General features: G+C 34.0%; 62 protein-coding genes and 1 other RNA gene (2 of these 63 only partly in view). 31 read left to right on the forward strand and 32 right to left on the reverse strand.

Annotated elements, in window-relative coordinates; all coding sequences use genetic code 11:
- Positions 1-811: the 5' portion of a D-alanine--D-alanine ligase gene (locus ACFQ1K_RS02415; protein ID WP_320556247.1), read on the reverse strand. 167 nt of this gene lie to the left of the window's left edge; only the first 811 of its 978 coding nucleotides appear in the window; the start codon lies at positions 809-811; its stop codon lies beyond the left edge, outside the window.
- A gap of 127 nt (positions 812-938) precedes the next feature.
- On the opposite strand from ACFQ1K_RS02415, the gene ACFQ1K_RS02420 reads away from it, so the two are divergent.
- The 3 genes from ACFQ1K_RS02420 to yaaA all read left to right on the forward strand — a co-directional run bounded on the left by ACFQ1K_RS02420 (position 939) and on the right by yaaA (position 3,372).
- Complete coding sequence (locus ACFQ1K_RS02420; RefSeq protein WP_320556246.1) at positions 939-1,490, forward strand: PASTA domain-containing protein; 552 nt, start codon at positions 939-941, stop codon at positions 1,488-1,490.
- Positions 1,491-1,496: 6 nt separating this feature from the next.
- Positions 1,497-2,531 (forward strand): RluA family pseudouridine synthase, encoded by a 1,035-nt coding sequence (locus ACFQ1K_RS02425; protein ID WP_320556245.1) that lies wholly within the window; start codon positions 1,497-1,499, stop codon positions 2,529-2,531.
- Between the two features lie 82 nt (positions 2,532-2,613).
- Complete coding sequence (gene yaaA / locus ACFQ1K_RS02430; protein WP_320556244.1) at positions 2,614-3,372, forward strand: peroxide stress protein YaaA; 759 nt, start codon at positions 2,614-2,616, stop codon at positions 3,370-3,372.
- Positions 3,373-3,432: 60 nt separating this feature from the next.
- Here yaaA and ACFQ1K_RS02435 read toward each other — a convergent pair whose 3' ends face one another.
- The 15 genes from ACFQ1K_RS02435 to ACFQ1K_RS02505 all read right to left on the reverse strand — a co-directional run bounded on the left by ACFQ1K_RS02435 (position 3,433) and on the right by ACFQ1K_RS02505 (position 14,567).
- On the reverse strand, positions 3,433-4,323 hold the full coding sequence (locus ACFQ1K_RS02435; RefSeq protein ID WP_320556243.1) for a YitT family protein: 891 nt from the start codon (positions 4,321-4,323) through the stop codon (positions 3,433-3,435).
- Positions 4,324-4,427: 104 nt separating this feature from the next.
- Positions 4,428-4,844 (reverse strand): EF-hand domain-containing protein, encoded by a 417-nt coding sequence (locus tag ACFQ1K_RS02440; RefSeq protein WP_320556242.1) that lies wholly within the window; start codon positions 4,842-4,844, stop codon positions 4,428-4,430.
- A gap of 84 nt (positions 4,845-4,928) precedes the next feature.
- The gene (locus ACFQ1K_RS02445) at positions 4,929-5,381 is read right to left on the reverse strand and encodes a tRNA (cytidine(34)-2'-O)-methyltransferase (RefSeq protein WP_320556241.1); all 453 of its coding nucleotides are present in this window, start codon (positions 5,379-5,381) and stop codon (positions 4,929-4,931) included.
- Entirely contained in the window at positions 5,371-5,595 is a 225-nt protein-coding gene (locus ACFQ1K_RS02450) for a hypothetical protein (RefSeq protein WP_320556240.1), read from the reverse strand. The genes ACFQ1K_RS02445 and ACFQ1K_RS02450 overlap by 11 nt, the downstream gene beginning before the upstream one ends.
- Positions 5,596-5,642: 47 nt before the next feature.
- Positions 5,643-6,053, reverse strand: a complete 411-nt coding sequence (locus tag ACFQ1K_RS02455) for a DUF805 domain-containing protein (RefSeq protein WP_320556239.1) — start codon at positions 6,051-6,053, stop codon at positions 5,643-5,645.
- A 36-nt stretch (positions 6,054-6,089) separates the two neighbouring features.
- Positions 6,090-6,854 carry a tryptophan synthase subunit alpha gene (gene trpA, locus ACFQ1K_RS02460; RefSeq protein WP_320556238.1) on the reverse strand — a complete coding sequence of 255 codons (765 nt, stop codon included), beginning with the start codon at positions 6,852-6,854 and terminating at the stop codon, positions 6,090-6,092.
- 98 nt (positions 6,855-6,952) lie between these two features.
- A complete protein-coding gene (gene trpB / locus ACFQ1K_RS02465; RefSeq protein WP_320556237.1) occupies positions 6,953-8,134 on the reverse strand; it encodes a tryptophan synthase subunit beta in 1,182 nt (393 codons plus the stop codon).
- The gene (locus ACFQ1K_RS02470; protein ID WP_320556236.1) at positions 8,118-8,753 is read right to left on the reverse strand and encodes a phosphoribosylanthranilate isomerase; all 636 of its coding nucleotides are present in this window, start codon (positions 8,751-8,753) and stop codon (positions 8,118-8,120) included. The genes trpB and ACFQ1K_RS02470 overlap by 17 nt, the downstream gene beginning before the upstream one ends.
- A 17-nt stretch (positions 8,754-8,770) precedes the next feature.
- Positions 8,771-9,556 (reverse strand): indole-3-glycerol phosphate synthase TrpC, encoded by a 786-nt coding sequence (gene trpC / locus ACFQ1K_RS02475; protein WP_320556235.1) that lies wholly within the window; start codon positions 9,554-9,556, stop codon positions 8,771-8,773.
- On the reverse strand, positions 9,553-10,545 hold the full coding sequence (gene trpD / locus ACFQ1K_RS02480) for an anthranilate phosphoribosyltransferase (RefSeq protein WP_320556234.1): 993 nt from the start codon (positions 10,543-10,545) through the stop codon (positions 9,553-9,555). The genes trpC and trpD overlap by 4 nt, the downstream gene beginning before the upstream one ends.
- 55 nt (positions 10,546-10,600) lie before the next feature.
- Positions 10,601-11,167, reverse strand: a complete 567-nt coding sequence (locus ACFQ1K_RS02485) for an anthranilate synthase component II (protein WP_320556233.1) — start codon at positions 11,165-11,167, stop codon at positions 10,601-10,603.
- A 1-nt stretch (position 11,168) separates the two neighbouring features.
- Positions 11,169-12,569: an anthranilate synthase component I family protein gene (locus ACFQ1K_RS02490; RefSeq protein ID WP_320556232.1), complete on the reverse strand. Its 1,401-nt coding sequence runs from the start codon at positions 12,567-12,569 to the stop codon at positions 11,169-11,171.
- Between the two features lie 257 nt (positions 12,570-12,826).
- Entirely contained in the window at positions 12,827-13,396 is a 570-nt protein-coding gene (locus tag ACFQ1K_RS02495; protein ID WP_320556231.1) for a YceI family protein, read from the reverse strand.
- A gap of 22 nt (positions 13,397-13,418) precedes the next feature.
- On the reverse strand, positions 13,419-14,048 hold the full coding sequence (locus tag ACFQ1K_RS02500; RefSeq protein WP_320556230.1) for an NAD(P)H-dependent oxidoreductase: 630 nt from the start codon (positions 14,046-14,048) through the stop codon (positions 13,419-13,421).
- Between the two features lie 63 nt (positions 14,049-14,111).
- Positions 14,112-14,567 carry a MarR family winged helix-turn-helix transcriptional regulator gene (locus tag ACFQ1K_RS02505; RefSeq protein ID WP_320556229.1) on the reverse strand — a complete coding sequence of 152 codons (456 nt, stop codon included), beginning with the start codon at positions 14,565-14,567 and terminating at the stop codon, positions 14,112-14,114.
- A gap of 102 nt (positions 14,568-14,669) precedes the next feature.
- Between ACFQ1K_RS02505 and ACFQ1K_RS02510 the strand changes: the two genes are divergently transcribed.
- The 5 genes from ACFQ1K_RS02510 to ACFQ1K_RS02530 all read left to right on the forward strand — a co-directional run bounded on the left by ACFQ1K_RS02510 (position 14,670) and on the right by ACFQ1K_RS02530 (position 18,825).
- The gene (locus ACFQ1K_RS02510) at positions 14,670-15,206 is read left to right on the forward strand and encodes a TlpA family protein disulfide reductase (RefSeq protein WP_320556228.1); all 537 of its coding nucleotides are present in this window, start codon (positions 14,670-14,672) and stop codon (positions 15,204-15,206) included.
- A gap of 7 nt (positions 15,207-15,213) precedes the next feature.
- Positions 15,214-15,825 carry a thioredoxin family protein gene (locus ACFQ1K_RS02515; RefSeq protein ID WP_320556227.1) on the forward strand — a complete coding sequence of 204 codons (612 nt, stop codon included), beginning with the start codon at positions 15,214-15,216 and terminating at the stop codon, positions 15,823-15,825.
- Positions 15,826-15,952: 127 nt separating this feature from the next.
- Complete coding sequence (locus tag ACFQ1K_RS02520) at positions 15,953-16,270, forward strand: rhodanese-like domain-containing protein (protein WP_320556226.1); 318 nt, start codon at positions 15,953-15,955, stop codon at positions 16,268-16,270.
- 30 nt (positions 16,271-16,300) lie between these two features.
- Complete coding sequence (locus tag ACFQ1K_RS02525) at positions 16,301-16,711, forward strand: rhodanese-like domain-containing protein (protein WP_320556225.1); 411 nt, start codon at positions 16,301-16,303, stop codon at positions 16,709-16,711.
- A gap of 137 nt (positions 16,712-16,848) precedes the next feature.
- The gene (locus ACFQ1K_RS02530) at positions 16,849-18,825 is read left to right on the forward strand and encodes a protein-disulfide reductase DsbD family protein (protein WP_320556224.1); all 1,977 of its coding nucleotides are present in this window, start codon (positions 16,849-16,851) and stop codon (positions 18,823-18,825) included.
- Between the two features lie 5 nt (positions 18,826-18,830).
- Here the strand turns inward: ACFQ1K_RS02530 and ACFQ1K_RS02535 are convergent, their stop codons facing one another.
- Positions 18,831-19,559, reverse strand: a complete 729-nt coding sequence (locus tag ACFQ1K_RS02535; protein WP_320556223.1) for a nitroreductase family protein — start codon at positions 19,557-19,559, stop codon at positions 18,831-18,833.
- Between the two features lie 100 nt (positions 19,560-19,659).
- Between ACFQ1K_RS02535 and ACFQ1K_RS02540 the strand changes: the two genes are divergently transcribed.
- The gene (locus ACFQ1K_RS02540; RefSeq protein WP_320556222.1) at positions 19,660-21,015 is read left to right on the forward strand and encodes an NAD-dependent succinate-semialdehyde dehydrogenase; all 1,356 of its coding nucleotides are present in this window, start codon (positions 19,660-19,662) and stop codon (positions 21,013-21,015) included.
- On the opposite strand, the gene ACFQ1K_RS02545 is transcribed toward ACFQ1K_RS02540, so the two are convergent.
- From ACFQ1K_RS02545 to msrB, 3 genes are read right to left on the reverse strand one after another with little or no spacing between them, the layout of a single operon-like run.
- Positions 21,005-21,244, reverse strand: a complete 240-nt coding sequence (locus ACFQ1K_RS02545) for a DUF7672 family protein (RefSeq protein ID WP_320556221.1) — start codon at positions 21,242-21,244, stop codon at positions 21,005-21,007. The genes ACFQ1K_RS02540 and ACFQ1K_RS02545 overlap by 11 nt on opposite strands.
- Positions 21,237-21,779 carry a peptide-methionine (S)-S-oxide reductase MsrA gene (msrA, locus tag ACFQ1K_RS02550; protein WP_320556220.1) on the reverse strand — a complete coding sequence of 181 codons (543 nt, stop codon included), beginning with the start codon at positions 21,777-21,779 and terminating at the stop codon, positions 21,237-21,239. The genes ACFQ1K_RS02545 and msrA overlap by 8 nt, the downstream gene beginning before the upstream one ends.
- Positions 21,772-22,230 carry a peptide-methionine (R)-S-oxide reductase MsrB gene (gene msrB, locus ACFQ1K_RS02555; protein WP_320556219.1) on the reverse strand — a complete coding sequence of 153 codons (459 nt, stop codon included), beginning with the start codon at positions 22,228-22,230 and terminating at the stop codon, positions 21,772-21,774. Before msrB ends, msrA begins: the two co-directional genes overlap by 8 nt.
- A gap of 196 nt (positions 22,231-22,426) precedes the next feature.
- On the opposite strand from msrB, the gene ACFQ1K_RS02560 reads away from it, so the two are divergent.
- Both ACFQ1K_RS02560 and ACFQ1K_RS02565 read left to right on the forward strand, forming a co-directional pair.
- Positions 22,427-22,681 (forward strand): hypothetical protein, encoded by a 255-nt coding sequence (locus ACFQ1K_RS02560; RefSeq protein ID WP_320556218.1) that lies wholly within the window; start codon positions 22,427-22,429, stop codon positions 22,679-22,681.
- Between the two features lie 148 nt (positions 22,682-22,829).
- A complete protein-coding gene (locus ACFQ1K_RS02565; protein ID WP_320556217.1) occupies positions 22,830-23,090 on the forward strand; it encodes a heavy-metal-associated domain-containing protein in 261 nt (86 codons plus the stop codon).
- A gap of 81 nt (positions 23,091-23,171) precedes the next feature.
- Here ACFQ1K_RS02565 and ACFQ1K_RS02570 read toward each other — a convergent pair whose 3' ends face one another.
- Complete coding sequence (locus tag ACFQ1K_RS02570) at positions 23,172-24,224, reverse strand: flavin monoamine oxidase family protein (protein ID WP_320556216.1); 1,053 nt, start codon at positions 24,222-24,224, stop codon at positions 23,172-23,174.
- Positions 24,225-24,366: 142 nt separating this feature from the next.
- Positions 24,367-24,762: a transfer-messenger RNA gene (gene ssrA / locus ACFQ1K_RS02575) on the reverse strand.
- 131 nt (positions 24,763-24,893) lie between these two features.
- Between ssrA and ACFQ1K_RS02580 the strand changes: the two genes are divergently transcribed.
- The 3 genes from ACFQ1K_RS02580 (at position 24,894) to ACFQ1K_RS02590 (ending at position 26,934) form a co-directional block, all read left to right on the forward strand.
- Positions 24,894-26,102 carry an NAD(P)-dependent oxidoreductase gene (locus ACFQ1K_RS02580; protein WP_320556215.1) on the forward strand — a complete coding sequence of 403 codons (1,209 nt, stop codon included), beginning with the start codon at positions 24,894-24,896 and terminating at the stop codon, positions 26,100-26,102.
- Positions 26,103-26,200: 98 nt separating this feature from the next.
- A complete protein-coding gene (locus ACFQ1K_RS02585) occupies positions 26,201-26,545 on the forward strand; it encodes a hypothetical protein (protein ID WP_320556214.1) in 345 nt (114 codons plus the stop codon).
- Between the two features lie 2 nt (positions 26,546-26,547).
- Positions 26,548-26,934 (forward strand): DUF1801 domain-containing protein, encoded by a 387-nt coding sequence (locus ACFQ1K_RS02590; protein ID WP_320556213.1) that lies wholly within the window; start codon positions 26,548-26,550, stop codon positions 26,932-26,934.
- Here the strand turns inward: ACFQ1K_RS02590 and kdsA are convergent.
- Positions 26,924-27,736, reverse strand: a complete 813-nt coding sequence (gene kdsA, locus ACFQ1K_RS02595) for a 3-deoxy-8-phosphooctulonate synthase (RefSeq protein WP_386133725.1) — start codon at positions 27,734-27,736, stop codon at positions 26,924-26,926. The genes ACFQ1K_RS02590 and kdsA overlap by 11 nt on opposite strands.
- A gap of 38 nt (positions 27,737-27,774) precedes the next feature.
- Positions 27,775-28,134 (reverse strand): hypothetical protein, encoded by a 360-nt coding sequence (locus ACFQ1K_RS02600; protein ID WP_320556212.1) that lies wholly within the window; start codon positions 28,132-28,134, stop codon positions 27,775-27,777.
- A gap of 189 nt (positions 28,135-28,323) precedes the next feature.
- Here ACFQ1K_RS02600 and typA point away from each other — a divergent pair, with 189 nt between their 5' ends.
- Entirely contained in the window at positions 28,324-30,123 is a 1,800-nt protein-coding gene (gene typA / locus ACFQ1K_RS02605) for a translational GTPase TypA (protein ID WP_320556211.1), read from the forward strand.
- 32 nt (positions 30,124-30,155) lie between these two features.
- On the opposite strand, the gene ACFQ1K_RS02610 is transcribed toward typA, so the two are convergent.
- A complete protein-coding gene (locus ACFQ1K_RS02610) occupies positions 30,156-31,118 on the reverse strand; it encodes a glycosyltransferase family 2 protein (protein WP_320556210.1) in 963 nt (320 codons plus the stop codon).
- Between the two features lie 36 nt (positions 31,119-31,154).
- Positions 31,155-32,735: a hypothetical protein gene (locus tag ACFQ1K_RS02615; protein WP_320556209.1), complete on the reverse strand. Its 1,581-nt coding sequence runs from the start codon at positions 32,733-32,735 to the stop codon at positions 31,155-31,157.
- A 114-nt stretch (positions 32,736-32,849) separates the two neighbouring features.
- Between ACFQ1K_RS02615 and ACFQ1K_RS02620 the strand changes: the two genes are divergently transcribed.
- Genes ACFQ1K_RS02620 through ACFQ1K_RS02635 form a run of 4 tightly spaced genes read left to right on the forward strand, consistent with a single transcriptional unit; the run spans position 32,850 to position 37,513 of the window.
- Complete coding sequence (locus tag ACFQ1K_RS02620; RefSeq protein WP_320556208.1) at positions 32,850-33,803, forward strand: FemAB family protein; 954 nt, start codon at positions 32,850-32,852, stop codon at positions 33,801-33,803.
- Positions 33,800-34,903 (forward strand): DegT/DnrJ/EryC1/StrS family aminotransferase, encoded by a 1,104-nt coding sequence (locus ACFQ1K_RS02625; protein WP_320556207.1) that lies wholly within the window; start codon positions 33,800-33,802, stop codon positions 34,901-34,903. Before ACFQ1K_RS02620 ends, ACFQ1K_RS02625 begins: the two co-directional genes overlap by 4 nt.
- Positions 34,904-36,211 (forward strand): O-antigen translocase, encoded by a 1,308-nt coding sequence (locus ACFQ1K_RS02630; RefSeq protein ID WP_320556206.1) that lies wholly within the window; start codon positions 34,904-34,906, stop codon positions 36,209-36,211.
- 12 nt (positions 36,212-36,223) lie between these two features.
- Complete coding sequence (locus tag ACFQ1K_RS02635) at positions 36,224-37,513, forward strand: O-antigen translocase (RefSeq protein ID WP_320556205.1); 1,290 nt, start codon at positions 36,224-36,226, stop codon at positions 37,511-37,513.
- Here ACFQ1K_RS02635 and ACFQ1K_RS02640 read toward each other — a convergent pair.
- Entirely contained in the window at positions 37,510-38,652 is a 1,143-nt protein-coding gene (locus ACFQ1K_RS02640) for a glycosyltransferase (protein ID WP_320556204.1), read from the reverse strand. The genes ACFQ1K_RS02635 and ACFQ1K_RS02640 overlap by 4 nt on opposite strands.
- Before the next feature lie 37 nt (positions 38,653-38,689).
- On the opposite strand from ACFQ1K_RS02640, the gene ACFQ1K_RS02645 reads away from it, so the two are divergent.
- Positions 38,690-39,778, forward strand: coding sequence for a glycosyltransferase (locus ACFQ1K_RS02645; RefSeq protein ID WP_320556203.1), 1,089 nt, complete (start codon positions 38,690-38,692; stop codon positions 39,776-39,778).
- A gap of 7 nt (positions 39,779-39,785) precedes the next feature.
- Positions 39,786-40,199 carry a sugar 3,4-ketoisomerase gene (locus ACFQ1K_RS02650; RefSeq protein WP_320556202.1) on the forward strand — a complete coding sequence of 138 codons (414 nt, stop codon included), beginning with the start codon at positions 39,786-39,788 and terminating at the stop codon, positions 40,197-40,199.
- On the opposite strand, the gene ACFQ1K_RS02655 is transcribed toward ACFQ1K_RS02650, so the two are convergent.
- From ACFQ1K_RS02655 to ACFQ1K_RS02665, 3 genes are read right to left on the reverse strand one after another with little or no spacing between them, the layout of a single operon-like run.
- Positions 40,179-41,117 carry a glycosyltransferase family 2 protein gene (locus ACFQ1K_RS02655; protein WP_320556201.1) on the reverse strand — a complete coding sequence of 313 codons (939 nt, stop codon included), beginning with the start codon at positions 41,115-41,117 and terminating at the stop codon, positions 40,179-40,181. The two genes, ACFQ1K_RS02650 and ACFQ1K_RS02655, sit on opposite strands and share 21 nt — an antisense overlap.
- Positions 41,114-42,007 (reverse strand): glycosyltransferase family 2 protein, encoded by an 894-nt coding sequence (locus tag ACFQ1K_RS02660; RefSeq protein ID WP_320556200.1) that lies wholly within the window; start codon positions 42,005-42,007, stop codon positions 41,114-41,116. The genes ACFQ1K_RS02655 and ACFQ1K_RS02660 overlap by 4 nt, the downstream gene beginning before the upstream one ends.
- Positions 42,008-42,010: 3 nt before the next feature.
- Complete coding sequence (locus ACFQ1K_RS02665; protein WP_320556199.1) at positions 42,011-42,694, reverse strand: cell division ATP-binding protein FtsE; 684 nt, start codon at positions 42,692-42,694, stop codon at positions 42,011-42,013.
- Between the two features lie 232 nt (positions 42,695-42,926).
- On the opposite strand from ACFQ1K_RS02665, the gene ACFQ1K_RS02670 reads away from it, so the two are divergent.
- Both ACFQ1K_RS02670 and ACFQ1K_RS02675 read left to right on the forward strand, forming a co-directional pair.
- Positions 42,927-45,950: a tetratricopeptide repeat protein gene (locus ACFQ1K_RS02670; RefSeq protein ID WP_320556198.1), complete on the forward strand. Its 3,024-nt coding sequence runs from the start codon at positions 42,927-42,929 to the stop codon at positions 45,948-45,950.
- A gap of 55 nt (positions 45,951-46,005) precedes the next feature.
- On the forward strand, positions 46,006-47,733 hold the full coding sequence (locus ACFQ1K_RS02675) for a TonB-dependent receptor (RefSeq protein WP_320556197.1): 1,728 nt from the start codon (positions 46,006-46,008) through the stop codon (positions 47,731-47,733).
- A 58-nt stretch (positions 47,734-47,791) separates the two neighbouring features.
- Here ACFQ1K_RS02675 and ACFQ1K_RS02680 read toward each other — a convergent pair whose 3' ends face one another.
- Positions 47,792-48,496, reverse strand: a complete 705-nt coding sequence (locus ACFQ1K_RS02680; RefSeq protein ID WP_320556196.1) for a class I SAM-dependent methyltransferase — start codon at positions 48,494-48,496, stop codon at positions 47,792-47,794.
- A 55-nt stretch (positions 48,497-48,551) separates the two neighbouring features.
- Here ACFQ1K_RS02680 and ACFQ1K_RS02685 point away from each other — a divergent pair, with 55 nt between their 5' ends.
- From ACFQ1K_RS02685 to ACFQ1K_RS02705, 5 genes are all read left to right on the forward strand, one after another.
- Complete coding sequence (locus ACFQ1K_RS02685; protein WP_320556195.1) at positions 48,552-49,046, forward strand: YkgJ family cysteine cluster protein; 495 nt, start codon at positions 48,552-48,554, stop codon at positions 49,044-49,046.
- A 48-nt stretch (positions 49,047-49,094) separates the two neighbouring features.
- Positions 49,095-49,994 carry a hypothetical protein gene (locus ACFQ1K_RS02690; RefSeq protein WP_320556194.1) on the forward strand — a complete coding sequence of 300 codons (900 nt, stop codon included), beginning with the start codon at positions 49,095-49,097 and terminating at the stop codon, positions 49,992-49,994.
- Between the two features lie 4 nt (positions 49,995-49,998).
- A complete protein-coding gene (locus tag ACFQ1K_RS02695) occupies positions 49,999-50,847 on the forward strand; it encodes a sterol desaturase family protein (RefSeq protein WP_320556193.1) in 849 nt (282 codons plus the stop codon).
- Positions 50,848-50,875: 28 nt separating this feature from the next.
- Positions 50,876-51,712, forward strand: a complete 837-nt coding sequence (locus tag ACFQ1K_RS02700) for a glycerophosphodiester phosphodiesterase family protein (RefSeq protein WP_320556192.1) — start codon at positions 50,876-50,878, stop codon at positions 51,710-51,712.
- A 154-nt stretch (positions 51,713-51,866) separates the two neighbouring features.
- Positions 51,867-52,298: a hypothetical protein gene (locus ACFQ1K_RS02705; RefSeq protein WP_320556191.1), complete on the forward strand. Its 432-nt coding sequence runs from the start codon at positions 51,867-51,869 to the stop codon at positions 52,296-52,298.
- Here the strand turns inward: ACFQ1K_RS02705 and ACFQ1K_RS02710 are convergent.
- Entirely contained in the window at positions 52,295-53,557 is a 1,263-nt protein-coding gene (locus ACFQ1K_RS02710) for an exo-beta-N-acetylmuramidase NamZ family protein (protein ID WP_320556190.1), read from the reverse strand. The two genes, ACFQ1K_RS02705 and ACFQ1K_RS02710, sit on opposite strands and share 4 nt — an antisense overlap.
- 11 nt (positions 53,558-53,568) lie before the next feature.
- Between ACFQ1K_RS02710 and ACFQ1K_RS02715 the strand changes: the two genes are divergently transcribed.
- The 3 genes from ACFQ1K_RS02715 to ACFQ1K_RS02725 form a co-directional block, all read left to right on the forward strand.
- Complete coding sequence (locus ACFQ1K_RS02715; RefSeq protein ID WP_320556189.1) at positions 53,569-54,801, forward strand: ABC transporter permease; 1,233 nt, start codon at positions 53,569-53,571, stop codon at positions 54,799-54,801.
- A 68-nt stretch (positions 54,802-54,869) separates the two neighbouring features.
- Positions 54,870-55,850: a PLP-dependent cysteine synthase family protein gene (locus ACFQ1K_RS02720; RefSeq protein ID WP_320556188.1), complete on the forward strand. Its 981-nt coding sequence runs from the start codon at positions 54,870-54,872 to the stop codon at positions 55,848-55,850.
- A gap of 82 nt (positions 55,851-55,932) precedes the next feature.
- Positions 55,933-56,761: the 5' portion of a DUF2851 family protein gene (locus ACFQ1K_RS02725; RefSeq protein WP_320556187.1), read on the forward strand. 443 nt of this gene lie beyond the right edge of the window; the window shows 829 of its 1,272 coding nt (coding positions 1-829); its start codon is at positions 55,933-55,935; its stop codon lies beyond the right edge, outside the window.

Genomic DNA, 56,761 nt, shown 5'->3' on the forward strand with positions numbered 1-56,761 from the left:
AGCCTGTCATGCCCAAGACTTCATATATTTTTTTTGCTTGTGCCCTTACTTTGTTGGCATAATCTTCAGAAATCCTGGCCGGAGTTATTTCTTGGGATTTACCTTGATATTTAGCTTCATAATCAAAAAAATCATTTTCGGATACAATTTCTGTTATGGGCAATACTGTGGTTTGCCCTTTGTAGGATATGACTCCAACAGAAACTTCAACACCATCCAAGAACTGCTCTATTATAATTTCATCATCTTCTTTAAAAGATTTTTCTATCGCAGCTTTGAGCTCCTCCTTTTTATAAACTTTGGATATGCCAAAACTACTTCCGGCTTTATTGGCTTTAACAAAACAAGGCAGACCCACTTTAGAGACTATGTCGTTTTCATTAATAACATCACCAAGATTAAGGTAGTAGCTTTCAGCAGTCTTTATACCATAAGGCTTAAGGGTTGCCAGTAAATCGCGCTTATTAAAAGTAAGTGCGGCTTGGTACATGTTGCAACTTGTTTGTGGAATGTTCCATAATTTAAAATAGGCTTGCATGTATCCATCTTCTCCAGGTGATCCGTGAATGGCATTAAAAACACAATCAAAGCTTATGGTTTCTCCATTTACCATTACTGAAAAGTTGTTCTTATCTACATGGAACTCTTCATTAGCTTCATTGACATATACCCATTTTTCTTTAAAAATATGGATTCTGTAAGTGTTGTATTTATCCTTGTTTAGAGTATTGTAAACAACATTACCGCTTTTAAGTGAAATTTCGTATTCGCTAGAATAGCCACCCATAATAATGGCAATATTTTTTTTCATGCCTTAAAAAAATGTATTAGCGTAAATGTATCATTTATTTTCTACAATCTAAATCTAATAAAGCATACGTATATTAATTTTATAACGTTAGATTATTTATTTAGATTTGTCAACAAGTAAGCAGCTTATGAGTTTAGTTAAGTTTTTAACCAGCAAAGTATTTTTAAAACAATTATTAATCGCTATAGTAGCTGTTATAGTACTTAGCTTTTTAGTTTTAAAATGGTTAAATATAACCACTAACCATGGAGATTTTGTTACGGTGCCAGACTTAAAGGGAAAATCCTTAGAGACTGTAAAGATAGAACTTGATGATAACGATCTTAGAATGGAAATTCAGGATTCTGCGAATTACAATCCTAACTATCCTAAATATTCAGTAATCGAGCAGAAACCTGCTGCAGGCGCTCAGGTAAAGGAAAATAGAAAGATTTATTTAATTCTTAATCCGTCAGGATATCGTAAAGTTGAGGTGCCTAATATTCTTAAGCGTACCTACAGACAAGCTAAACCGCAATTAGAAGCTTTAGAATTTAAGATCGGTGAGATTTCTTATGTCGATAATATCGGTAAAGACGTAGTGCTGGGTATGAAACACAAGGGTAAAACCTTGACGCCTGGAACCATGCTACCGCTAACTTCCACCATCGATATCGTATTAGGTAACGGAAATCGTTAAAATATTATGGCAGATATAGTAGATATTTCTGAAGAGGAAGATGAACTCTATGAACACTATGCTTTTAAGGTTGACAAAGGACAGCAACCACTTCGTATAGATAAATATTTAATGAATTTTGTTGAAAATGCAACGCGCAATAAAATTCAACAAGCTGCCAAAGACGGTTCTATTTTTGTAAATGGAACACCTGTAAAATCTAATTACAAGGTTAAGCCTAATGACCAAATTACCGTAAAATTTGAGCACCCACCCCATGAATACTTATTGGTTGCAGAAGATATACCAATTGATATTGTATATGAGGATGACGAACTTTTAGTGGTAAACAAACCGGCAGGTATGGTGGTACATCCTGGTCATGGGAACTACTCAGGGACATTGATTAACGGACTTATATATCACTTTGAGAACTTGCCAAATAATTCAAGCAACCGCCCCGGTTTGGTCCATAGAATCGATAAGGATACCAGTGGTTTATTGGTGGTAGCTAAAACCGAGCAAGCCATGGCTCACTTGTCTAATCAATTTGCTGAAAAAACCAGTGAGCGTGAGTATGTGGCTTTGGTTTGGGGAAATATAGAAGAAGATGAAGGTACTGTGGAAGGGCATATTGGTCGTCATCCCAAAAACAGATTGCAAAACACGGTTTATGAAGGTGATGAGACCTATAAAGGTAAACCAGCAGTAACGCATTACAAAGTTTTAGAGCGTTTGGGATATGTAACTTTAGTAAGCTGCAAACTCGAAACTGGGCGTACCCATCAAATCCGCGTGCACATGAAGCATATCGGGCATACGCTTTTTAATGATGAAAGGTATGGTGGCGAAAAAATCCTAAAAGGCACTACCTTCACTAAATACAAGCAATTTGTAGACAACTGTTTTAAGGTATTACCAAGGCAGGCACTACATGCTAAAACCTTAGGTTTTGAGCATCCAACTTCTGGAAAATGGTTAAGTTTTACTTCTGAAATCCCTGAAGACATGCAACTCTGTATCGAAAAGTGGAGGGGCTATGCCAAGCATCAAGATAATTAATAGTACTATTACTATTATTTGTAGTCTAACTTTTTAGAAATAGTTTCTAGTTTGTAACTTTGGATTGCATAAAAAATGAACTATGAAACTTGTATTATCACCGGCTAAATCATTAGATTTTGAAAGCAAATTACCAACCGCTAAAACAACAGAAGGTTGCTTTTTAGCTGAAGCTGAACGTTTAAATAAACTACTGAAGAAAAAGTCTCCAAAAAGTTTGTCCAAGCTAATGGGTATATCTGATAATTTAGGGCAACTTAACTACGAGCGTAACCAAGAGTGGAGTTTACCTTTTACCAAAGACAATGCAAGACAGGCTATTTATGCTTTTAATGGTGATGTTTACAGAGGTATCGATGCATACACTATTGATACCAAGAAGTTAGATAAAGTTCAAGATACAATTAGAATCATATCAGGGTTGTATGGTATATTAAAACCATTGGATTTAATTCAGCCTTACCGGTTGGAAATGGGTACTAAAATGACAGTAGGTAAAAACAAAAATCTTTATGAATTCTGGAAGAAAAAAGTAACCCAAGCTTTAAATGATGAGCTAGAGGATAACGAATTGTTTTTAAACTTGGCCAGTAACGAATATTTTAAGGCAATTGACACTAAAGCTTTAAAAGTGCCTGTAATTAATATTAATTTTAAAGAGTTTAAAGACGGTAAGTATAAAACCATAGCGATATTCGCAAAACTAGCGAGAGGTTTAATGGCAAGGTACATCATTGATACAGATGCTAAAACACTGGATGATGTAAAAGGTTTTAATTACGAGAACTATGGTTTTAGCGAAGAATTATCTTCTGAAAAAGAATTAGTTTTTGTACGATAAAATGATATTATTTAATATTCTATTTCAAAAGGTTAGGACATTTAAACAGCGTTATTTCACCTAATGTTTAGGTAAAATTTTATCTTTCTTTTTATTAAGATAATGGCGCAATACTCCACCCTTAACGGTATTCACATCAAACTCTACAATAAACGCTTTTGGGTCAATTTTGTCAACGACGCGATACATTTTTTTAATATCAATACGGTTCACTATCGTATGGATGATATCAAAATCTTCTGTTTTTCCAGAGCTTCCTAGTCCACGGGTACCTTTGTAAAGTGTCATACCTGTGCCAAGTTCTTGCATGATGGCAATTTCTACTTCTTCGTATTTCTTAGACACTATAGTCACACCTATGAAATCTTCAAAACCTTCAATAATCAAATCGGTCACCTTAGCTGTAACAATATAGGTGAGTATTGAATAAAGGGCGATCTCTACTGATAAAATTAATGCTGTAACACTAAACAGTACAATATTGAAAACCAGTATAATTTGACCAATACTTATCCCAAATTTATTATTTAAGTAAACACCTAAAATTTCAGAACCATCCAGAACTGAACCATTACGAATGGCAATGCCAATACCAGCTCCTAAAAAGAGACCACCAAAAATTGAAATCAATAATTTGTCATCAGTAATGGTTTCAAAATTTTCAAAATGAATAAAGAGTGCTAACCCGAGAATACTGATTATGGACTTTATCACAATCCTCTTGGATACCGTAAAAAAGCCTAAAATTAAAAAGGGAATACTAAAAAGAACGAGCAAAATGGAAATATTAATATCTACTTGCGATTTCACTAACAAAGCGATACCTGTAACTCCACCATCCAAAAATCCATTAGGTAAAAGAAATGCCTTAAGGCCTATACTAGCTAATATAATACCAATTGTAATTTGAATATATTCGAATAGGATTTTTATGGGTTTTGTCGTTCTCAATACATTATTTTTGTTCTAAAGATAACATACAAAACCAAATTCAGCATTGCTTTCTGAAACAAAAAAATCCTCTAATATGCTAGAGGATTTTTTAAAGTGTTGACTCAGTCTTTGGAACGTTTGTGCTTTCTTTTATGTCTTTTAGTTTCGTTAAAAGCCTCGAACTCGTCAAAATCAATAACACCATTATCGTCTTTATCCAGTGAAGAAAAGTGTTTTTTTAATCGTTCTTTTTTAGCCATGTCCTTTCCTTTTTTAAACTCGTTTAAGGATAGGGAACCGTCGGTATTTAAATCTAATGTTTTAAAGTGTGTCTCAACCATTTCTTCTTGAATTTCTTTACGACTAGGTCTTTTTTTAAACTCGTCTAAGGTTATCGCGCCGTCTTTGTTTGTATCTAATTTTTGAAATACCGCTTCAGGGTTCGTTCTGTGTTGGCGTTGTCTTTCTTGTGCATTTACAAATGCTACTGTGTAAATGGTGATAGCCAAAATGCTCAATTTTAAAGTTTTTGAAGTCATAATTTATGTATTTTAATTAATGAATACTTCTATGACTTCAGAGCTTAAAAATTGTTTAATGCCAATAGCTGTTTTGTGATAGTTTTAACGTAGCTGTCTTAAACCTTCATACACAATAATGCTTACCGCATTAGCCAAATTAAGGCTTCTAATCTCATAGTTATACATCGGAATTTTGAAAAGATCTGTTTGGTGCTTTTCAATTAAGGTCTTTGGTAAACCAACAGATTCTTTCCCAAAAACTAAGAACAGATTATCTTCAAACTGAATATCCCAATGCGATTTGGTACCATGACTACTTAGAAACACCATTTTTTTGTCAGCATTTATTGTGAAGAATTCTTCTTTGCTTTCGTAATATATAGCTTCAAGGTGCTGCCAGTAATCAAGTCCGGCACGTTTAAGGCGTTTGTCGTCAATTTCAAAACCCAGAGGTTTTACCAAGTGCAAACGCGAACCTGTAGCCAAAGCTAAGCGTCCAATATTACCTGTGTTGTTTGGGATTTCAGGTTCTATAAGGACAATATTAAGCGGCATTTTTTGAAGTTATTTTTAATACCAATAATCTTATGAGTAATATAAAAGGAAACCCATGTAACAACACATCAAAATAATCCATCGCAGACATGCCAACAGCTCCACCTGCAAGCCATCTAATTTTACCAAGGATATGCGGCTCAGGGAAAAAAGGCGCTAAGCCTAAGGTTAGACAAAGCAATATGATTAATCTCCAGTCGTTTATAAACTTCATTTAAAGCGGTTGTATAGTAAGTTTCTAGTAGCTAAATTGATTAAAATTTAATCCAAAAGAGGTTTGCCAATTTTGTCTATTTCATCATTGTTTGGTGCTTTGGGATCTGGTCCGTATTGATTTCTACCTACATCACCATTTTGTACCGTCATAATAATTAATATAATTCCACCAACATAGGGTATTAAAGAAAGAAGATAATACCATCCACTTTTGCCAGTATCATGCAACCTCCTTACGGTAACGGCTAATCCAGGAAGTATAATAAACAAGACATAAATCATTAATATAATGGAAGGAAGAAATGCCATGCTTGTATCAGCTAGCATACCCATAAAAAAGGCTAAAGCCAAGATGATGAGCGTATTTATGAGTGTAAACATCCAATATTCCTTTCGTCTTGCTCTGCCAGAAAAATTGATGTAGTTTTCTTTTACAACCTTGAGGTACCATTCCATAATTGATTATTTTAAGTAAGTTAGGACCGTAAATATCTACTTAATAATTGAATTTACAAAACCATCTATTGTTTGTGTCCCTTGAAGCGTTAGGTGCTTAATAAAAGCACTACCAATAATAGCACCTTTAGTATATGTTGTAGCTTGAGTAAAGGTTTCGTTATTAGAAATCCCAAAACCAACTATCTGAGGATTTTTCAAGTTCATTTTAGAAATACGTTCAAAATAATGTGTTTGCTCTTCACCAAAACCAGATTGTGCTCCAGTTGTACTTGCTGAACTTACCATGTAAATAAAGCCGTTTGAAATAGAATCAATATATCTAATACGTTCTTCCGGGGTTTGAGGTGTAATTAAAAACACATTTATCAATCCGTACTTTTCAAAAATTGTTTTATACTCTGTGTCATAAACATCTGCAGGTAAATCGGGTAAGATTAAGCCGTCAATTCCAATTTCTTGACATTTTTTACAAAAGGCTTCTACACCATATTGTAAAACGGGATTAAAATAGCCCATAATGATTAAAGGAATTGCAACCGATTTTCGGATGTCTTTTATTTGTTCGAAAAGCTTTTCAGTAGTCATTCCATTTTTTAAAGCCGCAGTTGAACTCGCTTGAATGGTTGGTCCGTCAGCAAGAGGGTCACTAAAGGGTAGTCCAATTTCAATCATATCCACACCACTTTTTTCCAAATTTTGAATAATAGAAACGGTATCATTAATATTTGGGTAGCCTGCCGTAAAATATATAGACAAGAGCTTTTTGTCTTTGTTTAGTGTTCTATTTATTCTGTTCATGTTTTATAAACGAGATAAGAGAAGCGAGATGAGAGACTTTGCTTATTTTGAAAATTTTTGCTGTGTCTTTTATCTAAATTCTCTACTCTATTATCTTTTTAAAGTTTAAAATAATCAATGTAGTTCTGCAAATCCTTATCGCCGCGGCCCGATAGACTAATCACCACGATATCATCTGGTTGAAACGTTTTATGCTTAAATATAGCCAAAGCATGACTTGTCTCTATCGCTGGAATGATTCCTTCTAGTTTAGTTAATTCTAATCCGGCTTGCATGGCTTCATCATCCGTTGCGGAATAAAACTCTCCGCGACCCGATTTGTATAAGTGTGAGTGTAAAGGACCAACACCAGGATAATCCAATCCTGCGGAAATGGAATAGGGTTCGGTAATTTGACCATCATCAGTTTGCATTAATAGTGTTTTACAACCATGTATGATACCTTCTTTACCTAATACTGATGTGGCTGCACTTTCACCAGAATGGATGCCCTTGCCAGCAGCCTCAACAGCAATAATACCAACATCTTCATCATCTAAAAAATGATAATAAGTGCCAGCGGCATTACTGCCACCGCCAATACATGCGACCACATAATCAGGGTTTTCCCTACCTTCTTTTTCTTTGAGTTGCCATTTTATTTCTTCTGAAATTATAGATTGAAACCGCGTCACCATGTCAGGATAGGGATGTGGACCAATGGCAGAGCCAATAATATAATGAGTATTTACTGGATTGTTAATCCAATCTCTAATGGCTTCGTTAGTGGCATCTTTTAAGGTTCTGCTACCTGATAACGCAGGTCTTACTTCTGCCCCTAACATTTTCATCCGTGCCACATTTGGTGCTTGTCTTGCAATGTCGATTTCGCCCATGTAAACAATACATTTTAAACCCATTAGTGCACAAACCGTAGCCGTGGCTACACCATGTTGTCCTGCTCCAGTTTCAGCAATGATTCTGGTTTTGCCCAGACGTTTGGCCATTAGTATTTGACCGATGGTGTTATTGACTTTGTGTGCACCGGTGTGATTTAAATCTTCACGTTTTAGATATACTTTAGTATTGTATTTTTCTGATAGGCGTTTGGCAAAATAGAGTGGAGAAGGTCTGCCAACATAATCTTTTAATAGTTGATGGAATTCTTCTTGAAAAGAAGATTCTGCCATCACTTTAAGATAATTTTGACGTAACTCTTCTACATTTGGATAGAGCATCTCTGGAATAAATGCACCGCCAAATTCGCCGTAATATCCTTTATTGTTAATGTTGTAGCTCATATATAAATTTTTCTAATTCATTAATGCTTTTTAGTCCAGGCTCAATTTCAAATTTGCTATTAACATCAATTGCATAGCAATATTTTGAAGTTGGGTGTTTTATGAATTCCTTGATTTTTTGCAATTCTCCCAACCCTATACCACCACTTAAGAAATAAGGTTTTGTTAAAGGGTAATCTTTTAAAACATCCCAATTAAAAGTGTAACCGTTACCGCCTGGTAATTTGCCTTTGGTGTCAAATAAAAAGTAATCCACATATTCTTCATAAGGTTGAAGTTGGCTAAAATCGAATTCATCTTTTATAGAGAATACTTTAATAATTTGGAATTTATGGCTTTTGTAAAGATGGTTATCTCCAACACCGATATCCATAATTTTAAGTGCTTGACAATATTTTGGACTTTCAGAACCATGAAGTTGTACCATGTCAAGTTTGTAATTAAGAATCTTTTGTGCCATATCAAGAATATTCCCATTATCAACAAAAACACCAACCTTTTTTATCTCTTTTGATATATCGGGAATAATTCCTTTAAAATTACGAGATGAATTATCATAAAATATAAACCCAAGATAGTCTGGTTGCAGTTTTGCAACTTGGGCAGTATTATATTTCATTCCACAGATTTTAACCTTCATGAACTTAAAGTATTTATAAATTCTGTTGCACTAGCTCCAGGATTATCCGTTTTCATAAAATTCTCACCAATTAAAAAGCCTTTATAGCCAAAAGGTTGTAATTCTTTAATGGCTTCAATAGTACTGATTCCACTTTCTGAAACTTTCACAAAATCTGCTGGAATGTGTTGACTCAAGGTTTTAGATGTTTCAAGGCTAACTTCAAATGTTTTTAAATTTCTATTGTTCACACCAAGCATATCAATAGATGGCATGATGGATTTTTGTAATTCTTCCAGATTATGTACCTCCAATAACACATTGAGATCTAAGCTTTTTGCCAATTCGGAAAATTCCTTTATTTGGTCAGCAGTTAAAATTGCGGCAATTAATAGAATAACATCAGCACCATAGGCTTTGGCTTCTATGATTTGGTATTCATTTATAATAAACTCCTTTCTTAAAAGAGGTAGATTGCAGCTTGCTCTTGCCACAAGTAAGTCATCTAGAGAGCCGCCAAAATATTTGCTGTCGGTTAGCACAGACATCCCACAAACACCGGCGTTTTCATACCCTAAAGCAACATCTTGTACATTTAAGTTTTGGTTTATAACAGACTTAGATGGTGAGCGTCTTTTATGCTCTGCAATGATACCAGAACCGCTATTTTTTAGTCGACCAGCTAAAGCGTTCAGAGGTCTTCCGAACAACACAGAAGATTCTAATTGTTTTACCGGAATTAAGGCTTTGCGCAGAGCAACTTCCTTTCGTTTATCAAATACTATTTGGTCTAAGATGTTCATTTACTTAATTCAATTAATTTATCAAGACTAGATTTTGCACTACCACTCATTAAAGATTCTTCAGCCATGGCAATACCTTCTTTATGTGAAATTTGTTTAACCGTAGCTATCGCCAAACCAGCGTTCGCACAGACTACATTATTTTGGGCTTGGCTTCCTTTTCCGTTAATAATCTTTGTGAAAATTTTAGCTGCTTCTTTCACAGTAGCTCCACCATAAATATCTGAGCTATCAATTTGATCCAATCCAATATCTTGGGCATCAAATAAGATTTCAGAGGTATTGGTTATAGTTTTAGTTTTTCCTGTCAACGATATTTCATCATATCCATCCAAAGCATGAACTATAGCATAGTTTTTATCGGTTTCTTGATATAAGTACCCGTAAAGCCGTAACAGTTCTAAGTTAAAAACACCAACCATCTGATTTTTTGGAAATGCTGGATTTACCATAGGGCCAAGCATATTAAAAAAGGTTTTTACACCTAGCTCCTTTCGTATTGGAGCTACATTTTTCATGGCAGGATGAAAAAGAGGTGCATGTAAAACACAAATACCAGCTTCATCCAAACTACGTTTTAAGAAATCCATATCATTAGAAAATTTAATACCCAAGTACTCCATGACATTTGAAGAACCTGAAGCAGAAGATACCCCATAATTGCCGTGTTTTGTAACATGCACTCCTGCACCAGCCGTAACAAACGAGGATAGGGTAGATATATTAAAGGTGTTTTTGCCATCACCTCCTGTGCCACATAAATCTATGGTATTGTATCCCTCTAAGTCAACAGGTATGCAAAGTTCTAATAAGGCATCCCTAAAACCACGAAGTTCTTCTGTGGTGATGCCTCGCATCATATAAACGGTTAAAAAGGAAGCAATCTGACTTTGATTGTAAGCGCCATTTGAGATGTTAACCAAAACCCGCTTCGCTTCGTCCGCTGAAATACTTTCTTGGTTTATTAGTCTGTTTAAAATTTCTTTCATATTCACTCGCCACAGCAGTGGAAATTATTTTAGTTATGTTTAGTTGAATGAAGGGCTAGCTATTTACCCAGTTTTCTAAAATCTTTTTTCCGTCTGGTGTTAACACAGATTCAGGATGATATTGTACACCTTTAACGTCGAAAACTTTATGTCTTAGGGACATAATTTGACCATTTGAGTCAAATGATGTGGCTTCTAAAACGTCAGGTAAATTAGTACTCACTACCCAAGAGTGGTATCTGCCAACTTCAAAAGTTTTATTGAGACCTTTGAATAAAGGGTCATCATCAACAGATAAAGTGACATGTGTTGCAACACCATGATAAACGGTGTCTAGATTTTCTAAAGAACCACCAAATACTTCCCCTATGGCTTGCTGCCCTAAACAAACACCGAGTATACTTTTGGTTGGTGCGTATTTTGCAATAATGTCTTTTAAAAGTCCGGCTTCATCTGGTATACCAGGACCTGGTGAAAGCACTATTTTATCAAAAGCCTCAACGTCATCAAGTTTTAATTTATCGTTTCGTTTTACGGTAACTTCACAATCCAAGTCTTCTAAATAATGGACGAGGTTATAGGTAAAGCTGTCATAGTTGTCAATTACTAAAATCTTTTTCATATTAAATTTCTTTAGCAAGTTCAATGGCCTTAGTTAAAGCACCTAATTTATTGTATACTTCCTGTAATTCATTTTCTGGATTGGATTTCGCAACTAATCCAGCGCCTGCTTGCCAGAATAGTTTGTGATTTTTACTCAAAAACGTTCTAATCATTATAGCATGATTAAAATTACCTTCAAAATCCATAAAACCTATGGCACCTCCATAATAACTTCTGTTGGTTTTTTCATATTTCTCTATAAGCTGCATGGCCATATGTTTTGGTGCGCCACTTAAGGTTCCAGCAGGAAAGGTATCTGCTACAATTTGCATAGTGTCCGTTCCTTTGTGTTTGGTTCCCGTTACCTTACTTACCAAATGAATGACGTGCGAAAAAAATTGTACTTCTCTGTAATTTTCTACTGTGACATTAGACCCATGTCTGCTGAGGTCATTTCTTGCTAAATCTACTAACATCACATGCTCACTATTTTCTTTGTCGTCATTGATCAGTTTTTCTGCTAATTCTGCATCCTTAAGATCATTCCCTGTTCGCTTAAATGTGCCTGCGATGGGATGGATTTCGGCTTTACCCTCTTTAACGATGAGTTGCGCCTCTGGTGAACTTCCAAATATTTTAAAGCTACCATAATCAAAATAGAATAGGTAAGGAGATGGATTAATACTACGCAGCGCTCTATAAACATTAAATTCATCGCCACTGAACTCTTGAGAGAATTGCTTTGATAATACTAACTGAAATACATCTCCTCTTGCGCAATGTTTTTTAGCAAGTTCTACATGGTTTTTGTATTCCTCGTCGGTAAGATTGGATTGTATGTTTCCTTTTTCACTAAAGCTATAAGATGCATAATGCCGTGTTTGTATGATTTGATGAATTTCATCAATGTTGTTATCCGTATCAAAGCAATGTGCAAAAATATAGGCTTCATTTTTAAAGTGGTTAATAGCAATGATGTTTTGATATACCGCATAATATATATCTGGTATATCAATAGCGTTTTCCTTTTTAGAAATTTCAATGTCCTCAAAGTATTTTACGGCATCGTAGGCGGTATAGCCGAAGATACCATTATTGATAAATTTGAAATCTTCATTAGCGTCTACTTTAAAACGTTGGGTGAATTTGTGAATTTCATCCACGACACTAACATTTGCAGTAAAATTATTTTTGGAACTGCCGTCTGGATAGGTCTGGGAAATAATATCGTTACTAACCTTTATGGATGCAATAGGATTACAACAGATATATGAGAAACTATTGTCGTTGGTGTGATAATCACTACTTTCTAACAGAATACTGTTAGGGAATTTATCCCTTATTTTGAGATAAATACTAACGGGTGTAATGGTATCTGCCAGTATTTTTTTGTAATGTGTGTATAAACTGAATGTTTTCATTTTATGTTGAATTAAAAAAGGCTTGTCGTGAATGACAAGCCTTTTTTTATAGTATTACATACAAGGTTTCTTTCACGAACATGAGTTTGCAAATTTCCACCACCAAGTATGATTTATTATTGTTTTCATTTGTGAGTCAAATATAGAAATACAAATTTTTATTTCAAACTATATGACAAAAAAAGATTCTTGTTCGGATAAATATAATTATCGTACAAGAATCTTTATAAAATGGATTGTTAATAATCCTTTGGGAATTAAAACTTTAATTCTACATTAATATCAAATTCGTCATAGATTGCTTTATCTTTTAAAGTTTCTAATAACGAAGGTGATTTATATGTGATTTTGTGCTTCGTTCTGTCTATTTTTAAATTAGCGGTAGCAGAATTTTCAGTAACTGTCATTGGGAACGAAATTGTTTCTGTAATTCCTTTGATCGTAATGTCTCCTTTTACGGTATACTTTCCATTTTTCCCACTTACCGAAGTGATAGTTAAACTCGCTGTTGGGTATTCTTCAACACCAAAGAAATCATCAGATTTTAAATGGCCATCTAATTTTGCTTTGTAATCTCCAGATAAATCTGTAGTATTAATGGAAGTCATATCGATAGTAAATGAACCACCTTCTAAAGCCTCTCCGTTAAAAGTGAGAGAACCTTCTTTTAATTTAATCGTACCTTCGTGCTCACCACCAACCTTGTAACCTTTCCATGTTACTTTACTTGATGATACATCTACTTTTTTGTCTTCTAGTACTGTAAATGACATAAAGGATAATGCTAAGATAAATAGCATAGCGATTTTTGAATTTCTGTTTTTCATGATACTTGTTTGTTTTTGAATTTTAAAAATTTATGAATAATTGTTGTTCTGATTTTCTTACTTTTTTATGATGCTGCGTAGCATCCGCTTCAGATCTATAACCAAGCGTTACAACAACAGCTGCATTTAAGTTTTTTGAATTGAGATCTAAAATTTTATTGTATTCCTCATTTTGAAAGCCTTCCATTGGGCATGCATCAATTTTTAGTTGTGCAGCCGCCGCTAACAAATTACCTACTACAATGTAAGCTTGTTTGGCTGTCCAGTTAGCTTTTTGTTCTTTGCTGAATTGACCAATTGTAGATTTTACAGTATTGGCATAATCTGATACATCTTCTTTATTCAAGTTTCTTGTTTCAATCACATTTTTGAAATAATCGTCAACCAATTCATCTCCAAAATCGGTCATATGAGCAAGCACAATCATGTGAGAGGCCTCTTCAATCTGAGGTTGGTTCCAAGATGCGGCACGCAATTTTGTACGTAGTGCTTTATCTTCAATATTTAGGATTTTATAAGGCTGTAATCCATATGAAGATGCTGTTAATTGCATGGCGCTTTTTAGTGTTTCAAAGTCTTCATCGGATATGGTTTTAGTAGGGTCAAATTTTTTAGTGGCATAGCGCCATTTAAGATCTTCAATAATAGTCATATTTTTTATTGTTTATAATTGTTAGTACTTATGTTGTATATACAATAATATTTCTAAAAATTTTTAATTTCTCATTTTTGTGAGTAAAATATTTAACGTCTCTAATTCCCTTTGGCTTAAATTACCAGTTAATTCGTTTTCTTTTTGTTCAATAATAGGATCTAAAGTATTGAGCAATTTTAAACCTTCATCTGTGATATAGATATCCACTTTTCTTCGGTTTTTTTCGCAAATAAAACGTTCAACCAAATTTTTTAAAATGAGCTTGTCAACTAGGCGAGTGGTGTTACTCATCTTGCTAATCATTCTATCCTGAATATCCTTTAAATTAGATGGTTTACCACTTTTTCCTCGTAATATTCTTAAAACATTGAACTGTTCGATAGAAATATCATAGGGTTTTAAAACGGACAATATACCATCTTTAAAAGTATTACTGGTATAAGAAACATTTAAAACGGTCTTCTTTGCTAATGGCAAATTAGTTTTTGTTTTTAAAATGTCGGTTATATCTTTCATATACAACAATTGTATATACAAATATATATTATTATTTATTAATCCCAATTAATTTTTTGTTAATTATTGAATTGTGTCTATTTCTATTAATAACTTTAGGTCATGAAGCGAATTCTATTTTTATCTCTATTGGTTTTTTGTTCTTGTAAAAATAGTGAGAGCTCAAGTTTACCTAGTGACACTTTAAAAAATCAAGATCAATCCCAAAATACTACTCAATTTGATTTGGAAATTTACGATTATGATGGTCTAGAGCCTTTGATTAATAAGAAGGATGATAAGGTACACGTCGTTAATTTTTGGGCCACTTGGTGCGCGCCTTGTGTAAAAGAGTTACCCTATTTTGAAGAAATTAATCAAGAGTATAAAAGCCAAAATGTAGAAGTATTACTTGTAAGTTTAGACTTTCCAAGAAATTACGAGAGTAAATTAATACCATTTATAAAAAACAAAAATTTACAATCAGAGGTTATTGCTTTTGATGATGTAGACCAAAATAGATGGATACCAGCCATAGACAAAGATTGGTCAGGTGCTATACCTGCAACAATAATATACAACAAGGATAAACGAAAGTTTTATGAAAAATCCTTTACCAAAGAAGAGTTAGAAACTGAGTTAAAACAATTTTTAAATTAATAAGCTTATGAATACATTAAAAGTTCTTGCCGTAATGATGTTAACCGTAGTGCTTTCGGCCTTTACATCAACACCGTATAGTGATGGTTATAAAATTGGTGATATGGCTACCGATTTTAGTTTAGAAAATATTGATGGTAAAATGGTGTCATTGTCAGATTATAAAGATGCCAAAGGCTTTATAGTTATTTTCACCTGCAATACTTGTCCTTATGCCGTAGCCTATGAAGATAGAGTAGAAGCACTGAACAAAAAATATGCTGATAAGGGCTATCCTGTGATTGCAATAATGCCTAATAATACGGAGGTAAAACCTGGTGATAGTATGGAGGCTATGAAGGCTCGAGCTAAGGCAAAAGGATTTACATTTCCCTATCTAATGGATGAGGGTCAGAAAATCTATCCTCAGTATGGTGCTACAAAAACACCACATGTCTATGTTTTAGAAAAAACGAGTAAAGGCAACGTTGTGAAGTATATTGGTGCTATAGATGACAATTATAAAGATGCAAGCGCAGTGAAGACTAAATATGTTGAAAATGCAGTAGATGCCTTATTACAAGGGAAGGAGATTGAGATCAAGGAAACAAGAGCAATTGGTTGCACCATAAAAGTATAATGAATAGTAATCACTAGTCATTTAGTGTAAAAATGTTAAAATTAATCCGAAGTTGTAACACTTCGGATTTTTTTACGTCTATATCCTAAGGAAATGTTAATTTTGTTTAAGAAATTAGTATAAAAGCGTGGATTTATCTCAAAAAGATTGGACAGAAAAGTTAAGCAAAGACAATAATTCTGTTGTTTTAGATGTTAGAACTAAAGAAGAGGTGAACGAAGGCATTATTCCAAATGCAGTTCATATAGACATCTATAGAGGACAAGGTTTCATTTATGAGGTTGATGAATTGGATAAAACCAAAAACTATTATGTCTATTGCAGATCAGGTGGTCGCAGTGCCCAAGCATGTGCAGTGATGAACAAGTTGGGCTTTAAAAACACTTATAATTTGGTAGGTGGCATAACTGAATGGCAGGGAGAAATTGCATTTCTGGACCAATAAAAATAGTAACATTAGTATAATACAGTTTATATGAAAAAAATAGCAGCATTTAGTTTATGTCTACTGGCTTTAAGTCTTGTATCTAGTTGCATTGATGATAAGATTGAAAACACGAAAGTAAAGCTTGTGACGGCCGATGAAATGCAAGAAATCCTTGATATGGAAGATGCGCAGTTGGTCGATGTCCGAACTCAAGAAGAATATGAGGAGGAGCGTATTAAGGATTCTCAAAATATAGACTATAGCTCACCAACATTTGATGAAGATATAGCCAAATTGGATAAAGAAAAGCCTGTTATACTGTACTGTAAAGGTGGGGTAAGAAGTGCAAAATGTGCAAAAAAACTTATCGATGCCGGTTTTGAGAAAATATATGATTTAGAAGGCGGCATATCAAAATGGAAACACTCCGAAAAGATTAAAATTGAAGTAAAGTCATAAACTACAACCGAACGCTAGTTCGGTTTTTTTATTCCAATAAATTACATTAACATAATTCATAAGGTTTTTATAAATTAGACGACTTTATTCGAATAATCAAAAGCCAATACATTAGATTTGTGCCTTAATGCTTTATTATGACCTTTAAAAAGAACTTCCTGTTTAGTTTTATAGTTATATTTTTCTCGCTCAATTTGTTTGCACAGGTTTTAGAGCCAGTGAAGTGGGAATTTGATATTGAAAAGATTTCGGAGACGGAATTTAATCTGGTTTTTAAAGCGAATATTGAGAAAGGCTGGTATATCTATTCACAAGAACAGCAATCTGAAGAAAGTTTTGCACCTACGACCTATTTTGAGTTTCAGAACATGGAAGGTAATTACCAATTGAATGGTAAAACTACAGAGCCAGATGTTCCTGTTATTTTTGATAAGATATTTCAAGAGGACGTTAAAAAATTTAAAGATCAAGCCATCTTCAAACAGAGCATAACACTTATAAAGAAAGATTTAAAGCAGATTGATGTTACAGTAGACTACCAAACCTGTGATGATTCCAAATGTATACCAAGTGACTTTCTTTTTAATTTTTCTCTAGATGGGTCTGAAATAGTTAAGGATGAAATTGTCCTAGATGAAAGAAGTAAACAACTGTCAGAAGGATTAAACCTAAATGTTACCGGTTGGGATAAATACACAGAAGAAGTTATTGAAGAGAAAAGTAACCTGTCCATTTTCTTTCTGGGCTTTTTAGGTGGCCTAATTGCATTGCTAACTCCTTGCGTATTTCCCATGATACCATTGACGGTTTCTTTTTTTACTAAAAGTGCCAGTGACCCGAAGAAGGGCTTATTCAATTCCATACTATATGGTTTATTCATTTTTTTAATTTACGCCATATTAAGTATTCCTTTCCATTTATTAGATACTCTAGACCCTGGTATTCTTAACAATATATCTACTAACGTAACGCTTAACATTATCTTTTTTGTAATTTTTATCGCCTTTGCGTTTTCGTTTTTTGGCTATTATGAATTAACCTTACCACAATCCTGGAGTGCAGCAATGGATAGTAGGGCTAATAAGATAGGTGGTTTCATTGGTGTCTTTTTTATGGCATTAACGCTTGCAATCGTATCCTTCTCATGTACAGGACCAATTTTGGGTACACTTTTAGGGAGCTCTTTAACAGCAGATGGAGGCGCAACCCAACTGACTATGGGTATGAGTGGCTTTGGTTTAGCCTTGGCTTTACCCTTTACATTGTTTGCAATGTTTCCAAAATGGCTAAATTCACTTCCTAAGTCTGGAGGATGGCTCAATACCGTTAAGGTTGTGTTAGGTTTTGTGGAATTAGCTTTAGCGTTGAAATTTTTATCCAATGCCGATTTAGTAGAGCATTGGGGACTTTTAAAACGAGAAATATTTATTGGTCTGTGGATAATTATTAGTATAGCTCTAGCGCTCTATTTATTTGGAAAAATTAAATTTCCTCATGATGGACCATTACAGAAACTTGGTAAGGGCAGGATAACTACAGCAATTTTGGTAATCGCATTTATCATCTATTTGATTCCCGGCCTAACTAATACAAAATGGGCAAATTTAAAAATGTTAAGTGGATTTCCACCACCAATGTTTTACAGTCTTTACGAAAAGACCTCTGAGTGTCCTTTAGATCTTAATTGTAAAAAGGATTTGGAAGAGGGCTTGGCATTAGCAAAAGCAGAAAACAAACCTATTTTATTGGATTTTACGGGTTGGGCTTGTGTTAATTGTCGTAAAATGGAAGAGCAGGTTTGGAGTACCTCACAAGTATTTGATATTTTGATGGAAGATTATGTAATTATCTCACTATATGTAGATGATAAAAAACCACTGGAAGAAAACAATCAATTTCAATACCTCAGAAATAATGGTACTGTAAAAGAAATAGAAACGATTGGTGATAAATGGCAAACATTACAAACAATCAATTTTAAAAATAACTCCCAGCCTTATTATGTTTTGTTAAATCATGATTTTGAGTTACTAAATACTACAAAGGCTTATGAGCCAGATGCAGATGCCTATTACGATTGGTTAAAAACTGGGTTAGAAAACTTTAAAAAGTAGCCGAGCTAAACTTCAAAATAAACCTCCTCAAAAGGAATTCTAAAACGTGGACCATAGATGCCTTTGTCGTCTCGAATACCACAACCAATTACCATATTAATTTCGGCACCTTTTGGTAAATTCAGAATTTTTTTCACCCTCAAAGTGTCGCTACCTTCCATTGGGCAAGTATCATAGCCAATGGCAGCCATACTTGTCATAAAATTTTGTGCAGCAAGACCAGCACTTTTATGTGCCACAACTCTCATATCGCTCTGTCTAACTTGTCTGTAAATAGGTTTAAAAAGGCCAACAATCTGAAACGTTATGTATTTGAGGTAGCCCAAAATACATAAAAAATCAGCGTAAACAGTTGGAATTAATTTTTTGTAGTAATTGGTTGCCATTTTTTTACGCTTTAGCTCACGTTCAGTTAGGTTGTCTTTATCGTAAACCTTTTCTAAAAAAGCAATATTGGCTTTGGCTCTTTGCTTCCAAAGGTCTTTTCGAGTGACTACAACCACCAATTGTCTTGCGGTTTTGGCTGCACTTTGATTAAAACAGGCATTAGCTAATTCCTTTAAAGTATCTTTATTAATGACATGATAAAATTCCCAAAGTTGAAGATTACTACTCGTAGGTGCTAAGGATGCATTGACAAGGCATTGTTTTACTTTTGCGCTATCGATAGGTATATCTTTATACACTCGTGTAGATCTTCTGTATGCAATAGCTTCAGTCACTGTCTTTTCCATAAAATTTACGATTTTGGTTTAAAATACTAAAGTTATACTAAAAGTCGGTTTTCATGCATTGAGAACCTAAAAATCCATTATTTTATATAAAAACATAAATATGATAACTACTAAAAACCCATACACTCAAAAAGAATTAAATACCTATCATCTCATTTCAGATAAGGAATTAAAACAAAAGCTCGAGTTAGCCAATGAGCAATTTCGAAGTTGGAAATCGCTTCAAATTAAAGATCGTACGAAACTACTTTCTAAAGTTGCTGAACTTTTAGTAGAGCGAAAAGAAACTTATGCCAAATTAATGACTGATGAAATGGGAAAGCCCATAACCCAAGGTATAGCTGAAATAGAAAAATGTGCTTGGGTTTGTGGCTTTTATGCCAAAAATGCAGAGAATTTTCTTGCAGATCAGCTGATTGAAGCCGATACGTATGAAAGCTTTATCAGTTATGATCCGTTAGGTGTTATTTTAGCTATTATGCCATGGAATTATCCTTTTTGGCAGGTGATGCGATTTGCTGCGCCAACATTAATGGCTGGTAACACTGCGCTACTGAAGCATGCGTCAAGTACCACACAATGTGCTATAGAAATAGAAAAGCTTTTTTTGGATGCAGGATTTCCAGAAGGGTGTTTTCAAACACTATTAGTATCACATCAACAGATAGAGGATATCATTGGTAATGACATTGTAAAAGCTGTTAGTCTTACAGGAAGTGAAGCTGCAGGGAGAACTATTGCCGAAATCGCGGGCAAAAACCTAAAGAAAGCTGTCTTAGAACTTGGCGGAAATAATGCCTGTATTGTTTTAAAAGACGCTGACTTAGAAAAATATATGGATACCATGGCTTGGGCACGTATGCAAAATGCTGGTCAAAGTTGTATAGCGGCTAAACGATTTATTGTTGTTGAAGATATCTACCATGAATTTTTATCGAAATTTAAAACAAGGATAGAATCTTATGTAGTTGGAAATCCCACGGATAGTAAAACAGAAGTGGGATCTATGGCTTCAGTAAGCTTGGCTGAAGAAGTAGAAAAGCAAGTCAAAAAATCATTGGATAATGGAGCAACGGTTCTATATGGAAATCAGAGAGATCAAGCCTTTTACCAACCTACTATTATAGAAAATGTAACAAAGGATATGCCGTTGTTTAGGGAAGAAGTGTTTGGACCTGTTGCAGCAATTATAAAAGTTAAAAATGAAGAAGAAGCCTATCAATTAGCCTCAGATACTAAATTTGGGTTAGGAAGCATGGTATTTACAGCAGACGTAGATAAAGCTAAACGACGTATAGACCAAATTGCTGATGGTGCATTCTTCATCAACGAGTTGGTTAAGTCTGACCCAAGATTGCCATTTGGTGGTACAAATGCATCTGGTTACGGAAGAGAACTGTCTAAAGAAGGTATGATGGAGTTTGTAAATGTTAAAACGGTTTATATTAGAAAATGAAAGAATAAATCTTATCACCAAGCCAATAGCCCAAACCTAAAACTATTGGATAACCTATAAATAACCATAACGCATCTATAATACTTATAGAATTAAATGCTGAAAGTCCTTGTTTAGACATCAGTTCAATAAATCCGTACCACGAATTTATTCCTAATTTTATAATGATGCCATTCGCCAAAATGGCAATAATAAGTATGGCTATTCCAATAATGTAAAGTCTAAGCATCTTTTAATTTATCTGAATGTAATTGACGTAATTTAGATAATTTAGGATCTATAACAAAGGTGCAATATCCATAATTTGGATTGTTTTTATAAAAATCCTGATGCTCTTGTTCGGCTTCATAAAAGTTTTTGGCAGGACTCAATTCTGTTACGATAGGATTGTCATAATAGGCAGACAATTCTTTTAAAACGCGTTCTGCGATATTCTTTTGGTCTTCATTATGATAAAAAATCACGGAACGGTATTGTGTACCTCGATCTGCACCTTGTCGATTTAGCGTTGTAGGATCGTGTGTAGTCATAAAAATGATTAATATATCCTGATATGAAATTACATTGGCATCAAATGTAATCTGAACCACTTCGGCATGACCAGTTAATCCAGAGCAAATTTCTCTATATGTTGGTCTGCCAGGAACCTTTCCTCCTGAATAACCTGAAACCACATTTTCAACACCTTTAACTTCCTGAAAAACGGCTTCGGTACACCAAAAGCAACCTCCACCTACCGTAGCAACTTGAATATTTTTACTCATTAACAATTTCCTTTTCTAAAACCATGGATTCTGAGTTGATGCAATAGCGTAATCCACTTGGCTCAGGACCGTCGGGAAAAACATGACCTAAATGTGCATCACAGGTGTTACACATTACCTCCACACGCACCATTCCATAGGAGCTGTCTTTCTCGTATTTAATAGCATTCTCTTTTATGGGCTGTGTAAAACTAGGCCAACCCGTACCGGAGCTAAATTTTATGGTAGAGTCGAACAAGGGTGTGCCACAGCAAACACAATTATATTTACCAGCGTCATAGGCTGTGCAAAGCGCACCACTATGCGGCCGTTCGGTTCCTTTTTGTCTTGTAATTCTGTATTGTTCTGGTGTTAATTGGGCTTTCCATTCAGCATCGGATTTTTCAACACGTTGGTCTGGTATTGGGTTACCATTGACAGAAAAATTAATAATATCTTTCCAAGTAAGCATAATTTTTTTTTTGTAAAGATAATTCTATAAAGGGATAAAACTTACTAAGTAAATCTTAAAACCTGGCCGAAGAGTTTTGAAATTTATACAATGTATGATAGATAAATGTTTAATAATAACTACATTTAATTAAGTTGTACGATTGGGATGATTAATTAATCAAATTATAAGTGGTCTTTTTAGCTAAAATAAAATTATGAAGTATAGGCCAACTGTTTTAAATATAAGTGTTGTAATAGTCTTGATTTATGATGGTTACAAGTATTTTAAGGATTTAATTAATGATATACATTATCAATATGGAGCCCTTGCTATGTTTATGACAGGTATAATTGTGTTTTCTGGTCTTTTATTGGATTACTTTCTGCAAAAAAAGATTAAAAAGTATTTCATCTTAAATTTAGTGGGACTGTTAGTAGTTCTTATTTTCATTTTGTTTACAATGCGATAGTTGCTTAGCTGATTTTTCAGTATTCAGTATCAGAAACTGTCATTTGTCATTGTTTTAGTGATTAGAGTAATATAATTTTAATAAGATATTGGTTGAAATGAGACATATCGTTTTTTAGCCAATAGAATTCTAATCTAAATATTACAAAATGAGCCTAATATCAAATAAAGTAGTACCAGGTAAAGAAGGGCAAGTTTTTGGTACCGATGCCAAATTAAGTAAAGATCTTGAGAAGATTCGTCAAAAGATATTGACTGTTTCAGGTGTAAATCATGTCACAATTAATGAAAATGTTTTCCCTCGGGAGTTTAAAGTGTGTACAGATCGCCTTGTAGAATTAAAGGCTATTGAAGATGTAGTCATTCCTTTAGGATTTCATGTTGTACCTAAGGAAGCATTTGATCTATAAACATTCATGAGGGTTTGGCATTTGAAAATCCAAAAGAATTAAAGAGGGTAGTCTGCAAGTAGATTTTTATCCCAATCACCATTATTTTAATTTCTCAAAAAGGGATATTGAGGATCTTATTGCACCTTCCATGTATCCTGAAAATTCTGTAGCGGTTTCGGTATTACAGAAAAATAACCTTTCATTCATATATGTTTTTTGTAATAAAGGATGCCCATTATTTTGATGTGCACGTAGCATGCTATTACTATCATGAACAATAAACTCATCTGTCCAAATTTTATCGTCGTAGAATGTTGAGTAATTTGCTTTGTCTCCTAGCAATTTTGATAAATGTTGCAGAACATAATTCCTTCTTATTTCCTTTGAATATCGAGCTGACCCACCATTAAGGAAACCAGTAAAGCCGTATTTTGTTTCTTCTAAGTTTGTATGGTCATGCATCTCCGATACGATTCCCACATGACTAAAGAGCATTCCGGAATAGCCATTGTCTCTCCAAAAAGGTTCATCGTATTCTAATACGAATTTTACAGCACCTGCCATCCAGGTTTGTACTTTAGGAAGTATGTCATTAACCTCAAAAGGTAGCTCAGGCGTAAATTTTATTCTTGAAATTAATTCAGGAGGAATGCACAGAATTACTTTCTTACCCTTATAAACTTTGCCATTTGCACTTTCAAGTTCTAAATAGCTGTTCGAAGCCTTAATTGAAATGATTTTTGAATTAAGGTGTATTTTATTGTCAGATAATTTTCCCGCTAATTCATCGGTAAGCGTTTGGGTTCCTCCTTTTATTCTCCAGGATGGATCTTGAGACTCGGGTATGTTGAATTTTTGAGGAGGTTCAAAAGAATTGGTTTCAAATAATGAAATACCCTTTGAATATTGAGGATATTTTGACAATCCTAACTCATCAATAAGTTGTAATACATTTGAATGCATATCTGAGAACCATGTCGCTCCTAATTCTAATGGTGTATCCCTTTTACCTTTGGTAGTTAAAATACGACCACCTAATCTAGAGGATCCTTCTATAATAGTTGCATTAATATCTATCTTGGATAGTTGATATGCTAAACATAAACCACTTAACCCACCACCGACAATGATATAATTATCTATTGAATTCATTCTATTCTGCTAATTCTACCATACTGCATAAAATTAATTATTAAGTGTCGGTATAGATGATCGTTTTATTTTTTTTAATTGCTATTTAGACACCTATTTTATAAAACAAAGCCCAGTCAAGAATTATTTACTGAGCTTTTATTTGTGGAGTCGGAGAGAATCGAACTCTCGTCCAAACAAGTAACCAAAGGGCTTTCTACACGTTTAGTCTTTTCTTGTTTTTTCGATGCAAAGCTGGCTAAAGACAACCTACTTTACACTTAGCTTTTTAATCTCGAAAGGGCATCAAAGCACTACCCAATCTTGGTCAATTTTTACGATGCCTCTATAAAGAATGCCACTAACCAAGGCTTTCTGGAGACATTTAGCCTTCCTGCCTTGCAGGAATAAGCGGAAATCTTACTATGATTCAGATTACGCAGCTAAAGCGTAGTTATTCTCGCCGTTTAAAATTTGGTCTAGCCTTTTACGTGTCTCAAAACCATTACACGACGTGCTTACCATTTAATTAATCTCGCTGTCAAAACCAGTCGACCCCAAATTTTTAATGGTAAAGGATCGCGAAGTTACGAAAAAAGTTGTGCAACCTCTTAAATCCATTTATTTTCGTGCAAAAATTGTTCCATATCAAAAAATTGGCGTTTTGTCAGTTTTCAAAATAAATTATACATGAAATTCGCTATCATAAAAGAACGTAAAAACCCACCAGATAGACGTGTTGTATTTTCGCCACAAACGCTTGCTGAAGTAAGAGAACGATTTCCTGAGGCTGAATTCATAGTGGAGTCTTCGGACATTAGGATATTTCCTGATGCCGCTTATGCAAAATTGGGTTTTAAAGTCACGGATGATGTTTCTGAAGCCGATGTGATGATTGGTGTTAAAGAAGTGCCTATAGAACATTTAATTCCGAATAAAAAGTACTTCTATTTTTCACATACCATAAAAAAGCAACCATATAACCGTAAGCTGTTAAAGGCAATGCTAGAAAATAATATAGAGATGTATGACCACGAAACCATCGTAAAACAAAGTGGTGCAAGACTCATAGGCTTTGGTCGGTATGCTGGTTTGGTAGGTGCTTACAATGGCTTCAGAGCTCTAGGGTTAAGAGATGGCTTATTCAATTTGCCTAAAGTTGAAACCCTTGCCGATTTAGAAGAAGTAAAAGCTGAACTTGATAAAATTACCATTCCAAACATTAAGATATTACTTACCGGAACAGGAAAGGTAGCCTATGGTGCTAAAGAGATTCTAGATCATTTAGGTATCAAAGAGGTAAGTGATGCTTTGTATTTAACATCTGAATTTACAGAGCCAGTTTATGTTATGGCAGATGTTATGGAATACGCCAAACGCAAAGATGGAAAAGTGGGTAACAAGCAACAGTTCTATAAAGATCCATCAGGTTACGAGAGCAATTTTATGCCTTATGCCAAACAAACCGATTATTTTATTGCCGGTCATTTTTATGGTAATAACGCACCGTATTTGTTCACTCGGGAAGATGCTAAAAATCCTGAGTTTAGGATTAATTTGGTAGCAGATGTGTCTTGTGATATCGATGGGCCTGTAGCATCGACCATTCGTCCTTCGACCATAGCAGAGCCTTATTATGGTTATGATCCACAAACCGAAAAAGAAGTAGCTTTCGATGCCGAGGGGGCCATTACGGTTATGGCTGTAGATAATTTACCTTGTGAGTTGCCAAAAGATGCTAGTGAAGGTTTTGGTGAGGCTTTTGTAGAACATGTAATACCTGCTTTTTTTAATAATGATGAACGCGGTATCTTAAAAAGAGCCAAAATCACAACAGCAGATGGCAAGTTGACTGAGCGCTTTAAGTACCTTCAGGATTATGTGGATGGAAAAGCGTAATGTTGAACCATACATAAAAAGATTAGTATTTAATAGAGAAGTAAATACATATTTGAATTTTAACTAATTTTATATACTAATAACAAAACGAATTTATTATGGTCGGACTGCTTTTAACAATAGCAAATATTTCAGGTGGTATATTACTGGGACTCGCTACATTGGATAAGTGGGATGGTGAGAGTAATTTTTTTAATAAAATTGCAGGTGTGTTAGCTCCTTTTCAAACCATCATTGGTGGTGCATTAGTTGTTCTACCTATTTTTAAATTTAGTTTGCTAAGTATCATAAGTATTTTAGGAGGTATTTTATTACTTACCCACGTATTTGGTAAGGTACCAGCTTTAGAAACAAGTTTACGTCAATTGTCGGCCAAGTTAATGCCGTTTAAGGCGATTATAGGGATTGCAATATTAGTATTGGGTATTTTAGGTTTATTTTAAGAATGCATCCCGCAGAAGCCTATATCCTAAAACAGGAAGAACCTTATAAAACCATTTTACTGCAACTTCAAAGCATCATTGAAGCTGTTGCTCCCAACGCAGAACTATTGTATAAGTGGCGTATTCCTTTTTATTATAACAACGGTATTCCGTTGTGCTTTTTAAACCAGTCCAAAGATTATGTAGATCTGGCTTTTTGGCATTTTGATCAACTGGAAAAATATTCAGAGTATTTCGTCGATGCCAATAGAAAATCCATTCGGTCATTGCGTTATCGTTCTGTAGAAGATATCAATGATGAGATAGTGGTTTATGTGCTTCAAAAACAATTAAAAATTAATACCAATCCTTTTAAGCTTATTTTGGGTAAAAAAAAGATTAAAAACTAGATACCAATTGTCTTATGGCCACTAAATTGGTTAAAAGTCCTTCTAGTTTATCTAAATGCAGCATGTTGGCACCATCACTTTTAGCATTTGCAGGATCAAAATGCGTTTCAATAAATAGACCGTCAACATGATTCACCACACCAGCCCTGGCTATGGTTTCAATCATATCTGGTCGACCACCAGTTACCCCAATACTCTGATTAGGCTGTTGTAAGGAGTGAGTGACATCTAAAACCGTAGGGGCAAATTTTCGCATGGTTGGAATGCCTCTAAAATCTACAATCATATCTTGGTAGCCAAACATAGTGCCTCTATCCGTTATCCAAGCCTTTTCATTACCAGCATCTTTTACCTTTTGTACGGCGTGTTTCATGGATTCCGGACTCATAAATTGACCTTTCTTTAAGTTAACTACTTTGCCAGTTTCTGCAGCAGCCACAACTAAATCGGTTTGTCGTACTAAAAATGCTGGTATTTGTAAGACATCAACATATGCTGCAGCTTTAGCAGCATCAGAAACTTCATGGATATCCGTTATTGTTGGTATATCGAAAGTTTCAGAAACTTTGTTAAGTATTTTTAAGGCCTTTTCGTCTCCAATTCCTGTGAAACTATCAATTCTACTACGGTTGGCTTTTTTAAAACTACCTTTAAATACGTATGGGATTTGTAGCTTATCTGTTATAGAAACCACTTTTTCGGCGATACGAAGTGCCATGTCTTCTCCTTCAATAGCACATGGGCCACAAAGCAAAAAGAAGTTATTGGAATCTGTGTGTTTTAATTTAGGAATAGTTGTCAAAGCTTTAAACTTTAAAATTAAGCCACAAAGATAGCATTTTAAAACACCTTTTTAATACTATTTCTTATAATCCAGAGCGACATTATAAAGTTGCCAAAAACCAAAGCACCCCCGTAAAATAACAATTGCTTAGCAGATTCTGACCAACTCATGATATTGAGCAAGTTGAATAAATAAGCTAAAATCAAATAAGAAGATAGGCATACAAATACAATACCTAATGAAAAATTGAGATTTTTGTTCGGTCTAATCAATTGCCACAAAAAGGGAATGCCAAATAATAATATCGGATACGCAGAAATACCTTCACTTTTATTAATTACAGTAAACCAATAGGCAACTATGCTTATAAAATAAAGATAAGGTATAAACTTGGTGTACTTGCTAATTGTATTCATCTGTGTTAAAATTTTAGGATTCAGACGTAAACAGCCCAATTAGCGGTTGATGGGAAGGCTTTTACTATTAATCATATTTATAACGTCAAGATACAAACTCAAATTGTCTCATTTTCAAAATATAACATATAATTAACGAAATGAGAATAATTAGATGTACCTTTGCGCGCTTAAAATTTGGCATTCATTATGACTAAAATTAAAAACATCGCAATTATTGCGCACGTTGACCATGGGAAGACCACTTTGGTTGATAAAATTATGTATCACTGTCAATTGTTTCGTGAAAACGAAAACACGGGTGATTTAATTCTTGATAACAATGATTTGGAACGTGAACGAGGAATTACCATTACCTCAAAAAACGTTTCTGTTATATATAAGGATACAAAAATCAACATAATTGACACACCTGGTCACGCCGATTTTGGAGGTGAAGTAGAGCGCGTATTAAATATGGCTGATGGTGTGTTGCTTTTGGTAGATGCATTTGAAGGACCAATGCCGCAAACACGCTTTGTCCTACAAAAGGCTATTGACTTAGGTCTAAAGCCTTGTGTTGTGGTGAACAAAGTGGATAAAGAAAACTGTACACCAGATGAGGTTCATGAAAAGGTATTTGATTTGATGTTTGAACTTGGTGCAGAAGAGTGGCAATTAGACTTTCCTACCGTATACGGTTCTGCCAAACAAAATTGGATGAGTGAGGACTGGCAAAAGCCAACGGATTCCATTGAGCCTTTGTTGGATATGGTTATTGAGCATATTCCTGAACCAAAAATTGAAGAGGGATCAACTCAGATGTTGATTACTTCGTTAGACTTTTCGAGTTTTACAGGACGTATTGCTATTGGTCGTTTAACAAGAGGAACTTTAAAAGCAGGACAACCCATTTCTTTAGTGAAGAGAGATGGTTCTACTGTAAAAAGTAAAATAAAGGAGCTGCATACGTTTGAAGGTTTAGGTCGTTTAAAGGTTGATGAAGTACAAGCAGGTGATATTTGTGCTATTGTTGGATTGGAAGGTTTTGAAATTGGAGATACTGTTGCCGATTTTGAAAATCCTGAAGGTTTAAAAACCATAGCTATCGATGAGCCAACAATGAGTATGTTATTTACCATTAATGATTCACCTTTCTTTGGTAAGGACGGTAAGTATGTGACTTCTCGTCATATAAAGGATCGGTTGATAAAGGAGTTAGAGAAAAACTTAGCGCTAAGAGTTGAGGAAACGGATAGTGCCGATAAGTTTATGGTGTTTGGACGTGGTGTATTGCACTTATCGGTTTTAATTGAAACCATGCGTCGTGAAGGTTATGAACTTCAAATTGGTCAACCACAAGTAATCATCAAAGAAATTGATGGTGTAAAATGTGAGCCTTTTGAAGAAATGACCATCGATTTACCAGAAAGCGTATCTGGTAAGGCGATAGAAATGGTAACCATGCGTAAAGGTGAAATGTTGAGTATGGAAGCTAAAGGAGATCGTATGGTGTGCGAATTTATTGTGCCATCACGTGGTATTATAGGGTTACGTAATCAATTATTAACAGCAACGGCTGGTGAAGCTATTATGGCGCACCGTTTTAAAGAATACCAACCGATAAAAGGTGGAATTCCAGAACGCCAAAACGGTTCTTTGGTTTCTATGGAAAATGGTACTGCAATTCCGTATTCTATTGATAAACTGCAAGAAAGAGGGAAATTCTTTATCGATCCAGGAGAAGATATTTATGAGGGTCAGGTTATTGGAGAAAACTCTCGTGGTGATGATATGACGGTGAACGTTACTAAAACCAAAAAGTTAAGTAACGTACGTTCTGCAGGTGCGGATGATAAAGCTAAAATTGTACCGGCTATTAAGTTTTCATTAGAGGAGGCACTAGAGTATATTCAAAAAGACGAGTATGTCGAGGTCACTCCAAACCATTTAAGAATTCGTAAAATTCTACTAAAAGAAGTAGATCGTAAGCGAAGCAAAAGTTTATAAATACAGACTAACAATTTAAAAAGAGAAATATGTTATAGTGTTTCTCTTTTTTCTTTGAACTCAGTTATATCTCTAATTTTATAAGGTCTTGTGTTTTGAGTTTCGTAATAGGTACGCATTTGAAGATCAATGGCAATTCCGGTTGTAAAAAGTTGCACGCCAACAAGTAATAATAAGACGCCTAAAATAAGTAGTGGTCGGTCTCCAATGTCATTGCCAAGGATTTTCTCAATTAATAAATAGACGTTTATAAGTGCACCAATAGAAAAGAACAAAATACCAAGATTTCCTAAAAGATATAAGGGCTTTTGCAGATAATTACGTTGAAACAAAATCAATAGAATATCATTTATTACTTTAAAGGTTCTTCCTAAGCCGTAATTAGATTTACCATGAACTCGTTTATGATGATTAACTTCACTTTCGCCGACTCTTGCACCGTTTAAAAATGCCAATAAACCAATAAACCGATGCATTTCGCCATAAAGATTTAGTTCTTTGGCAATTTCTTTTTTAAAAACTTTTAAAGCGCAACCGTGATCCTTTATATTTAATTTTGTTGCTTTTCTGATTAAAAAATTGGCAATTTTAGAGGGTAATTTTTTTAAAAAGCTGTCTTTTCTGTGATTTCTTATACCAACAACGACATCCCAATTTTCGTCATGTAATTTTTGTAATAAAGATGGAATATCTTTAGGATCATTTTGTAAATCGCCATCTAAGGTCACAATGTATTCTCCCTGCGCCTGGTCTATTCCTGCTGCCAAAGCTGAACTCTGGCCGTAGTTTTTCCGAAGTTCAATAAGTTTTACTTTTGAATGCTGTAGCGCTTTAATGGTATTAACGGTCTTATCAGTAGAAAAATCATCGACCAAAATAATCTCAAAAAGATGTCCTTTCAAAGCCTCATCAATGTGCTTAAGTAAAAGCTGTATATTTTTTTCTTCGTTGTAAAGAGGAATGACAAGTGACAGTAATGTGTTGTGAAAGTTCATACACTAGGTTCTAATACAAAACTATCACTTTTTTGTTTATGGTTTTTGGTAGACTCTAAAATGATTTCTTTTCTCTATTAGTTTCCAATTATTTACAACATATACTGTTAGGAGTGAGCTTTCTTCATAGTTATCTTGATGATTTTCAAAATTCTCTATAAAAACGGTCAGGTTTTTACCACTGAGCATTTGTTTATAATCTTCTAATTGGTCAGCTAAATGGTGATTAAAAACCCAATCTACACCTATTGGATTTATAGTATTGGTAATGTAGTGACCTAAAGTCATGGATGGTAAGATTGTGAAATTGTCATAATCTATGGAAAGATCCTTTAATTCATTGAATTTTTCATACCTATCCTTACTTGTATATATTCCTTTCAGACGCGGGAAAACCTCACCAAGATTATAATTTAATTCACTTCTTTGACTTTCTCTATATGGGTATTGATAGCCATAAAAGAATGTCCCTAGGTATAGTATGGTTATAACGACAGTATTCCATGTTTTTATGTTTAAGGTGTCACTGGTGAAAAACAGGGCTAGGGTCATCACCATTGGTAATGAGAAATCAATCGGTGTATTGTAGCCATTGCTAATAGAAGCACACCACGCCAGGGCAAATAGAACTAATAAAATGATGTTTTTACTGTTGTTAAGGCATCTATATAAGGCATATATTAAACCAAAAAGCCATAAGAGATGCACAATACCGTACTTTGCTGAGTAATATAAAGATTGATTGTTATAATAAAGCCATAGGAAAACCAAAACAATAAAAGCATTGGCTATTGTATAACTTACGGATCCATTTAAATATTTTTTTGCTAACCATAGCGCTACAGAAACCATTACAATTTGAAGGAGATGAAATTTTACAGCTAAATAGTAAGACTTTATACCTGTATTTATTAAACTAGACCCAGTTGTAAAACTGAACATTTGATTTATAAACGGTTCAAGAGCATCATTCCACCAAAAGACAAAAAGATAAATAGCTGTAAATAAAACACCGTTTATAGAAAGTATGGTGAATGCTTTGTTTTCCTTTTGAAAAAGTAAAAACAATGCAACAATAATTGGAAAGAAATAAAAAGACTGTTTGCACAATGCTCCTAAAAATAGAAAAAGGGCACCCAATGCTATTGACCACCATTTCTGTTTGTTTTTAATCACAAAATATAGTCCTATGACGCTAAAGAAAATACCATCAACTGTATTCCAGGGCATTGGTGCATAATTGTGTACAGACACAATAGCGGCAATGGTGGCAATAAAAAACAGGTGTTTTTTTGGAAGTTTGAGATAATAAAATGAAATAAATGTAGCTAAATACGAGTATATAAACACTTGTATGAAGTATAAATATCGATTTATTAAATACGCATAGTCTTCCGTAATATAAAGTGGTAGTGAATGGAAAAAGGGTGAAAAGGCAGGTTTGATATAGACAAAGTCTCTGTGAGGAAAGTAACCATTGTACATACTCCAAGAGATACCAAAAATAGAGCCCATATCTCCTTCTTCAATTCCATAAGGCCCGTAACAGATTAAATAAAAAATCAGGACTAGGAAGAAGATATATTTAAATGGATATTTAGTTATATCAGTAAACAAGATTATTTTTTTACGAATATAAAATAATTAGCATCTCAAATTCAATAAAGCAGTTTTATTAAAGAAATTGATATGTAAATTAGTTTTTTAAGTGCGATAGCATATTTTTGAATAATGCAAAAGCTCACTGTAAAGAAATATCAATCAAAGGATTGTTCTGTCTGGAACGAATTTGTTCTTAAAAACAAAGTGGCGACGTTCTTGTTTGATAGAGATTTTATGGAGTATCATAGTGATCGTTTCCAGGATTTTTCTTTAATGATTTACAAGGAAGATGAGTTAATCGCAATAATGCCAGCAAATATTAAAGATAGTGTTTTGTATTCTCATCAAGGTTTAACCTACGGTGGTTTGATCACGGAGATGACCTCCGATACTAGTGTGCTTATTGCTATTTATGAAGTTTTGATAGCATTTTTAAATCAGCATGATATAAAAACCATAAAAATTAAGAGCTTACCAGAATTTTATGATCGTACAGTCAACAATTCAAATAAGCTTTTAACAGATAATTTTAATGCAACGGTATATCAAAGGCATAAAGTTCTTGCTATTGATTTTAGTCTACCTTTCACCATTCATAAAACCAAATTGAAAAATTATAGAAAGAATCAGAGTGCAGGATTTATGATTCAGGATGATAATCGTTTTGATGTTTTTTGGAATAAGGTTTTAATTCCCAGACTAAAGCTTAAGCACAATACTAAACCTGTGCATACCCTAGAAGAAATAGAATTGTTGCACCAAAGATTCCCAAATCAAATAAAGCAATACAATATATTTTTGAATGATGAAATCCTTGCTGGAATTACGATTTTTGATAAAGGAAATATTGTAAAATCCCAATACGGGGCAACCACAGAAAGAGGTGAAAAAACCCGTGCCTTAGAGTATTTGTTTATATATTTAACTTATAAATTTAAAGACGAAGGTAAACGGTTTTTTTCTATGGGTACAGTGAGTGATAAAAGTAATAAATTAGGCTATAATCCTGGTTTGTTAAGGCAAAAGGAAGAGCTAGGTTGCCAAATGTATGCTCAAGAATTTCTTCTTTTAGAAACAAAATGATCAAGTTTTTAGACCTACATAAAATCAATAATAGATTTAGCAACGAATTTAAGACTTCATTCGAAGAAGGTTTAAATGAGGCTCATTTTATCCTTGGCAATAATGTAAAAAAGTTTGAAAATGAATTTGCCAGCTATTGTGGTACCCAATATTGTATTGGAACAGCTAATGGCTTAGATGCCTTGAGTCTGATTTTAAAGGCATACATAGAAATAGGTAAACTTAAAAAGGGAGATAAAGTCATCGTGCCTGCAAATACCTTTATTGCAACAATTTTATCTGTTTTGCACGCTGGATTAGAGCCTGTATTTGTAGAGCCTAATGCAGATTCCTACAATCTATCTGCAGAATCGGTTAAACCAGAATTGAATAATGATATTAAGGCTGTTGTTATCGTACATCTTTATGGACAATTGGCAGACCATATTAGCTTTAAAAAAATTGCTGAGGGCAATAATCTTCTTTTAATAGAGGATGCAGCACAAGCCCATGGCGCAGTTTGTGATGTGGAAGGGACTAAAGCTGGAAATTTGGGGCATGCTGCAGCTTTTAGCTTTTACCCAAGTAAAAACCTGGGTGCTTTGGGTGATGGCGGTGCGGTAACAACTAATGATAGAGAATTATCAGAAACCATTTCTCTGTTAAGAAATTATGGTAGTAGTGTAAAATATGAAAATGAAGTTATTGGGTATAATAGTCGGTTGGATGATTTACAAGCTACTTTTTTGAGAACTAAGCTTAAAGTTCTAGATTCAGATAATTCGAAAAGACGAAAGATAGCACAATATTATTGCGACAATATAAAGAATAGCAAAATTAAATTACCATTTTACGAAAGTTCTAGCAATCACGTATTTTACGCTTTTGTTGTTGAAGTTGAAGATCGTGAAGCATTCATAAGTCATTTGAACTTAAATAACATAGAATGGCTAATTCATTATCCGATTCCACCACATAAACAAAAAGCATTGAAGAGATTTTCGCATTTAAACTTACCTATTACCGAACAAATTCATAAAAGAATTATAAGTTTGCCAATAAGTCCGGTGATGACAGACCAAGAAGTAGACACTGTTATTAAGGTCGTAAATGCTTATTAATTGAAGAAGTTTTTTCAGTATATAAATAATGAGGTTCTAATAAAGGCTGCAAATCTTAATACAGCAAATATCAGTATTAAGATTATCACAGGTATTCTTATTTCAAAATTTATAGCCCTATTTATAGGGCCTGAGGGAATGGCACTTATAGGAAACATAAGAAATTTTTTAAGTACCATTCAATCGATATCCATAGCTGGACTGTACGATGGTTTAGTTAAACTTATAGCTAAGCATAGAAATAATATTTCTGAGTTGACCAAAACCCTCTCTACAGTATATTACTTTGGTTTTTTTTCGTCCTTGTTACTCGCATTTTTGTGTTATTACAATGCAGAATACGTCAATAGCCTTATTTTTTTTAATAATAATTACACTTATGTTGTAGAGACCATGGCGATGGTACTACCATTCTATGCATTAAACATGTATGTGTTTGCCATAATGAATGGTTTCTCGAAATATAGGATTTTGTTGGTGATCAATATAACGGGTCAAATTTTAGGCTTGCTTGTTACACTTATCTTAATTAAACAAGAGAATATCGACGGAGCTTTAATAGCCGTTGTTATTACACCAGCGTTAAATCTATTGATTACTATTGTTGGTATTGCATTTCGGAAAAACCTGATGTCCCTAATCAGAATATCAAAGATTAGTCTAAATGTATTAAGAAATTTGAGTCCAAACATGATTATGGCTTTGGTTTCAACTATTGCACTACCAATTGTGTATATTATTATTAGAAACTATCTTAAATCTGAAATTGGAATTAAGGAAGCTGGATATTGGACTGCAGTGACTAGGATTTCGGATTACTATCTTATGTTTATCAATTCTTTGATGGCATTATATATCCTACCGCGTTTTACCGAAATAAAATCAAGAATTGAATTTAGAAAGGAAGTCTTTAGTTTTTATAAAACGGTACTACCAGTATTTGCTGGGATTTTGGGTGTTATCTACCTCAGTAGAAGTTTGTTGGTATCGTTACTTTTTACTGAAGAATTCCGACCTGTTGAAGATTTAATGGGCTATCAAATTTTAGGAGATTTTATGCGAGTGATGTCTATGGTTATTGCCTATAAATTCTTGGCTAAGAAAATGTTTGCGCATTTCATAATTATAGAGATTTTTCTTTTTGTAATTATGTATGTTTCAAGTGTTTATCTTATTGATGCTTTTGGACTTGTTGGGGCTGTAATGGGACACTGCTTAAGTTACTTAATGCATTTTGGTATAGTATTACTTATTTTTGGTAGTTCTTTATTTGGTGTTTTAGATGACGAAGGTCTAGACGATTTTTAAAGGTACTTAAACATGGGATTGCCTAAATTTATTAGTAATAATATTGTGTTGAAGATCACTTCTCTTAATGCTGTTGTTATTACTATTAGATTGGTAGTTTCGGTATTTATTCAACGTCTTTTTGCGGTAGTTTTGGGCGAGGCTGGTATTGCGAGTATAGGCCAGATTAGGAATGTGATGGCTATGTTAACTAGCACTTCTACATTAGGCATCTTTAGTGGTGTGGTAAAATATGTGGCAGAATATAAAGAAAACAAGCCAGAACTAATTAAGCTGTTTTCTACAGCTACTGTTTTTGTTTTGTGCGGATCCTTAATATCTGCATTAGTACTATTTTTTGGAGCAGATTATTTTTCTAATTACCTCTTTGCTAATACAGAGTTCAACTATGCATTTAAATTATTGGCAGTGATTATACCTTTTATAGCTATAAACAGAACCTTAAATGCGGTTATTAATGGGCTTTCAGATTATAAAAAATATGCGATAATTGAACTTGCTAGCTATTTATTGGCTACTGTTGCAATTCTTATTGGACTTTATAATCTAAACCTAGATGGTGTCATCATAGCTATTGCACTAGCGCCAGTTATTCAATTAGTAGTATTAGGTTTTGTATTTGGTAAAAAGTTAAAGAAAACCCTTCCTCTTGAAAAAATAAACTTTAAACTTACTTACAGGAATAAGCTTATTGCATTTACTTTGATGTCTTTTGTTTCGGCTTTTTTACTGAATTATATCGAAATTAAAATTAGAACCAGAGTAGCCACAGAAATAAATATAAATGAAGCAGGCTATTGGACCGCGGTTAGTTTTATTTCGAAAAACTATATGGTGTTTGCTTCAGGCCTTTTTACACTTTATGTCTTGCCAAGGTTTGCAAATATTCATACAAGGGGTGACTTTAAAAAGGAGGTGTTAAATATTTATAAAACTATTTTACCAATTTTTGGTCTGGGAATGTTACTGGTTTATTTATTAAGAAATGTAATAATTGATTTCGTTTACCCTGATTTTAAAGGTATGGAACCACTCTTTAAATGGCAGTTGTTAGGTGACTTTGTCCGTTTGTGCGCCCTAGTTTTAGCGCATCAATTTTTAGCTAAGCGACTGGTAAAAAGCTTTTTGGTAACTGAAATAATTTCATTGGTATTATTCTATGTGCTCACTTTGGTATTTATTAAAATATACGATACCGAAGGTATAGTCATTGCACATTTTGTGCGCTATATCATTTATTTTGCATTGGTTGCTTTTCTAATTTGGGTTTATTACAGTAATAAAACAACATCAAAAACCTAAAGTGTTTTATTCCAAAGATTCAAGTACTGCTTTGCCGAAGAAATGTAGTGGTGCTGGTTTTCTATAAATTGTCTAGCATTTCTTGATATTTCAGAAATTTTCTCAGGGTTATTTATAAGCCATATGAGCTTTTGTGCAACGGCTTTGGCATCTGGTAGGGCATTAATGGCAATAGTATCTTCTTTAATATTATAGTAGTCTAACCACTCCTGCTCTGCACCAGTAAATACGACTTTACCTTTAGCCATAGCTTCTAATGCATTGTAACCTTGGTCATATGCATACACCTGATCAAGTAAAATATGGGCTTCATCGTAGGCCTTAATGTACTCACTGTAAGGCAAGCTGGTTACGGTTATGATTTTTATACGGTCACTATAATCCTTATTGACAATAGCTAATGCATTTTCAAAGATGTTATTGCCTTTTTTGAAGTAGTTGTGCGCGTTTATACCATGAAAAATAATAACCTTGTCTTTTATTTTAGGTGATTTAAACTTTAAAAGATCAGTGTTTATAGGGTTTGGAATTAGTCCAAGATATTTCGGATGTTTTTTTAACGGTATATGGTAATCTATATCTGAGGCTATAACACCTTTAATAGTTTTGTATATGTGTGTATGAAGCGCCTTGAATTTAGGTGTTAAGTATTTTAGACCATAAGCACTGATATGATTTTTATCTATGCCATTTTTATATGGCGTAAGTATGGAGTACCTGAACTTATTTTCATCGGCATAGGAAACGCTTATGTAATCCGTACCACAAGACAATAAAAATACGTTTTTATTCCAGGAAGTAATTAGGTCAAAAATAGTCTTTTCGATTTTGGGTGTACATCCAAAGGAAGCCTCGTTAATAAACTGGACAATATCATAATTACAAAGCTTAGAACGGTGCCCTATAATTTGTTTTTTAATGTTATGGGATTCAAGGTCATAACCAAAGAACAGGTAAAGGGCATTTTTTATTTTTCGTTTTATACCATTCTGGTATTTTTTTTTGATAAGTATATCTACACTGTATTTTTTAAAACCATCGTAAGTAGCAACAATAGTAACATCATGATTTAATTGTTCTAAACCTTCTTTTAAGGAATTATGAAGTCTGCTGTATTCACCGACTAGTAAAATCTTCATTTATATCGTTACATTTGCTTTCCAAATATAATTGTAAATGATTAAAACCACGACCAAAAAGATATGTATTATAGTTTCTTCACTTGGTGGTGGTGGCGCAGAACGTTCTTCGGCATTACTTTCTGAAATACTGCATGACTTGGGTTATGATATCCATATAGTTTCTGTCTTGGATATCATCGATTATCCATTTAAAGGAAAGCTACTAAACTTAGGCAAGCTTAAGGCAAAAAATGATACTTCTTTTGGGAGAATAAAGAGGCTGATTGTTTTTAAAAAGTATCTTAAACAACATCGATTTGATTATATAATTGATTGCAGAACTAGAATAGGATTCTTAAAAGAGTTAATCATAATTAAGTATGCATACTTTGGCTTTAAATGTATTTATCTTTTCCATAGCTATAAGGTTGAAAGTTATATTCACCCTAATAAGGTTTTAGGTCGTTTCTTGTACGCAAAGGGATATAAAATTGTGGCCGTCTCAAAGGGTATAAAGGCTAAACTTGAAAATAAATATGATTTAAATAATGTTGTTGTGGTTTATAATTCTTTAGATGTTGAGTTAGAAGAGTCTCTAGAAAAACCAGCGAACAAGTATGTTTTATTTTACGGTAGATTAGATGATAAAATAAAAAACATTACATTGTTGTTAAATGCATACAAGTCGTCTGTTCTCAGCGAAAAATCTATCGATCTCATGATTTTAGGTAGTGGAAATGATTTAGAAGCATTAAAACTGCTTACACATCGATTGGAGCTGGAAAAACATGTGCATTTTTTGCCCTACAAATCAAATCCTTACAAGACCGTTCAAAATGCTATTTTTACGGTATTAACAAGCAGGTATGAAGGATTTCCAATGGTGATACCTGAGTCATTGGCACTTGGTGTACCAGTGGTTTCGGTAGATTGTAATTCAGGACCGAACGAAATAATAATTAATGAAGAAAATGGGCTTCTTGTAGAAAACCACAATGTTGAGGCCTTAGCCGAGGCAATGAACAGATTGATAGTGGACAAAGAATTGTATTTACATTGCAAATCCAATACAAAAGCTAGTGTAGCGCATCTATCAAAAAATAATATTGGTAAGCAATGGCAGAGTTTATTAAATGATGAATGAATATAACATGGATACGTTAGATAAAGTTAGGTTAATAGAAATTCCTAAAGTTCATGACGAACGAGGCTCTTTAGCTGTGATAGAAAAGGATGTACTTCCTTTCAAGATAAAACGAATTTATTATTTATACGATGTACCATCCGATAGTTACAGAGGAGGACATGCACATAAAGAACAAGAATCTATAATCATAGCACTTAGTGGGAGTTTTGAGGTTATTGTAGATGACGGCACCTCACGAAAGCGAATAATGTTAAACAAACCTACTCAGGGTCTTTTTATTTCCACTCATATTTGGCGTGAAATTGATAATTTTTCTTCAGGAGCTGTCTGCTTGGTTTTAGCTTCAACTAACTATAATGAAGCTGAATATATTAGGGATTATGATGAATTTTGTAATTTAAAAAGGGGAGCGGTATAATTTATTTTTGAGAAGGAAGAATTTTAAGCGTTTCAAAAAACGTAAGACAACTGCAGGTAAAAATAATAGAAGTTTAAGACGTCGATTTAAGTTTTTGAGATTAATATCCTTTTTAACTTTTTTGTAATTAGTATAATCATTTCTCAGTTTTGCCTCCATGGCTACCATAAATCTATTTATATCCAAAAATACTTTGAGGGAAGCGTTAGACTCTTCCTTGTCTTCATGACTTTTCAGCATTTTCATCAAATTGGGAATATTCTTGGTTAATGAAAGATGATTTTGGGTTGAATGAATCATTTTTAGAGCCGTTGGCTTGGAAGAAAAAGCAATTTTAAAATCGCAAGCAATTCTAATCCACAAATCCGTATCCTCACCCCAGCCTAAATCGTCTTTAAAGATATAACCTTGATCGATCGTTGTCTTTGGTAAAACAATAGCCGAAGTCCAAAGTATATTATCTTTTAAACTTGATTTAAAATAATCGTCAACGATACCAAAAAAAGGATGTTCTATATTGCTAAAAATAGGTTTTTTGATATAATTCTTAAAATAATGTTTTTCATAAGAGGTTGCATATATGCCACAATGAGGATAGGTTTCAATTAAAGCCTTTAATTCTGATAAATGATTGTCAAGCCAAATATCATCACCATCGCAAAGCGCAATAAAATGGCCTTTCGCTTTTTTAAGTCCAAAGTTCCTAGCAGAAGAAACGCCTTGGTTTTTATTTGGAAAAACGATGATTCTAGAGTCGTTTAACGTATTTATAACTTCCAAGCTATCGTCCGTACTCCCATCATCGACAATAATTAATTCAAAATCACTAATAGTTTGATTAAGAATGCTCTTAATCGTTCGTTCTATAAATTGCGATTTGTTATAAACGGTTACTACTACCGAAAAAAGTGGAATCATTTATACTTAAAACTTAAGGCACAAAGGTAGCCTAATTTGTAAAACTGAAGGAGTTTCATATTTGGCTTATTGCCAATTAATTGTTTCTCAATAGGAGCTTTAAACCAATTGTAAATGCTATAGATTGGCTTTGTTAAATGGAATTTTTTAAAGGTTATGTAGGTTTTAAGAAGACTGTTTTCTGAATAATCTATTTTTTTTTCGATGAGCAATTTATAGCTTGTTTCAACAGCTTGTTTAATTTTTTTTAAATAGGTGTGATTAGTATCCAAACCTTTATGGATTACTGGGTTATCAATATGAAGAACTTTGATGTTTTGTGTTTTCATCTTAGCGGCTAAGAAAAGGTCATAGCCATAACCCTCATCAGCAATATTAGATGTCAATGCTATAAACACACTTTTTTTTATCAGAAAGTTTGCTGAAACTAAAAATTTATATGGAGTCTTATTTCTAATCGAGCTTTTGACCTCTTCAAAGGTCTTCCCATACGTCCACCTTAAAATGCCGGAATCTTTGGGTTTCAGGTCTTGATAGGAACAACCGCCATAAATGGCATCATTCCCTTCATTAAAATATTTTGAATAAGTAGTTATAAAACCATCACTAGTTATTTCAACATCGGCATCTAAAAAAAGTAACCAGTTATACTTGGCTTTTTTACACAAATATTTTCTGGAGGCTATACTGCCTTTGTTTTTCTTAGAAAGAAAGTGAAATGTACTTTCGTAAGTATTGCAGGTTTTTTTGTTGTCATCTACATGCATTGTAGAGCCATCTTCTAGACATAAAATTTCGCAATCAAAGTCAATAAGATTGATAACTTTATTAAGAGAAGTAACGAGTTGACTGATAGGATAATTATATGTTGGTATAAGGATGGAAAGCATGGTTTAGCTCTTTCGTTGCACCACCTCAAAAACCTTATTATCGTCACATTTCAAAGTCTTACTAGGATATTTTAAAAGTAAAGCATAATCATGGGTAGCCATTAAAATGGTGTTGCCATTTTTATTGATGTCTTGAAGTACTTCCATAACCTCAATACTAGTTTGTGGATCTAAATTACCGGTAGGTTCATCTGCTAATATTAACTCAGGGTCATTAAGCAAGGCTCTCGCAATAGCTATGCGCTGCTGCTCACCACCAGAAAGCTCGTGAGGATATTTAAAGCCTTTGGTTTTCATGGCAACTTTGTCCAAAACTTTTTCGATACGCTCTTTAATTTTGTCTTTGTCTTTCCAGCCGGTCGCTTTTAAAACAAATTCTAAATTACCATTTATGGTGCGGTCGGGTAATAACTTAAAATCCTGAAATACAATACCTAGTTTTCTACGAAGAAAGGGAATGTCTTTTTCTTTCATGGTTCTTAGGTTAAAGTCTACGATAGTACCTTCCCCTTCAGTAAGTTCTAGATCGCCATAAAGCGTTTTCATAAAGCTACTTTTTCCACTACCTGTTTTACCTATGAGATACACAAAATCACCTTTTTGCATTTCAAAGTTAACATCAGTTAAAACCATGTTGCCACCTTGGTAGATTGTTGCATTTCTGAGTTGTAAAACAGTTTCGGACATTTTTTAAATTGATAAATTAGCAATGGTAAATGTATTATTATTTAATGCAATAATCAAACGTGTGATTATATTGTTTAAGTATAATTACGTCCGGCAAAAGATGAATCTTATGTGTTATTTGGATAGTAGTTTTATAATTAACCACATTTTCTAGCGTTATACATTTTGTGTTCAATTATATTTGAAATGCAAAAGTTTATCATCAATAGATATTAATCAAAAAACGACTCTAATGCTATTTTTAAAAAGACAATTAATTATCGTTTTTCTGACTCTTTCAATGCTTGGAATTGCACAAAAATCGGCAGTTTATACGAGTGCATTAAAAGATTACCAGAAGGCATTAACTCTATATAATAACAAACAATATAATGCTGCGCAGTCTTTGTTTGACGATATTAAATATAACACGGACGATTCTGTATTAAAATCAGATTGTTCGTATTACATTGCCAATTGCGCTGTGCGATTAAATCAGCAAAATGCCGATGATTTAATTGAAAGTTTTGTAGAAGACTATCCAACAAGTACCAAACGAAATACGGCGTTCTTTGACGTGGCGGATTATTATTTCGAAAATTCCAAATATGCCTATGCACGCAAATGGTATCAAAAAGTGGATGAATCTAGCATATCAAGAACCGAGCGAGACCGCTACAATTTTAATTATGGTTATTCGCTTTATGCTACAAAAAGTAAAACACAAGCTACAAAATATTTGAACCGAGTGGTCAATTCCAAAAAATACGGTTCGCAAGCCAAATATTACATTGGTTATATGGCTTACGAAGGTGATGATTATGTTACTGCTAATGAGTATTTTGATCAGGTTAGCGATAACGAAAAATATAAGGAAAAGCTTTCATATTATCAGGCCGATTTAAATTTTAAACTTGGCAAGTTCGAAAAAGCAATTGAATTAGCTTTGGAACAATTGCCAAGCAGTAGAGGTACCGAAAAATCTGAATTGTCTAAAATTATTGGGGAAAGTTATTTTAATCTCCAAAAATATGCAGAGGCCCTTCCTTACCTTCAGGATTATGAAGGCAAACAAGGTAAATGGAATAATACCGATTACTATCAAATTGGTTATGCCTATTACAAGCAAAACGATTTTGAAAAGGCTATTTCTGAATTTAATAAAATTATTGATGGAAATAATGCTGTTGCTCAAAATGCCTATTATCACTTAGGTGAAAGCTATGTCAACTTAGATAAAAAGCAGGAAGCACTTAATGCATTTAGAAATGCGTCTGAAATGGATTATGATTTAAAAATCCAGGAAGATGCATGGTTAAATTACGCCAAGATTAGTTACGAAATTGGTAATCCATACCAATCCGTACCACAAGTTTTGGCTGGTTATTTAGATAAATATCCTGATACCAGTTACAAAGCGGAAATAGAAACGTTACTAATCGATTCTTATATCACTTCAAAAAACTATAAAGAAGCTTTAGAATTGTTAAAGGGCAAAAATAGTTTCGAAAATAAAGTGGCCTACCAAAAAGTTGCTTTTTTCAGGGGTATTGAGTTATACAACGAAACCAAGTATAGCGAGGCTTTAGAATTGTTCAATAATTCTTTAAAAGAATCTAGAGATCCAATTTTTGTTGCCAAAGCTACCTTTTGGAAAGCCGAAACAGAATACAACCTCACCAATTATAATGATGCCTTAATTGGTTTTAAGCAGTTTGCAGGTAGGCCAGAAGCTTCAAATTTACCAGAGAATGATAATTTGGATTACAACTTGGCTTACACCTATTTTAAGCTTAAAGATTATGATAAAGCATCAACCTATTTTCAAAAATTTATTGATAAAAATGCTAACGATAGATTGAGAAGAAACGATGCTTATTTAAGATTGGCAGATGGTTATTTTGTGTCTAGTAACTATCAAAAAGCCATCAATGCCTATGATAAAGCTATTCAGATTAATAAAATCGAAACGGATTACGCAGCGTTTCAAAAGGCAATGAGCAATGGGTATTTAGGTAAAAGCGCAACGAAAATTTCTGAACTAAATTCCTTTATAGATACCTATCCTAAATCCGCATTACGAGATGATGCGATGTATGAATTGGCAAATTCTTACGTAAAATCTAATGAGACTGATAAGGCTATGCAGATGTATGATCGATTGAATTCAGAATACAGACGTGGAGCTTTTACCTCAAAGACATTATTGCGTCAAGGTTTGGTGCATTACAATGCTAATGATAATGAACTTGCATTGACTAAATTTAAGAAAGTCGCATCCGATTTTCCAAATTCTGGTGAAGCTGTTCAAGCAGTTTCTACAGCACGTTTAATTTATATCGATTTGGGTCGCGTAGATGAGTATGCAGCTTGGGTGAAGTCTTTGGATTATGTTGAGGTCTCAGATATAGAGTTAGATAATACAATGTATTTGGCCGCGGAAAAACCATATCTGGAAAATGATACAGATAAAGCTATTCGTCAGTTTAATAAATATTTAAATCAGTTTCCAAACGGGATTCACGCATTAAAATCGCATTTTTATTTGGCGCAACTTTATTACAAGAAAGATCTGTTAGAAACTGCAGAGCCACACTTCAAATATGTTGTAGAGGCTTCAAGAAGTGAATATACTGAGCAGGCTACGGTAAAACTGTGTGAAATATACTTAAAGGACTCTGATTGGTCAAAAGCGATTCCAACCTTAAAGACCTTAGAAGCCGAAGCGGACTACCCTCAGAATGTACTGTATGCACAGTCTAATTTAATGAATGCGTATTACCAAACTGAAGATTATTCTAGTGCTGAAGGATATGCCGAAAAAGTGTTAGCAAATTCTAATTTAGATACAAAAGTGAAGAGTGATTCTAAAATCATCATTGCACGTTCTGCTATAAAGACAGGAAACGAAGACAAAGCAAAAACAGCTTATGCTGATGTAGAAAAAATCGCTACAGGAAGCGTTGCGGCAGAAGCTCTTTACTACAGTGCTTACTTTAAAAATAAGGAAGGTAAATACGAAGCATCAAATGCAAGTATTCAAAAGTTAGCTAAGGAATATAGTAGTTATAAGTATTACAGTGCCAAGGGTCTAGTGGTTATGGCAAAGAACTTTTATGCGCTAGATGATGCCTTTCAAGCAAACTATATTTTGGAAAGTGTGATTTCTAATTTTCAAGAGTTTGATGATGTGGTAAAAGAAGCACAGCAAGAACTAAATAAAATAAAAACCGAAGAGGCTAAAACAAATTCATCAATCGAAACCGACGATAACTAGTAAATGGCAAAGAATGTCTTACTAAGTACATCGTGGAACAATCAAAACAAGACCTATGAATATTAAGTTTTTAATTTTTATAATCACCATATTAAGTAGTGGATCATTGATTGCGCAAGAACGTGCAAAAGATACCATTGATGGCCAGGTAGTAAATGTGGTAACACCTTACAAGCCTACAATTTCAGATGCTTTTAAAATTAAGGACATGCCAAAGTTGCAAGACTCTAACTTGGTAAAGAAAAAAGAAGTGAAGTATAACATTTTTTCTATTCCTGTAGCATCAACATTTACGCCTGCAAAAGGAAAGGCGGCTAATGTAGATAAGGCAAAACCAGTAAAATTGTATGATAATTATGCTGCACTTGGTGTTGGTACCTATACTACGGTTTTAGGTGAGGTCTATCTTAATCATGAATTAAGTAGCAGTGAAAATGTTGGAGGCTATTTTAGTCATCATTCATCGCAAGGGGGAATTGAGGATTTATTATTGGATGATAATTTTTCTACTACCCATTTAAATGCGCACTACTCTCAAAAATTAAGGGACTTATCATGGAAGATTGATGGTGGCTTTGATTTAATGACCTATAACTGGTATGGTTTACCACAAAATTTCTTTGGACAAACAGAAGCTGATATGATAGATCCAAGCCATACCTTTAATAGTTTTTATTTAGGGGGCAAGATAAATTTTGATGATGCCATAATCAACAATGGTAGTGTGCGATTTAGACGTTTTGGTGATAATCAGGATTCTGGCGAAAACAGATTTGTGGCTAAAGCAGGTTTTGATGTGCCTATTCAAGGAGAAACTATCAATACGGAGTTTTATATAGATTATATCGGTGGAAGTTTTGATATGGATTATAATGGTTTTGGTAAAATAAATTATGGCAATGTAACTTTTGGTTTATCTCCTTCCTATCAGTTAACTCAAGATGATTTAACCGTAAATTTAGGCCTTAGGTTAGTCTATCTAAACGATACTGAGTTGAGCGATAATAAGTTTTTTATTTATCCAAATATTGAAGCGTCATACCGTTTAGTAGATGAAATTTTGATTGCCTATGGTGGAATTACAGGCCAATTACAACAAAACTCCTACTATGATTTTGCAATCGAGAATCCATTTGTATCGCCTACTTTAACTGTGGCTCCAACAGACCAACGTTATAAAGGCTTTATAGGCTTAAAGGGTAAGCTTTCTAATAACGTGAGTTATAATGTGAAAGGAAACTATTATGTCGAAGAAAATAAGGCCCTTTTTAAAGCTAATGATGCTAGAGGTGATGCCTCAGAAAATTATCAATATGGTAATTCGTTTGGCGTGGTGTATGATGACGTCACTACGTTTTCCTTCGCAGGAGAATTAAACATTGATGTGAATAGAAACTTCACATTAGGTTTTAAAGGAGAGTATTTTAACTACAGTATGGATAATGAGGCAGAAGCATGGAACTTGCCTAATGTTACGGGATCCGTTTTTATGGATTTACAGATTTCTGAACAATGGTATGCAGGGGCCAGCGCCATTTATGTAGGAGAACGAAAAGACCAACAAGATTTGGTTGCTACGTTGATTCCTCAAAATCCAAGTCCAGTAATAACTTTAGAAAGTTATTTTGATGCAAATGCGCATTTAGGGTATAGAATAAACGATCAATTCTCTGTATTTGGAAAAGTAAATAACATCCTTAACCAAGACTATCAGCGGTATTTAAATTTCCCCGTACAAGGCATTCAGTTTTTAGCAGGTGCTACGTATCAGTTTGATTTCTAATTCCTGTCAGAGCAGGAATCTTTTAAAGGTCAATCCTGAATCAAAGTCAGGATGATAATTATGAATTAGTAATCCTTGCTAAATAATCAAAATGCTCGCCATCCATAACTTTTTCACAGTTTAGACCTATGGTTTGGCAAGCTGTTTTTAATGTTTCAAAATCGAGGTAGAGCCATTTCATTGGTGCTTCTTCTTCACCTTTATAGCTAAAGAAATAATCAAGTTCACCATAATAGTCGCTGTTTAAATCCAGCCAAGTACCACCGTCTTCATCTTCGTACATATATGAAATATCCGAGGAATCTATTAAGATTTGTCCTTTGGATTTCAGTAACCTTTTTAGGTGCTTAAGGTATTTGGTAACCTGTTTCATTTCCTGAAAAATACCAGTGCCATTCATTAAAAGTAGAATAGTATCAAAGGTATCTGTTTCTTCTAAAAGCGCTTTATATTCAGCATTTTTTAGACCTCGACGCTTACAAACGTCTATGGCACCTTGTGAGCTGTCAATTCCTTTAACATCAAAACCTTTAGATTCTAGCCAAAGTGAATGATTACCTGCTCCACAACCCACATCTAGTATTTTTCCTTTACATAATTGTAAAGCTTTCTGTTCAAGTTTGGGCATTTCAGAATAAGGTCTAAATAGATAGGGTAGTGGTAGTTCATCCTTGTCTGAAATGTTAGTCCAAGTGATAATATCTTCAGAATAATTGCCATTCTGATAGTCTAACAAGGCGTTTCCAAAGATGTCTTTAGTCATATTTTTTTGTCATATGTAATTTGATTCAGCATCTCATTCTGTTTATCTTTACAATATGCAAAATCAAATTAATAATCTGCCAAAGCTCGCCAAAGATAAGCATAAGGAAAACAAAACCTTCTTTGCAAAACTGAGAAAAAAGCCACCCAAACAGTTAGATTACATAATGCAAGAATTGCATAATGAAGAGTTTGGATGTACAGACTGCCTTCAGTGCGCTAATTGCTGTAAAACCACAGGCCCTTTGTTTACGGATAAAGATATTCAGCGCATTGCTAAATTCTTTAAAATGAAGGAACAACAGTTTATAGACCAGTATTTACGTATTGATGAGGATAATGATTATGTATTGCAATCTGTGCCTTGTACATTTTTAGATTCAGAAAACTACTGTTCAATTTATGAAGTAAGACCAAAAGCCTGCAGGGAATTTCCGCATACAGATCGTAAAAAATTTCAGCAAATATCTAATTTAACCTTAAAGAATGTAGCGATTTGTCCAGCTGCTTATAACATCGTTGAGGAAATGAAAAAACAAATAAAACTATAACCATTGCTTCGGAATAATTTTTGATGCAGTTTTTGAAAACAAAAATCCATGAAGAAAACGCTACTTAATTTATTGCTCGTCACCCTAATGGTTAGCTCAGCTAACGCCCAAGAATGGATGAAAAATCTAGAAGTGGCACAAGCACTAGCCAAAGTTCAGAACAAAATGGTACTTATGGTTTGGGAAGAATCGACGAGTTACGAGTATCCAGTTATTGTAAGAGACCAACAAGGACGAACGGTTTTTATCTATGACCTATTTACAGATGAAGATGTTAGCCCATTAATTTGGGAATTTTTTGTACCGGTCATTGTGGGAGAATATCGGTATGCAGATTTGTACGAAAAGATAAAGGATAAACGAAGTCAAAAATATATTGATAAGTTCAATGATGATAGCATAAAAATAATGGATATTAATGGCAATATACTCAATCTAGACGACTCTAGCTTAGATTATCAAAATATAAGTACTTTGATAGAGCGTTATGCTTTAAGTACATCATTCATAGCTCAAGAACTTCAGGATTACATAAGTAACAAGAATTTTTATTCGGCTTATTTCCTGGGTTCAAAATACTTGGATTTAAGCCTGTATGTAAACCGAGCTGTCAGAAATGAAGTTGTGGATTTAGCACATATTTATATTGAAGAGGCAGAGCGGTTGATTAAGAACGAAGCGCAGACCGAACGTTTAGGATTACAGCAACGTTGTGATTTGCTCAAGCTTCAAGAAAATCTCATTTTAGAGCGACCAAAAAAAGTAATCAGACAATTAAGAAAATTAAAGAAGGAAGATATTGTTGAAAGTAATGCGTCGTTCATTGCCTTTTTGTATTATACGGCTTATATGAGTATGGATAAACCAGAAGATGCTGAGGAATGGAAATCTCAAATTTCTTCAGTAAATTTGAAAAAGGCACAATTAATTATAAATCTTAATACATAACCTATTGGAAACAATATTTAACTACTTCGAAAATATACCATCGACACACCGGAGCATTATTTTAGTTGGTGGTTTAACATTTTTTTGGTTGTTGGAAAGTGGTTTGCCATTGTTCAAGTTTAAGTATAATAAATGGCAACATGCCTTACCAAATTTGTTTTTCACATTAACGACTGTCATCATTAATTTTGCATTAGCTTTTTTACTAGTTGGAACTGCAGATTGGGTACAGGCCAATAATTTTGGTGTGATTAATTGGTTATTGCCAGAGATGCAACCACTTTGGTTGTATGTGCTCCTTGGAGTGTTGTTATTAGACTTTTTTGGTGCTTACTTAGCCCATTTTGTAGAGCACAAGGTAAAACCACTTTGGATGGTACATTTGGTACATCACACAGATCATAAAGTGGATACAACAACGGCAAACAGACATCATCCTATTGAGAGTTTAATACGTTTTGCGTTTACATTATTTGGTGTTTTTGTGGTGGGTACACCGATAGCTATAGTTATGTTGTATCAAGCCATGTCACTGGTGTTTACACAGTTTACTCATGCCAATCTAAAAATGTCCAAAGGATTAGATAAAGCTTTGAGTTATGTAATTATTTCGCCTGATATGCATAAGATTCACCATCATTATAGGTTGCCATATACGGATTCTAATTATGGTAATATCTTTAGTATTTGGGATCGTTTATTTGGTACATATATGTATTTGGACCGTGAAAAAATAGTTTATGGGGTGGATGTTTTTCCAGATGAGACAAAGAATGGCCATATTGGAGAATTATTAAAGCAACCCTTTCAAAAATATGAAAAGCCAACCCTTACTACTAATGTTGAGGACTAATATTATCTTTTTATCATGTTTCGTTTTAATGGGCTGCAATTCCGAAAGACAATTAGATATTCAAGGGCACAGAGGTTGTAGAGGTCTATATCCAGAAAATTCATTACCTGCATTTGATAAAGCCATTGAACTTGGTGTTACTACATTAGAGTTGGATATTGCTATCTCTAAAGATAAAAAAGTTGTGGTCTCTCACGAGCCTTTTATGAGCAGGACAATATGCTTTGATCCTAAAGGTGAAGTGATTCCTGAGGATATGGATATGAAATACAATCTTTATCAAATGACCCATGAAGAGATTAAACAATTTGATTGTGGTACAAAACATCATCCGACGTATCCAGACCAAAAAAAACTAAAAACCTACAAGCCACTGTTATCTGAGGTTTTTGAACTGGCAACGGCAAAAAATCCGGATGTGAAATTCAATATTGAGATTAAATCTAAGCCAGAATATTACGGTATTTACACACCACAACCAGATGAATATGTAAAACTGGTTTTAGATGAAGTTAAAGAAAGTGGTCTTTTTGATAATGTAAACCTACAATCCTTCGACTTAGTAATACTTGAAGAAATCAAAAAACAATCATCAAAGATGCCAGTCGCGCTTTTGGTAGATGAAGATGAGACTATAGAAACAAAGCTTAAAAAACTATCCTATAAACCAGAGATTGTTAGTCCCTATTTTGAACTCATATCTTCAGAAACAGTGAGCGAATATCAGGCCCAAGGCTATCTAATTATTCCATGGACGGTCAATAATCAACAAGATTTAATTAAAATGCTTAAATGGAATGTGGATGGTATTATTACCGACTATCCGGACATGCTTTTGGATATTTATTCTACTACACATTATTAACAACTTATCAACAAAAACCAGTACTTGCTCTAATTTCTGTGTAGTTGATAGATTTTTTGTTCCTTCAATCAATTATCCGTTTATGTTTGTTATGGATTAATTAATTAAATACTGTTGAGCTAAAGAAACATTATTAATGTAACGCTTTGCTATAGTGAAAAATTTAATCCGTATTCTCCTCATCGTTGCCCTCGTTTTTTTATTGAGTTTTACTCTAAAAGCTCAAGAACAATACGCAAAACTAGAACCAAATAGAAATATTCAGGCAAAGGGATTAATTCATAAATTGAACGCCACCAAAGACACATTAATTTTGCAAAGCAATCAAAAAATCAATTACCTCTATTCTATTAATAAAAATTATGGAAGAGATTTTGATGTTTATGTAGACACAACATTTTATAAGTTTCCTTTAAATAAATTACCAAAAGGTAAGCATGTCTTGGTAGCGGTACAATCTCCAAAAAGAATTGTTTTTGTAGTTAAAATATTAAAAGAAATACCAAAACAAGAACCTATAGAAGTACCATCTAAAGCTATAGTTGCTACCGAATCTAAAAAGGTAGATTTATCCGTGAATAATTAATCGTAGATTAAATATGAGGATCTAATTTTTTTAAAAGCTTTTAAATCGTCTTGCCAACTAGCCCTAATAGCTTCTTCACTCATTCCAGACTGTATTTGTTGTTGTAGTTTTTCCGTACCAGCATGTTTGGTGAAGTTAGTGGTGTTAAATACTTTAGATTTATCCGTTGAGTTCTTGTAGGCGTCAATGATATACTCTAATGTAAAACGCCTTTCAGCTTTTACTTCAGATAAATCTTCGCCATAGCAAAGTACGTCTTGATGTTTAGGATATTTTGAGCCAAAATTTGGTTGTGGGGTATAACTAAAGGTATAGTGAGGAGCGTCTAAAAACGGGGCGCCATAACGTTGAAATTGAAACTCAGTGCCACGACCAGCATTGATGTTGGTACCTTCAAATAAGCCTAAGCTGGGATATAAAGCAATGGATTGATCGTTAGGTAAATTAGGAGAAGGTCTAACGGGTAAACTATAAGTTTTATCGTGGTTATAGTGTTGCATTTCAACAATAGTAATATTACATTTAGCAGCATCCTTTAGCCAGCCTTCACCATTAATCATTTTTGCGTATTCACCAATGGTCATCCCATGAACGAGTGGGATAGTGTGCATGCCTAAAAAACTCTGATGTTGTTTTTCTAATGTAGGGCCATCAACATAGTTGCCATTAGGATTCGGACGGTCTAGGATTATTAACGGTACGTTGTTTTCTGCACAGGCTTCCATCACATAATGCAAAGTTGAGATGTAGGTGTAAAACCGAACTCCAACATCCTGAATGTCAAAAATCATAATGTCTAAATCATCAAGTTGTTCGGCTGTAGGTTTTTTGTGTGTACCATGAAGCGAAAAAATAGGCAACTGTGTTTTTATATCAATGCCATCTTTTACATTTTCACCTGCATCCGCAGTACCTCTAAAACCATGTTCAGGCGAAAACACTTTTTTAATATTGACGTTTAATGCTAATAAAGAATCAACCAAATGATTATAGCCTTTAGCCTCTTGTCTCTCGTCTCTTGTCATTCTAAAAATTACAGAGGTTTGATTTGCTACTACACCAACGCGTTTCCCTTTTAGCAATGGTAAATAGACTTGAGTTCGGTTGGCACCAACTATAATTTTATCGTCATCCTGAACCTGTTTCGGGATTTCGTTTACTTGTTCATTTTTTACAGTTCCATTTCCACCTTTTCCAGCACAAGAAATCGCTACCATGACAAATAATAAAACTGTATTTTTGAAAACCTTAAAATGCATAAAAAGACGATTTGAATTTAGAGTTGTTTATAGCTAAACGTATTATTGGCAATAAAGCGTATAAAAGTAGTGTTTCGGCACCAATAATTAAAATTGGCATTGCTGCCATTGCTATTGGTATTATAGTTATGCTTATTGCTATTGCCACGGGTTTAGGGCTTCAACAAAAAATTAGGGATAAGGTGGTGGCCTTCAATGGTCATATAGAGATTACCAACTACGATACCAATGCTTCTGACGAATCCCAAGTTCCCATTTCTACAAACCAGGATTTTTATCCAAAATTTAGTAGTGTGGAAGAGGTGACGCATATACAAGGTGTAGCTACAAAGTTTGCGGTGATAAGAACCGAAACTGATTTTGAAGGGGTGGTTATAAAAGGAGTCGGAGCAGACTATAACTGGGATTATTTTAAAGAATTTTTAGTCGAAGGCCGTTTACCGGATTTTTCTGGAAAACGTAACGAAGAAATTTTAATTTCCACTTACTTGGCAAATAGACTAGGCTTTAAGTTGGGCGATAAGTTTCAAACCCTGTTTGGTGAAAACCTTAATAAGCTACCAAGAATTATTAATTATGAAATTGTAGGTATCTATAATTCAGGATTTCAGGAATTAGATGAAAAATTCTGTATTGCCGATTTGCGTCATATTCAGCGCTTAAATAAGTGGGAAGATGATCAGGTAGGCAGTTTTGAGGTGTTTATAGACGATTTTTCGGAAATTAATGAAACCTATGAGAAAGTTTTTAAGGAAATACCTTCACTACTCAATGCAACGCCGGTAAACCATAAATACTACACGATTTTTGAGTGGATAAAAATCTTTGATAATAATACTTATGGAATCATTGCAATTATGATTATTGTTGCAGGAATCAATATGATTACAGCATTGTTGGTTTTAATTTTAGAGCGTACACAGATGATAGGGGTTCTGAAAGCTCTGGGAAGTTCAAATTGGTCTATAAGAAAAGTGTTTTTATACAATGCGTCATACCTTATTGGATTGGGCTTGCTTTGGGGAAATCTCATAGGCTTAGGCTTGTTGTTTGCTCAGAAATATTTTAAACTATTTCCTCTTAATCCAGACACCTATTATGTCAGTGAGGCACCTGTTTATATTAGTTTGGATTATATTTTATTATTGAATATTGGAACGTTTATTGCCTGTTTATTAATGCTTTTAATTCCTTCAGTGATAATTTCTAAGATATCACCAGTAAAAGCTATCCGATTCGATTAAAAAACATAACGAAGTTTTAACGCCTTACTTTTAACTTTTCAACTATTTTTGCACCGCAAAATAAAACTATGGAGTACGCAGAAAATATACTAGGAACCATTGGGGATACACCATTGGTGAAAATGAATAAATTGGTAGAAGAGTTGCCTTGTTTGGTTTTGGCAAAATACGAAACTTTTAATCCTGGCAATTCTGTTAAAGACCGTATGGCTTTAAAAATGATTGAAGATGCAGAGGCTGATGGTCGTTTAAAACCTGGTGGTACTATAATTGAAGGTACCTCAGGAAATACAGGTATGGGCTTAGCCCTTGCTGCCGCTATAAAAGGGTATAAATGTATTTTTGTAATGGCAGATAAGCAGTCTAAAGAAAAGGTGGATATTCTTAAGGCGGTCGGAGCTGAGGTCGTTGTTTGTCCTACAGCAGTAGAACCAGATGATCCAAGGAGTTATTATTCTGTGTCTAAACGATTAGGAGAAGAAATACCAAATTCATGGTATGTTAATCAATATGATAATCCAAGTAATACCAAAGCGCATTACGAATCTACTGGTCCCGAAATTTGGAATCAAACGGATGGTAAAGTGACCCATTTTGTGGTTGGTGTGGGTACAGGCGGCACTATTTCTGGTGTTGGAAAATACTTAAAGGAACAAAATCCAAATATTAAAGTTTGGGGAGTGGATACATACGGGTCTGTTTTTAAAAAGTATCATGAAACGGGGATTTTTGATGAAAATGAAATTTATCCATACGTTACAGAAGGCATAGGTGAAGATATCTTACCTGCCAATGTAGACTTTAGCGTTATAGATGGCTTTACTAAGGTAACGGATAAAGATTCTTGTGTATATACTCAGCGATTGGCCAAAGAAGAAGGGATGTTTTTAGGTAACTCTGCTGGTGCAGCTATAAAAGGTGTGCTTCAACTCAAAGAACATTTTAAACCAGAGGACGTTGTGGTGGTCTTATTCCATGACCATGGGAGTCGTTATGTGGGTAAAATGTTTAATGACGATTGGATGCGCGAAAAGGGATATATTGACTAAATAAATCTACGTGAAGTATTGGACTTCAATCAATCCATAAAAAAAATCCTGAGGTTTGCTCAGGATTTTCTATTTTCGGTAAATGCAAGAAGATTTTCTTCATTACGTCTGGAAACACAAGGCTTTCTCTAGTGCAGCTCTCAAGACCAAGAGAGATGAGATTATTTCTATAATAAACCTAGGTGAACATAATCATAACTCTGGTCCAGACTTTTTTAATGCACAATTGAGAATCAATGGTCAATTGTGGGCTGGAAATGTAGAGATTCATTTAAAATCCTCTGATTGGTATGTGCATGGGCATGAAAAGGATAAAGCTTATGATAATGTTATCCTGCATGTGGTCTGGGAGCACGATACAGAGGTATTTAGAAAAGATGGCTCTGAGATTTCAACATTAGAACTAAATGAGATTGTTGACCTTGATTTGGTAAATAACTACAATAAATTAATACGGTCCAAATCCTGGATTAATTGTGAAACTGATTTTGCGAAAGTTGATGATTTTACATTAAAAAATTGGTTAGAGCGTTTGTACGTTGAACGTTTGGAACGAAAGTCTGGTGAAATTTTTAAGTTGTTGAACGATTCCAAAAACGATTGGGAGGCGGTTTTGTTTAAAATGCTTTTAAAAAACTTTGGACTAAAAGTGAATGGTGAAGCCTTTTATAGTTTAGCTAACTCTGTGGATTATTCGATCGTTAGAAAAATTCAAAACAGTATTTTAGATTTGGAAGGCTTACTTTTTGGTCAGGCAGGATTATTGGAAGAAGAGGTTCAGGACACCTATTTTTCTGATCTGAAAAATAATTATCAATTTTTAAGGCAGAAGTTTGGATTAAATAACCAAGGAGTCTTACCCTTACAGTTTTTTAGACTGAGACCACAAAATTTCCCAACAGTTCGTTTGT

The sequence above is a fragment of the Winogradskyella aquimaris genome, from assembly GCF_042676105.1.
Taxonomy (GTDB): Bacteria; Bacteroidota; Bacteroidia; order Flavobacteriales; family Flavobacteriaceae; genus Winogradskyella; species Winogradskyella aquimaris.

Excerpts from the sequence above, each read along its gene's own strand:
- ACFQ1K_RS02420 (WP_320556246.1), top strand. The coding sequence starts at position 939 with ATGAGTTTAGTTAAGTTTTTAACCAGCAAAGTATTTTTAAAACAATTA.
- ACFQ1K_RS02425 (WP_320556245.1), top strand. The coding sequence starts at position 1,497 with ATGGCAGATATAGTAGATATTTCTGAAGAGGAAGATGAACTCTATGAA.
- yaaA (WP_320556244.1), top strand. The coding sequence starts at position 2,614 with ATGAAACTTGTATTATCACCGGCTAAATCATTAGATTTTGAAAGCAAA.
- ACFQ1K_RS02440 (WP_320556242.1), bottom strand. The coding sequence starts at position 4,844 with ATGACTTCAAAAACTTTAAAATTGAGCATTTTGGCTATCACCATTTAC.
- ACFQ1K_RS02445 (WP_320556241.1), bottom strand. The coding sequence starts at position 5,381 with ATGCCGCTTAATATTGTCCTTATAGAACCTGAAATCCCAAACAACACA.
- ACFQ1K_RS02450 (WP_320556240.1), bottom strand. The coding sequence starts at position 5,595 with ATGAAGTTTATAAACGACTGGAGATTAATCATATTGCTTTGTCTAACC.
- ACFQ1K_RS02455 (WP_320556239.1), bottom strand. The coding sequence starts at position 6,053 with ATGGAATGGTACCTCAAGGTTGTAAAAGAAAACTACATCAATTTTTCT.
- trpA (WP_320556238.1), bottom strand. The coding sequence starts at position 6,854 with ATGAACAGAATAAATAGAACACTAAACAAAGACAAAAAGCTCTTGTCT.
- trpB (WP_320556237.1), bottom strand. The coding sequence starts at position 8,134 with ATGAGCTACAACATTAACAATAAAGGATATTACGGCGAATTTGGCGGT.
- ACFQ1K_RS02470 (WP_320556236.1), bottom strand. The coding sequence starts at position 8,753 with ATGAAATATAATACTGCCCAAGTTGCAAAACTGCAACCAGACTATCTT.
- trpC (WP_320556235.1), bottom strand. The coding sequence starts at position 9,556 with ATGAACATCTTAGACCAAATAGTATTTGATAAACGAAAGGAAGTTGCT.
- trpD (WP_320556234.1), bottom strand. The coding sequence starts at position 10,545 with ATGAAAGAAATTTTAAACAGACTAATAAACCAAGAAAGTATTTCAGCG.
- ACFQ1K_RS02485 (WP_320556233.1), bottom strand. The coding sequence starts at position 11,167 with ATGAAAAAGATTTTAGTAATTGACAACTATGACAGCTTTACCTATAAC.
- ACFQ1K_RS02490 (WP_320556232.1), bottom strand. The coding sequence starts at position 12,569 with ATGAAAACATTCAGTTTATACACACATTACAAAAAAATACTGGCAGAT.
- ACFQ1K_RS02495 (WP_320556231.1), bottom strand. The coding sequence starts at position 13,396 with ATGAAAAACAGAAATTCAAAAATCGCTATGCTATTTATCTTAGCATTA.
- ACFQ1K_RS02500 (WP_320556230.1), bottom strand. The coding sequence starts at position 14,048 with ATGACTATTATTGAAGATCTTAAATGGCGCTATGCCACTAAAAAATTT.
- ACFQ1K_RS02505 (WP_320556229.1), bottom strand. The coding sequence starts at position 14,567 with ATGAAAGATATAACCGACATTTTAAAAACAAAAACTAATTTGCCATTA.
- ACFQ1K_RS02510 (WP_320556228.1), top strand. The coding sequence starts at position 14,670 with ATGAAGCGAATTCTATTTTTATCTCTATTGGTTTTTTGTTCTTGTAAA.
- ACFQ1K_RS02515 (WP_320556227.1), top strand. The coding sequence starts at position 15,214 with ATGAATACATTAAAAGTTCTTGCCGTAATGATGTTAACCGTAGTGCTT.
- ACFQ1K_RS02525 (WP_320556225.1), top strand. The coding sequence starts at position 16,301 with ATGAAAAAAATAGCAGCATTTAGTTTATGTCTACTGGCTTTAAGTCTT.
- ACFQ1K_RS02530 (WP_320556224.1), top strand. The coding sequence starts at position 16,849 with ATGACCTTTAAAAAGAACTTCCTGTTTAGTTTTATAGTTATATTTTTC.
- ACFQ1K_RS02535 (WP_320556223.1), bottom strand. The coding sequence starts at position 19,559 with ATGGAAAAGACAGTGACTGAAGCTATTGCATACAGAAGATCTACACGA.
- ACFQ1K_RS02540 (WP_320556222.1), top strand. The coding sequence starts at position 19,660 with ATGATAACTACTAAAAACCCATACACTCAAAAAGAATTAAATACCTAT.
- ACFQ1K_RS02545 (WP_320556221.1), bottom strand. The coding sequence starts at position 21,244 with ATGCTTAGACTTTACATTATTGGAATAGCCATACTTATTATTGCCATT.
- msrA (WP_320556220.1), bottom strand. The coding sequence starts at position 21,779 with ATGAGTAAAAATATTCAAGTTGCTACGGTAGGTGGAGGTTGCTTTTGG.
- msrB (WP_320556219.1), bottom strand. The coding sequence starts at position 22,230 with ATGCTTACTTGGAAAGATATTATTAATTTTTCTGTCAATGGTAACCCA.
- ACFQ1K_RS02560 (WP_320556218.1), top strand. The coding sequence starts at position 22,427 with ATGAAGTATAGGCCAACTGTTTTAAATATAAGTGTTGTAATAGTCTTG.
- ACFQ1K_RS02565 (WP_320556217.1), top strand. The coding sequence starts at position 22,830 with ATGAGCCTAATATCAAATAAAGTAGTACCAGGTAAAGAAGGGCAAGTT.
- ACFQ1K_RS02570 (WP_320556216.1), bottom strand. The coding sequence starts at position 24,224 with ATGAATTCAATAGATAATTATATCATTGTCGGTGGTGGGTTAAGTGGT.
- ACFQ1K_RS02580 (WP_320556215.1), top strand. The coding sequence starts at position 24,894 with ATGAAATTCGCTATCATAAAAGAACGTAAAAACCCACCAGATAGACGT.
- ACFQ1K_RS02585 (WP_320556214.1), top strand. The coding sequence starts at position 26,201 with ATGGTCGGACTGCTTTTAACAATAGCAAATATTTCAGGTGGTATATTA.
- ACFQ1K_RS02590 (WP_320556213.1), top strand. The coding sequence starts at position 26,548 with ATGCATCCCGCAGAAGCCTATATCCTAAAACAGGAAGAACCTTATAAA.
- ACFQ1K_RS02600 (WP_320556212.1), bottom strand. The coding sequence starts at position 28,134 with ATGAATACAATTAGCAAGTACACCAAGTTTATACCTTATCTTTATTTT.
- typA (WP_320556211.1), top strand. The coding sequence starts at position 28,324 with ATGACTAAAATTAAAAACATCGCAATTATTGCGCACGTTGACCATGGG.
- ACFQ1K_RS02610 (WP_320556210.1), bottom strand. The coding sequence starts at position 31,118 with ATGAACTTTCACAACACATTACTGTCACTTGTCATTCCTCTTTACAAC.
- ACFQ1K_RS02620 (WP_320556208.1), top strand. The coding sequence starts at position 32,850 with ATGCAAAAGCTCACTGTAAAGAAATATCAATCAAAGGATTGTTCTGTC.
- ACFQ1K_RS02625 (WP_320556207.1), top strand. The coding sequence starts at position 33,800 with ATGATCAAGTTTTTAGACCTACATAAAATCAATAATAGATTTAGCAAC.
- ACFQ1K_RS02635 (WP_320556205.1), top strand. The coding sequence starts at position 36,224 with ATGGGATTGCCTAAATTTATTAGTAATAATATTGTGTTGAAGATCACT.
- ACFQ1K_RS02640 (WP_320556204.1), bottom strand. The coding sequence starts at position 38,652 with ATGAAGATTTTACTAGTCGGTGAATACAGCAGACTTCATAATTCCTTA.
- ACFQ1K_RS02645 (WP_320556203.1), top strand. The coding sequence starts at position 38,690 with ATGATTAAAACCACGACCAAAAAGATATGTATTATAGTTTCTTCACTT.
- ACFQ1K_RS02650 (WP_320556202.1), top strand. The coding sequence starts at position 39,786 with ATGGATACGTTAGATAAAGTTAGGTTAATAGAAATTCCTAAAGTTCAT.
- ACFQ1K_RS02655 (WP_320556201.1), bottom strand. The coding sequence starts at position 41,117 with ATGATTCCACTTTTTTCGGTAGTAGTAACCGTTTATAACAAATCGCAA.
- ACFQ1K_RS02660 (WP_320556200.1), bottom strand. The coding sequence starts at position 42,007 with ATGCTTTCCATCCTTATACCAACATATAATTATCCTATCAGTCAACTC.
- ACFQ1K_RS02665 (WP_320556199.1), bottom strand. The coding sequence starts at position 42,694 with ATGTCCGAAACTGTTTTACAACTCAGAAATGCAACAATCTACCAAGGT.
- ACFQ1K_RS02670 (WP_320556198.1), top strand. The coding sequence starts at position 42,927 with ATGCTATTTTTAAAAAGACAATTAATTATCGTTTTTCTGACTCTTTCA.
- ACFQ1K_RS02675 (WP_320556197.1), top strand. The coding sequence starts at position 46,006 with ATGAATATTAAGTTTTTAATTTTTATAATCACCATATTAAGTAGTGGA.
- ACFQ1K_RS02680 (WP_320556196.1), bottom strand. The coding sequence starts at position 48,496 with ATGACTAAAGACATCTTTGGAAACGCCTTGTTAGACTATCAGAATGGC.
- ACFQ1K_RS02685 (WP_320556195.1), top strand. The coding sequence starts at position 48,552 with ATGCAAAATCAAATTAATAATCTGCCAAAGCTCGCCAAAGATAAGCAT.
- ACFQ1K_RS02690 (WP_320556194.1), top strand. The coding sequence starts at position 49,095 with ATGAAGAAAACGCTACTTAATTTATTGCTCGTCACCCTAATGGTTAGC.
- ACFQ1K_RS02700 (WP_320556192.1), top strand. The coding sequence starts at position 50,876 with ATGGGCTGCAATTCCGAAAGACAATTAGATATTCAAGGGCACAGAGGT.
- ACFQ1K_RS02710 (WP_320556190.1), bottom strand. The coding sequence starts at position 53,557 with ATGCATTTTAAGGTTTTCAAAAATACAGTTTTATTATTTGTCATGGTA.
- ACFQ1K_RS02720 (WP_320556188.1), top strand. The coding sequence starts at position 54,870 with ATGGAGTACGCAGAAAATATACTAGGAACCATTGGGGATACACCATTG.